This window comes from Campylobacter concisus (assembly GCF_902460845.1).
Lineage (GTDB): Bacteria > Campylobacterota > Campylobacteria > Campylobacterales > Campylobacteraceae > Campylobacter_A > Campylobacter_A concisus_X.
Genome location: NZ_CABPVS010000004.1, coordinates 114,689 through 171,312 on the forward strand (window position 1 = coordinate 114,689; position 56,624 = coordinate 171,312).

Genomic DNA, 56,624 nt, shown 5'->3' on the forward strand with positions numbered 1-56,624 from the left:
GAAAGATTAGACAAAGGCACATATATCTTACTAGCACAGCAAAATCCTATGTATTCGCTTAAAAAACGTAGTGATGGTAAGTGGCTAATAGACAAAACTAAGCTTGATCTAAAGGATCTAAGTGATATACAGATTTGCCGGCTGATGACGATAACATCTAAGAGAGTCTTAAATTTAGGTGAAACAGACGACTTCGTAACTAAACCTATTAGAGTTAAAATCGAGATCGTACCGCTACAAAACCCAGCGGAATTTAGAGTAGATAAGCCTTTTAAATTGCAGGTTTTTGCTGATGGAAAGCCGCTAGAGCGAGCTAAGCTAACTGGTACTTTTGCTGGATTTTTAGACCATAAGCACGCGTTTTATGGTGTGACTGATGAGCAAGGCATCACTGAAGTGTTAGCTCTAAGACCAGGATTTTGGGTATTTGAAGTGATTTATGAAAGACCTTATCCAGATGCTGCAAAGTGTGATAAAGAGACGTTAAAAACGACGCTTAGTTTTGAGATAAAAGAATAAAAGTTTGATATAAATTTGAGTCCGAATTTATTATAAATTTTTATAATTGCTTTATAATTTTGAAAGTAGAGAAAGAATGCCTTACGAAAACTTTAAATCAAAAAATCCTCTTGTGCTAAAAATCACTACAAACGCAAGAAAATTTGGCGTAGAAACGCTACAAAACGAGGAGTTTGTAAGCGTTCTTTTAAATGTTAAGAAGCTTGAAATTTCATCCGAACAAAGGCAAGCATTGGCAGAAATTTTTGCTAAATTAATAAAAATCGAAGAAGACTCGCAATTAAGTAAATAAACTTTAGTTTAAATTCATATTACTTTAAGTATAATCCCCCTTTATTTCACACACGACAATCCTAAATTTGGTTGTGCGAAAGCATTAATGGTCGTGGAGGATAAAACTAAATTCAAGGCAAAATGCCTAAAACAAGGAGAAACTCATGGTAACTATGAGAGATTTATTAGAGTGTGGCGTACATTTTGGTCACCAAACACGCCGCTGGAACCCAAAGATGAAAAAATTTATCTTTGGCGAGAGAAAAGGTATCTACATTATAGATCTACAAAAGACTATCCGCTACTTCCGCTACACTTACAACATTGTTCGTGACGCAGCTGCTGAAGGTAAGTCAGTGCTATTTGTAGGCACTAAAAAACAAGCTATCGACGCTATAAAAGAGTACGCTGAAAAATGTGGAATGCCTTATGTAAATCACCGCTGGTTAGGTGGTATGATGACAAACTTTGGTACTATCCGCCAGTCTATCCGCAAACTTGAAGTCATTGAAACTATGGAAGAAGATGGTTCGATAAATTTACTAACTAAAAAAGAGGCTTTGATGCTTCGCCGCAAAAAAGAGAAGCTTATCGCAACTCTTGGCGGTATCCGCAATATGAAAAGCCTACCTGATATGATATTTGTTGTTGATACTGTCAAAGAAAAGATCGCTATTCAGGAAGCAAATCGTTTAAAAATTCCAGTTGTAGCACCTATTGATACAAACTGCGATCCTGATGTTGTTGATTATCCGATCCCAGGAAACGACGACGCGATTCGCTCTGTTCAGCTTTTCTGCCAAGAGATGGCTGAAGCTATCAACGAAGGTAAATCACTTCTTGAGCAAGATGGTGGTGAGCAAGCTGCTGGCGAAGAAGTAAGCCAAGATGAGAAAGACGCAGTTGTAGCTGAGGCTATGAGTGAAGAAGACTTTGGCGAGGACGAAGAGTAATGGAAATAACTGCACAAATGGTAAAAGAGCTCCGCGAATCAACCGGAGCTGGTATGATGGACTGCAAAAAGGCACTTGGCGAAGCAAATGGCGACATGGAAAAAGCTGTTGACATCCTTCGTGAAAAAGGCCTAGGCCAAGCTGCTAAAAAGGCTGACCGCCTTGCAAGCGAAGGCTTGGTAAGTGTTGAAGTTTGCTCAAAATGCAAAAAAGCAACTATTAGCGAGATCAACTCTGAGACTGACTTCGTTGCTAGAAACCCACAGTTTCAAGCACTTGCAAAAGATGCAACAGCTCACATCCAATCAAGCGGCATAAAAACAGTTGAAGAGCTAAATGCGAGCACTTTAAATGGTGTTAAATTTGAAGATTACTTCAAAACTCAGATTGCAACCATCGGAGAAAATCTTGTAGTGCGCCGCTTTGAGACTATTAGCGCTGATGATAAGGGCGTGGTAAATGGCTATGTTCACTCAAATGGTCGTGTTGGTGTACTTATCGGTGCAGCTTGCGAAAGCGCTGAAGTTGCAAACAAAGCAGCTGATTTTATAAGAAATTTATGTATGCATGCAGCCGCTATGAAGCCAAGCGTTATAAGCTACAAAGACCTTGATAAAGAGTTTGTTGAGAAAGAATTTATAGCACTTCGCGCTGAACTTGAAAAAGACAATGAAGAGCTAAAACGCCTAGGCAAGCCACTTCATCACATTCCTGAGTATGCTAGTCGCTGCCAAATAGGCGAGGCAGAGCTTGCAAAAGCTACAAAAGAGATCGAAGAAGAGCTAAAAGCTGAGGGCAAACCTGAGAAAATTTGGGACAAGATCATCCCTGGCAAGATCGAGAGATTTTACGCTGATAACACAGTGCTTGATCAACGCCTTACACTTTTAGGTCAGTTTTATGTAATGGACGATAAAAAGACTATTGAACAAGTTATCGAAGAGAAGAGTAAAGAGCTTGGTGGCAAGATCGAGATCGTGAAATACGTTCGTTTTGAGCTTGGCGAAGGCTTAGAAAAGAAAGTAGATGACTTTGCTGCAGAAGTTGCTGCTCAAATAGGCTAATGGAAATTTTAAGAGCGTCTAATCTAGGCTTTGCGTACGATTATACGCTCTTTAATAATATAAATTTAACTCTCAATCAAAAACAAAGCATCGCGATAACCGGCGTTAGCGGTTGTGGCAAATCAACGCTTTTGCACATACTTTCAACACTTTTGAAACCAAATTTTGGCGAGGTTATCTATCAAGATAGATCGATCTATGGGCTTTCACAAAATGAGCTTTTGGCTATTAGAAGGCTTCATTTTGGCATTATTTTTCAGTCGCACTACCTTTTTAAAGGCTTTAGCACTTACGAAAATATTGAGCTTGCAAGCATCTTATCTGGCGAAAAAATAGAAGAAAAAGAGCTTGAGTTGCTTAAAATTTCAAATGTAATAAATCAAAAAGTTGGTGAGCTAAGCGGTGGTCAGCAGCAACGTGTTAGTATCGCTAGAGTGCTTACCAAAAAGCCAAAGATCATCTTTGCAGACGAGCCAACGGGCAACCTTGATAAGCAAACAGCAAATGAAGTGATGCAAGTTTTGTTTGACTATGTAAATGAAAATAAAGCTGCCCTTGTGCTAGTTACTCATGACAACGATCTAGCCGCAAAATGCGATAGCTCATACAAGCTTGTGAACAAAGAGCTTGTGCAAATTTCTTAAATTTTAAAAACTAAAATTTACTATTTTATCTTTTAGTATATTTGTAAATTTAATCAATTTATAGTATAAATTTTTATTAAAAAGCTTTATGCAAGAAGTAGAAACAAGCAAACTTAAATCGCTTGTCTAATGAATAGAAAATTTAGACTTATCCAGTCATACCACCAGCTGTTTTTTTGAGCATCTTTATCGACTTTTTATTTTAAAAATTTCTCTTCCTCTTTTGTAGGTTTATATTCATCTTTGAAGAATTTTTCTTATCGTTGATCTTTTGCTCTAGTATATTCTTCTCATAAAATTTATATGTTGGCTTCAGTACTCAAGATAATTTCTAAAGCTAGCGCTATGTCCTGCTTCATAGTGGCAACTTACAAATTTTAGTTTTTTGTCACTGCCAAGAATTTTTTTATAGTGAGTATACATCTTTTGAGCTCGTGCTGATATTTTATTGCTACCTATCGTATTTGCATGGCAGCTAGTGTAACCATTTTTAAATACGAAATACTCGCAGTTTTTGAGATTCTTATGCCAATCAATCACATCATGATCACCAAAGAAATGTTCCCAGTCCTCTAAAATACCATTTTGCCTTCGTTAGAGTATATTTTGCGATCTTGTCATACGGTATGTGATGTTTTACCTTTACCACTATGAATATCATCATTGTAAGCAATTACCATAGGATCCATCTCATGGCAAACTACACAGAATTTATCTTCACTTGTTTCTTTAAGTGCATAATGAACTGGTAAAACAACTATAAATCCAAAATTTTACTTATAAAGATTGTAAGTGATAATAATTTCTTTGAAATTTTTATGGTCCTTATCCATTGTTAAATTTCATACTCGTGGCACTCATCACAGTATAAAGTTGGATCATTTGTGAACTGAGTTGTGAGGATTTGCTTTTAGAGTATCCATAAATTTTAGTCCATCAGCTAAGAGCTTTTTACTCTTATGACAGGATAAGAAGCCATTATCACCGATCTCTTTAAATTTGCTAGGATTATCGCCTTGATTTTGATGGTAATTAATTGCAATCAAAGCTTAAATGTTCGTGATGAGGCTTTAGATTATGCCTAGCTCTTAGCTAGTCAGAAACTACTATTTTTGTAATATTTAGATCGCTCTTTGGTATGTCAGTACCAATCTATTAAGATAAATTAATATAAAAAGTGTGCCAGTGACTACCAATGCATTATTCTAAAAGAATTTATAAATGAATAGTCGGACTTTATAATTAGAGAAATTTTTGCACTTTATGATAAGAGAGAAGGACTTTAAATTTCTTCTTTGATTTTTTTGTAAAGTTCTAAAATCTCATCTTTTTTAATAATAAAACTATTTTTATTTGCTATTAGATAAGCTGAGCTTTGCATGATAACACCAGCGATCTTTAGCCCATTTTGTTTCATGGTTGAGCCAGTCTCGACTACATCAACTATCGCATCGCTTAAGCCAACTAATGGTGCAAGTTCGATCGAGCCATAAAGCTTGATGATCTTTACAGCTATGGCTTGTTTCGTAAAATAATTTCTTGTTATATTTGGCATTTTTGTGGCTATTTTTAGCTCTGGCTGGTTTAGGTCTAGTTCAGAGTCGTTTTTTATGCCAACGCAAACTTTGCATTGGCCGATTTTTAAATCCAGTAGTCTTACAACGTTTGGCTTATGCTCTTCAAGTACGTCAAGCCCCACTACACCAATATCAGCTGCACCTTCAGTGACATAAGTTGGGATATCTTGGTTGCGAACCATTAAAAATCTAAAATTTCCTTCTTCAAGGATTAATTTTCTATCTTCAAATAAAAAACTTGAACCAAAAATTTTTCTAAAAATTTCTAGTGTTGCCTCGGCTATTCTTCCCTTTGGTAGTGCTACTGTTATCATATTATCATATCTTTCTTTTCAGTTATTAGCTTTTGCATGGCACGAAAAACTAGCATCTTGTCGCAAATAGCATTTTTAAAAAATTTTGACAAAAAATCGCCATCTCCACCAGTAAAATAGACTTTTTTATCACCGGCTAGCTTATCTAGTAGAGTTATTATCGGTTTAATAATGCCATAACTCACGGCATCAGCTGTTTTTTGTGGTAGTGCATCTATGTCAATTTGTGAATTTATAGTAATATCAAGTCGTGGCGAGATACTTTTGTAGGCGTTTAGCATACTTGAAATGCCTGGCAAGATATATCCTCCAAGATGGATAGAATTTGCCATAATGTCAACTGTTATGGCGCTTCCAGCATCAACGACTACGCCATTATTTATAGAGTAACATGCTGCGATTCTATCTACTCCTAGACCCTGATATATCGTATCAATAGTAAAAAATGGTTCTAGATCCACAAACATCTTATTATCTTTTAAAATATTTAAAATTTCATCATTTACGGATATAAAATATACTTTTTTTTCTGGCTTATAGCTTTTAAACTCAGAAATTTTCATACGTGAGATTTTGCCATCTTCTAAAAATGTAGCGTTAGTATTGCCTATATTACACAAAATCATAACATCGCCAATTATTATCTTGTAGTTCTTTTAAGGCTTTAGAACAAATTTCTGAGTTATAAAATATAGTTTTTTTTCTTAGGCTTGTTTGGAATTTCATCTCTATTTTTTTAGAAATTTCTTCAAGCTCCAAAGCCTCTTTGCGTAGTAATCTACTTTTTGCTGTTCTTAAAAAGACAAGATTGTAAAAGCTCTTATTGTCCACTCCCCAAAAGATATCAAGCGTCTTTTTTGTGCTAAATTCACTTGTATTAAGTGCTTTGATATCTCTTAAAAGGATTTTTTTGGCTTCAAAAAGCTCCCAAATTTTTTGGTTCATTGCCCTAAATTAACAAGTTCATTATCATAATAAAAGGCACCATTGCCCATAAAGCTTTTATCTTTTATCTCATCGCTAAATTCATAAATTTCAGCTCCACTGAGGTCTAAATTTGTTTTTATAACGTAGCCTGTTTTTTCGATTACGTAGAGCTTATTATTGATAATAGTGGCTGCTGAGAAGATGGCAAATTTGAAATTTACTTTATTTTGCTCTTTTAGCATAAGATTTGTTCTTACGATCGTACCATCTTTTTTAAAGATATAAATTTCATCGTTATTAACTAGTGCATCTTTGATCTCACCGTCATAATAAACCGTTTGACTTGGGTTAATGACGATTAGTTTTTTTGCTGTTGCTGCTATTAAGTTATCACCCTCAACGCCTAAGAATATGATGTTATTAAAGAAATTTTCAGAACTTACGACCATGTCACGTAAAATTCTACCAGTCTCTTTTTGTACTATATAAATTTTGCCATCTAATGCCGGATAAACGATAAGCGAGCTCATAAAAAATGGTGCTACGACCCTTGAATCAACTGCTGCTATATTAGACGAGCTATATTCCATTATTGTTGTTGCGGTATTTATGTCTATTAGATAGATGTGGTTTGTCGCGCTGATAGCTGCTAATAGGTTTTGATCAAGAGAAGCAGCAACAATTGCTGTTGGAAATTTATTGCTATAAATGCTGCGTCCATTAGGATCTGTCACATTTAGATCGCCATTTATACTAGCTGAGATGATAAAGCCGTTGTTTTCATTTAAGAAATTAAAATTTTCAGGCAACTTAATGTTTGTATTTAGGCCGTTTTTGGTGATAATATTGCCGTTATCAAGAGTGGCACCATTTGCATTTGCTGATTTGATATAAGATGGCATATCTTTTGACAAAGAAATTTTGCCAGAGGTTTGAGCTGGCTCGAAATATTGTCTTTTTGTGCCACATCCGCTTAAAACTAAAGCCAAGGCAAAAGCCAAGAAAAGAGTAATTTTTTTCATTATTTTATTCCCTGATAGTGTTTTAAATTTTTAACTAAAGTTTGAAGTTGAGAGTCGAGTGAAATTTTATCAAACTCATCATCTGCTTCTTTGATTTTGTTTTGTTTTAAAAGCTCAAAACCTTTTAAAAGTGTGCTATATTCGCTTAAAATTTGAGTGTTTGCATTACCATTTTGTGAAAGAATGATATCTTTTACTATAGGATTTACTTTTAAATTTGCAAGCTCGCTAATGCCATTTGTCTCATTTTTATCAAGCTTTTGCTGAAGTGAAAAAAGTGCATATAAATTTGGTTCTTTTTCTTTTAAAATGCTTAAGGCGTTTGCATCGTTCGGATTTAAAATGAGCTTTGAGTAAGCCAAATTCGCATCTTCAATTCTATTATCATTTATTATTTTGTTCGAATAAAATCCAATAATTGCAATGACGGCAACAATAATGGCAATTATCATAAATTTTTTATACTTTCTAAAGAAACGCTCACCTTTGATCATGCTTTCTAAAAACTGTTCTTGAGCACCAATCTCTTGTTTTATCTGTGTTAGATCTTCTTTTATAGCCAACGCTTTTCCTTTATTTTTAAAAAATTTTAATTCGCAGATTTTAACATAATTAAATTAAAACTATCCCAAAATTAAAGCTTGAATGTGATATAATGGCTCAAAATTAATTAATAAGGTTACTTATATAATGCAAATAGATGATACTCTTTTAAATAAATTAGAAAAACTTTCTGCCTTACAAATCAGTGATGAAAAAAGAGAAGAAGTAAAAAAACAACTAAGCGAGATTGTATCTTTTGTTGATATTTTAAACGAACTTGATCTAAGTAGCGATGAAGCTGTAGTTAGCTCTATAAAAGGTGGCACACCTTTAAGAGAAGATGAGCCAAGACCAAGTGATGTGATTGATACGATCTTAAAATACGCTCCTTCACGTGAAGGGCATTTTTTTGCTGTACCAAAAATAATAGAATAATGGTAAAAATATGGATCTAATCGAACAGCTTCAGGCGAAGAATTTAAGTGTAAAAATACCAGAAGATAATAACCTTAATAATCCTACTGGTGATATAAAAACACTTTTAAAAACTGTTGTAAGTGATAAGGCAAGCGATCTTCACCTTGTTTCAAGATCTGAGCCGCAAATAAGAGTAGACGGTGCTTTAAAGCCCATTGATTTTGGTGTATTAAGTGGCAAGGATATAGAGAATTTATGTTTTGCTTTGATTACTGATGAACAAAAAAGTGAACTTGAGAATAATAAAGAGCTTGACTTTGCGATCGAGCTTCCAGATATTGGTCGCTTTCGTGGTAACTATTACTATACCATGAATGGTGATTTAGCTGCTGCTTTTCGTATAATCCCAATCAATATCCCATCTCTTGATGAGTTAAATGCCCCACAAATTTTTAAACACATTATTAAGCGTAAAAAAGGTCTTATTTTGGTTACTGGACCGACAGGAAGTGGTAAATCAACAACTCTTGCAGCCATGCTTAATGAGATAAATTTGAATTATAGAAAACATATTATTACAATTGAGGATCCAGTCGAGTTTGTGCATAATAATAAAAAAGCTCTATTTTCTCATAGAAATATCGGTACTGACGCAACTTCTTACTCAAGGGCTCTAAAATCTGCGGTTCGTGAAGATCCAGATATCATACTTGTGGGCGAGATGAGAGATAGAGAAACGATTTCAACGGCTATTACGGCGGCTGAGACTGGACACTTAGTCTTTGGTACGCTTCACACAAATTCAGCCATTCAAACTATAAATAGGATCGTTGATAGTTTCGATGGAAGCGAGCAATTACAAGTAAGAAATATGCTTAGTGTTTCGCTAACTGCTGTCGTTTCACAAAGTCTAATCCCAAAGATAGGCGGTGGAAGGTGCGCGGTGCATGAAATTTTAATAAACAATATGGCTATCTCAAACTTGATACGTGAAAACAAAATACATCAAATTTACTCTCAGATGCAGCTAAATCAACAACAAACTGGCATGAGTACACAAACTCAGGCTTTGATGAAAGTACTAAAAGAGGGTAAGATTACAAAAGAAAATGCGCTAGCTTATTCAACTAGTCAGCAAGAACTTCAAAATTTAATAGGAACTATATAATGGATTTAGTAACGTGGTTTGATATTATTATTATTGCTCTTGTCTTGATGCTTGGCATAAAAGGCATATTAAATGGACTTATCAAAGAAGCTTTCGGACTTATCGGACTTATCGGCGGCTTAATTATAGCTAGTAGATTTTCAGATCTATCTGGTGAGTTTATAACTAAAAATATATATAAATTTGAAAATCCTTCATTTTTACAGTTTGTTGCATTTATCTCTCTTTGGTTAGTTTTTTGGATAGTTTGCTTGCTAGTTGGTAAATTTTTATCAAAAATAGTTTCAGTAAGCGGACTTGGTTTTTTGGATAGACTTGGTGGATTTGTTATGGGAAGTGGAAAAATTTTCTTAACATTTTCGGCAGTAGTTGCTGTAATATCTGGTACTTCGCTAAATAATATAATTGCACCTTATTTCGCGAATAGTAAAGTCTATCCGGTTTTGATAGAAACTGGCAAATGGATAACAAATCTTGATGTGAAAAATATCAAAAGTGAGTTAGATGAGATAGTGGCAAGACCAATGGATACAAATAAAACTGACGCATTTATCTCAACGGATGCAAATGCTAGTGTAAATACTGACTCTAATATCACAAAAGGGGAATAAGATGATAGAAAATTTAGAATATGATGCGTTGCTTGAGAAATTCAAAAGAGTGCTTCGCGACAATGGTTTAAAATACACGAAACAGCGTGAAATTTTACTAAAAACGCTATACAACAATGGTGAACACTTTACTCCAGAAAAACTTTATCTTTTTATAAAAGAAACGCACCCTGAGCTAAATATTGGTATCGCAACTGTTTATAGAACACTAAATCTACTTGAAGAATCAGAGATGGTGACATCAATCAGCTTTGGTTCACAAGGCAAAAAATTTGAGCTTGCCACAAAGCCACATCACGACCATATGATATGCAGAAAGTGCGGCCTTATCATAGAATTTGAAGATCCAATGATAGAAAAAAGACAAATCAGTATCGCAAAAGATCATGGTTTTAAACTAACTGGTCACATGATGCAGCTTTATGGAATTTGTGAAAAATGCTCAAAAAATAATATAAAGGGAAAGTAAGGTGATATTTGACAACCAACATGAGATTCAACGACTACAAAGCATAGACGAGCTAAGAAATTTAGGCATTAATCCATATCCGCATTTTCTTAGAAGAGATATGAATATCTCTAAATTTAGACTAAAATTTAACTACATTAATGATACAGAAGAGAAAAAGGCCGAAGGTCAGCTAGTGGGTCTTGCAGGTAGAATAAAACTAATTCGTGATGCTGGAAAAGCGGTCTTTGCAAATATCGAAGATGAAGATGGAAATTTACAAATTTACTTTAGTAATAAAACGCTTGATCCAGAGTGGTTTAAAATCGTTAAAAAATACGTAGAGATAGGCGATATCGTCTATGTCAGAGGTTATGCATTTATAACAAGAACTGGCGAATTTTCTATGCATGTAAGCGAGCTTAGCCTTGCTTCAAAGTCGATAAGCCCACTTCCTGAGAAGTATCATGGTTTAGTTGATGTTGAGACAAGATATCGCCAAAGATATCTTGATATGATAATGAACCCTGAAGTTAGGGCAGATTTTAAAAGACGCTCAGTGATTATTAGTACGATTAGAAGATTTTTTGAAGAAAAAGGCTTTTTAGAAGTTGAAACACCAATGCTACACCCAATAGCAGGTGGTGCAAACGCCAAGCCATTTATCACTTTTCATAATGCTCTTGGAGTCGAGAGATATCTAAGGATCGCACCTGAGCTATACCTCAAACGCCTTATAGTAGGTGGCTTTGAGGCTGTTTATGAGATGAATAGAAATTTTAGAAACGAAGGAATGGATCTTACTCACAACCCTGAGTTTACAAGTATAGAGTTTTACTGGGCATACCACAACTACCACGATTTAATGGGTATCACAGAGGATCTTTTTAATGTCATTTTGGACAAGCTGGATATGGAAAAAGTTATAAATTTTGACGGCATGGAGATTGATTTTAGTAAGCCATTTAAGCGAATAAGCTACAAAAAAGCTCTCGTTGAGATCGGCGGACTAGATGATAATATCATAAACGATAAAGATAAAATTTTAGCAAAACTAAGAGCTGATGGCCTTGAAGCAAATGAGAAGCTTGATCTTGGTCACTTGCAGGCTGAGTTATTTGATAACTACGTAGAGAGTAAGCTTATACACCCAACATTTGTTATTGATTATCCGATTTCGATCAGCCCACTTTCAAGAAGAAGTGACGCGAACCCTGATGTGGCTGAGAGATTTGAGCTATTTATCGCTGGTCGCGAGCTAGCAAATGGCTTTAACGAGCTAAACGATCCAATCGATCAATACAACCGCTTTAAAGCGCAAATCGATGCTAAAAATGCAGGCGATGACGAGGCGCATGAGATGGATGAGGACTATGTAAAAGCCCTAGGATACGGCATGCCACCAGTTGCAGGTGAGGGTATAGGCATCGATAGGCTTGTTATGCTTTTAACGGATAAAAAATCAATTCGCGACGTTGTGCTCTTCCCAGCGATGAGGCCACTTAAAAATGAGATAAAGGAGAATGAAAAATGAGTTTGCAAAGCTATGATAAGGACATTTACGATCTAGTAAATTTAGAGTTAAAACGCCAGTGCGACCACCTTGAGATGATCGCTAGTGAAAATTTTACATATCCAGAAGTTATGGAAGTAATGGGCTCAATCCTAACAAACAAATATGCTGAAGGCTATCCTGGCAAGAGATATTATGGTGGCTGCGAATTTGTCGATGAGATCGAGCAAATAGCGATTGATAGATGTAAAGAGCTTTTTGGATGTGAATTTGCAAACGTTCAACCAAACTCAGGCTCTCAGGCAAATCAAGGTGTTTACGGCGCTTTACTTAATCCAGGCGATAAAATTTTAGGAATGGATCTAAGCCATGGTGGACACTTAACACACGGCGCGAAAGTCAGCAGCTCTGGCAAGATGTATGAGAGCTTTTTCTATGGCGTCGAGCTTGATGGCCGCATAAACTACGATAGAGTCATGGATATAGCAAAGATAGTAAAACCAAAAATGATCGTTTGTGGCGCAAGTGCATACACAAGAGAGATCGAGTTTAAAAAATTTCGTGAGATAGCTGATGCTGTTGGGGCGATACTTTTTGCAGATGTTGCTCATATTGCTGGTCTTGTTGTTGCTGGTGAGCATCAAAGTCCTTTCCCATACTGTGATGTCGTAAGTTCAACTACGCATAAAACATTAAGAGGCCCAAGAGGCGGTATCATTATGACAAACAACGAAGAGTATGCTAAGAAGATAAATGCCTCTATTTTTCCAGGCATTCAGGGCGGACCACTAGTTCATGTCATCGCAGCAAAGGCAGTTGGCTTTAAGCACAACCTTAGCCCTGAGTGGAAAATTTATGCCAAACAAGTAAAAGCAAATGCTAAAAAATTAGGTGAAGTATTAATAAAAAGAGGCTTTGATCTAGTGAGCGGCGGTACCGATAACCACCTAATATTAATGAGCTTTTTAAATAGAGATTTTAGCGGTAAAGACGCTGATATCGCTCTTGGAAATGCAGGCATAACAGTAAATAAAAATACGGTTCCAGGTGAGACAAGAAGTCCATTTATCACAAGTGGTATACGTGTTGGTAGTCCTGCGCTTACGGCTCGTGGCATGAAAGAAGCTGAGTTTGAACTAATAGCAAACAAAATAGCTGACGTATTAAGCGACATAAACAACACATCTTTGCAAGAGAAGACAAAAGCTGAGCTAGTTGAACTTGCTCATAAATTTATAATCTATGATAAAGCGACATTTTGATGCAAAGTATTGATACGGCACTTATAAAGATTATTACAACTCACTACTATATCAAGCGTGATACGATCGTTAATAAAATAGAATATAGAGGCAAAATTTTCTTTGATAAATTTGAAAAGATCAACGAGCCACTGACCTATAATATTATGAAAGAGCATGAAGAGGGTAAGGCTGTTATCGCGCACTCTTTAATAAATGCATACGATAAAGTTGAAAATATAGTCTTTGACTATAACGGCAGAACCCCTGATAGATTTTGGCATAAAGCACAGCTTCTTTTAAGAGAAGAGGGCTTTATAAATTTTACAGCCTACGAGAGCAAGACGCCAGGGCATCTGCATCTTTATGTGCATAAAGGTCACACTACGCTAAATGAGGCTTGCCAGCTAGCAAACATGCTCAACGCAAAGCTTTCACAGAAGCTACCTAAAGAGTGGAGGATGTTTCCAAATATCGATATGCCAAAAGAATTTAATATACTAACTTTACCTTATAAACTCTATCAAAAAGAGCGCGGGGCAAGTTGGTCAAAATATATGTAATTAAGGATAAAAAGTGGAAAACGATGAGTTAAAAGATATTCTTTTAGAAAGAGATGATGACGCAAGAGGATTGAAGCTAAAAAAACTTCTGATATTTATAGTAGCTCTTATTATACTTTTTTTGATTATTGTAGTGGCTATGAAGCTAGTAAATTCAAGCGATCCTTCACAAGCTCAAAATGAAGCTGATTCGAGACTAGTACTTCCTCCAGTACCAGCTGAGCAGCCAGTAGATAGACAAGCTCCGATAGCTGATACAAATTCAGACAATAAAAAAGGCGATACACAGCTTTTTGAGCAAGTACCGATCGTGCCTGAAAATAAGCAACAAGATGAATTTGAAGATATGATCAAAAAGCTAAAAGATAAAGAAAACAATAAGCCTGTTTCTAAAACTGAAGAGCCAAAAGAGATAGTTAAGCCTATCGAAAAGCCTGCTGAAATACCAGCAAAAAAAGCTGAGACAAAGGCAGATGCTCCAGTTAAAAAAGTCGAAAAGGTAGCAGCTACTGATAAAAAGAGTGAGGCAAAACCAGCTAAGACTGAAAATAAAGTAGATAAAAAGATTGAAAAAAAGGCTGAAACCAAAATAGAAAAAACGGACAAAAAAGCTGAAGTAGCTAAAAGTGAACCTGCCACAAAAGGCTCTTACGTTCAAGTGTTTGTGACTAGTAAATTTAATCCAAATGCTGAATATATGAAGAAGATCGCTGCTAAGGGATATAGTTACAAGACTATAAAAGTTGGTGAACTGACTAAAATTTTAGTTGGTCCATTTGATGAAAAAACGCTTCAAAAAGCAGTAGGCGATATTAGAAAAGATATCAATAAAGACGCTTTTATCTTTAGAGCAAAATGAAAACATTCGCAGTCTTTGGAGACCCGATAGCTCACTCGGTATCTCCGAGGCTGCACAACAAAGCCATTGCAGACCTGGACTTAAAAGCACTTTATACAAGGGTCTTGTTAAAAGATGGCAGCGAATTAATCAATAAATTTAAATCCTTAAAATTAAACGGTGCAAACGTAACACTTCCACATAAAGAGTGGGCTTTAAATTTAGCCGATGAAGCTTCAGATATAGCTCGTAAAATAGGCTCTGCAAATACGCTTGTGCTTAAAAAAGACAAAATTTATGCGTATAACACAGATGCGCCCGGGTTTTTAAAGGCAATAAAAAATTTTAAAGATGTAAAAAAAGCTATTGTTCTTGGAGCTGGCGGTACTGCAAATGCCATAACTTATGCATTAAAAGAACAAGGCGTTGATGTTTGCATACTAAATAGAAGCAAAGATAGGTTTGAGAAATTTAAAGATGAGTACAAATGCTTTAGTTGGGATAACTACGAAGAGCAAAAATTTGATCTAGTCATTAACTCGACCTCTGCTGGTTTAAAGGATGATTTTCTACCAGCACCTAAAGAAATTTTAAAAAGCATTTTTAAGGATGCTAAATTTGCATTTGATGTGATTTATGGCAAGCAGACACCATTTTTAGAAATGGCCAAGCAAAATAGCCTTGACGTAAAAGATGGCGCCGATATGCTTTTGTATCAAGCAGTTCTAGCACTAAATTTATTTTTTAATAATACACTCAATGAGTCAAAGATCGAGCGCTCAATGAGAGAAATTTTCTATCTATAATAGCCACCAGTATTTATTTTTGTAAAAATTTATGGCTTGTATAAAAACATTTTGATTAAAATTTTTATTGAAAGTAATTGGAGTAAATATAAAAAGCAGGGAAGATCCCTGCTAAATTTTACTATTCGTTTGTTTTGATATAAGCGTAGTCTGAAATTTTAGTCCATTCTCTTGCTTTTTTAAGGAAAGCTCTTTGTGACTCAACGATCTCTTTAAATAGTGGATCTTTAGCACTCTCTTCATCAAGAAGCTCATTTGTGGCTTTTTTAAGAGCTGCGATTACTTCTGGTGGGAAAGATTTTACTTGGATGTCTGGATACTCGCTCTTCATTTTATCCCAGTACTCGACATTTGAATAAAATACTTTTGTATTTGCATCTCTTGCTACTTCGGCTGCAGCTGCTTCAAAGATCGCTTTTAGGTCATCTGGAAGCTTCTCGTATGATTTTTTATTAAAGAAAAATTGAGTTTCACCGTTTGGCTCTTGCCAGCCTGTGTAGTAGTATTTTGCCACTTTGTGAAAGCCAAGTGCCATATCATAAGCTGGGCTAACCCATTCGACTGAGTCGATCGTTCCCATCTCAAGAGCCATATAAAGCTCACCAGTTGGGATAGTATTGATGTTAGCGCCAAGTTTAGCGTAAATTTCACCACCAAAGCCCGGAATTCTTATCTTTAAACCTTTGATATCATCTAGTGATTTTATCTCTTTTTTAAACCAGCCACCCATTTGCATGCCGGTATTTCCAGCTCTAAAAATTTTGATATTGTATGGATCGTAAACTTTTGCCTCAAGCTCCTTACCACCGCCAAATTCATACCAAGCTGTTTGCTCGTCAGTATTCATCATAAATGGAGTTGCTGTAAAAAATATAGTTTTAGCATCTTTGCCTTTATAATAATAGCTACTTGTGTAGGTAATGTCGTATTGACCGCTTTTAGCAAAATCAAGCATTGCAAAAGGTGATTTATGCTTTGATGGATAATCAATCCTTAGCTCAAGTCTGCCATTACTCATCTTTTCAACTTTATCCTTTAGCTCTTTTGGCACATCACCAAGCACTGGCATAGTGCTCTCCCATGAGCTAGCAAGCTTTAGCTTATAAACTTTATCATCTCCCATAGCAACGCAAGCAACAGCTGCTAAACCAAGAGACGCTAATAAAAATTTATTCATATCTTCTCCTTTGAAATTTTGCCTATTATACAAAAAATTACATTATTAAAATGTGTTATAATCGCAAAAATCAAATTTATGGGGCATAAAATGATAAAAAAGACAAAAATCGTAGCTACTTTGGGGCCAGCAAGTGATAATGAAGAGACAATGGAAGCGATGGTAAAAGCGGGTGTTAATGTCTTTCGTTTAAATTTTAGCCATGGGACACACGAATACCATAAATCAAACATTGACAAGATAAGAAATATCGAAAAAAAGCTAAATAAAAGAATAGGAATTTTACAAGATATCTGCGGCCCAAAGATCAGAGTTGGCAAGCTTAGTGAGCCATTTTATCTAAAGGCCGGTGATGAACTTAGTATCCATGCTGATGAGATCATCGGTGAAAAAGTGGAAAAAGGAATTTATAAAGTAAGCCTAAACCAGCCTCAAATTTTGCCTATGCTAAAGGTTGGCGAGTATGTCTATCTCTATGATGGCTCTATAAGAGCAAAGGTCATTAGTGAAGGCAAAGAAGTAGTAAAAACTATCATTGAAAATGATGGAATTTTAAACTCAAATAAAGGCGTAAATTTCCCAAATACAGCCCTTGGCATAGAGATCATCACGCAAAAAGATAAAGAAGATATGAAATTTGGCGCAAAGCATGGTGTAAATTTTGTTGCTATTAGCTTTGTGCAAGATGCAAATGACGTAATAAAGGCAAAAAATATCTTAAAAGAATTTGGCTCAAGAGCTGCTGTTTTATCGAAGATCGAGAAATTTGATGCAGTAGAGAATATAGATGATATCATCGCAAAGAGTGATGGTATCATGGTGGCTCGTGGCGATCTTGGTATAGAGGTGCCATTTTATAAGGTTCCAACCATTCAAAAGCTCATCATCAAAAAGGCAAATGCAGCAAGCAAGCCGGTCATCACAGCAACCCAGATGATGCTAAGCATGGCAGAGCATGAGACTGCCACAAGAGCGGAGATCAGCGACGTGGCAAATGCTGTGCTAGACGGTACTGATGCTGTTATGCTAAGCGAGGAGAGTGCGATCGGTAAAAACCCAGTCGCGGTCGTAGAGGCGATGAGTCAGACGATCATCCAAACTCAAAGCATCTATCCATATAATAAATTTGATGAGTTTGATTTTTTTGATGAGACCGATATGGTGGCAAGTAGTGCCGCATCTCTTGCTGTTCGCATAAAAGCAGATGCACTAATCTCGATCACTGGCTCAGGAAAATCGGCTATAAAATTAGCTAGAAATCGCACAAATATCGACATCATCGCAGTTGCTCACGATGAACAAACAGCGCACATGCTTACTCTCGCTTGGGGTGTTACGCCAGCACTTGTACTAGAAAAAACAAAACTTAGCTCACTTTTAGCAAACGTCATGAAAAAGGCATATGAAGAGGGATATGTCGAACACGACAAGACCTATCTAGTAACCGCAGGTCACCCTACGGGCGTTGAGGGTAGCACGAACCTTATACGTATCATCAGACGCGATCAGCTTGATTATTATTTGGAGCTTGCAACTGAGTAAATTTATACTCTCTTGCAAATTTTAAAATTTTGCTTGCTCGTAAGAATTGACTGCTAAGATTCGTTCTTGCTTTTTATTTGGCTCAAATTTTATAGCCGAAATTACTCCTTCATGAAATTTTAAAATTTGCCTGATGCCTACTTAATATAACAAAGCAATTTTGCAAATTTTAAAATCTTACTCACTCGCCTTAGTAGACTACTAAATTTAGGCCACACTTCGTTTAGCACTAAATTTAGAGCTGTGGTATGCTCGATAATAAATTTTATAATTTGCTGGAAATTTAATATAACGCATGCAGTGCGTTAGTACTGAGGCATGCCACTTCTAACGTCGTCGGGGTTAGGGGATTGCTAAGGGGGAAGGGAGCGACTTCGTAATTCAAGCCTCTTCCCCTTAACGAAAGAAACAAACATTTAAATTTAACTAGATTGCTTTGTAAATTTTAAAATTTTCATCCACTCGCAAGAATTGACTGCTAAAATTTGGCTTCACTTACCGCTTAGCTCAAATTTTATAGCCGAAATTACTCCTTCATAAAATTTTAAAATTTGTGTGAAATTTACTTGTAAAAATTAGTATATATAAAATTTATTTTGAAAGAATTTGTGACGCTAAATTTAACGCCACAAATTAAATTTATTTTTTCTTTTTGCCTTTTGGCTCATCGCCTTTAAACCAGCTTTTTATCTTATCAAAGACGCTTTCATCGGTATTTGATTTACCTGATTCTATGCCAAAGCTAGCTTGAAGCTTATTTAAAAGCTCTTTTTGCTCATCGCTTAGTTTTTCAGGCGTTTGAATAGAAATTTGCGCTACGAGCCTACCTTTTTTACGCGAATTTACGCTTTTAATACCTTCATTTTCAAAGATAAATTGCTGCTTATCCTTTGCTCCAACAGGTAGTTTTAGCTCAGTTTCTCCTCGAAGAGTTGGAATTTTTATACTTTCGCCAAGTATAGCTTGCGTGAAAAAGACAGGAATTTCTAGATAAACATCGTCGTTGTGGCGAATGAAATGCTTATCTTCTTTTACGTTTATGCTTACATAAAGATCGCCTTGAACGCCGTTTGTACCGATATTACCTTTACCAGCTACTCTCATTCTCATGCCGCTATCAACGCCTTCAGGGATGGTAATCTTTACAGTTTGTTGCTGGATTTTATAAGCTTTCGCGTTACAATCGGGGCATGGTTCGCTTATTACTTCACCGCTTCCGTGACAATATGGACACTCTTGGACGATATTCATAAAGCCATTTCCACGTGTTATCCTGCCACTTCCGCCACAGTGCTGGCAAGTTTTACTTTTGCCGTCTTTACTGCCAGTTGCATTGCATGTTGGACAAGGTACTTTTTGATCAAATTTTATCTCTTTTTCGCAACCAAAAATAGCTTCGTTAAACTCCAAATTTATAGGAATTTCAAGATCGGCTGAGTATTTTTCAGAGTATCTTTTTCTCTGCCTAGAACTACTCGCAAAACCGCCACCAAAAAATGAGTCAAAAATATCTGAAAGATCAAAATCGGCACTAAATCCGCCACCGCTACCAAATCGACCCTCAAGGCCTTCTTTGCCGTATCTGTCGTAGATAGAGCGTTTTTGCTCGTCACTTAAAACTTGATAAGCTTCATTTATCTGTTTAAATTTTAGTTCAGCCTCTTTGTCACCAGAATTTCTATCTGGGTGATATTTTAAAGCAAGTCTTCTAAAGGCTTTTTTGATCTCATCTCCGCTTGCATTTCTTGAAATTTCAAGGATTTCGTAATAGTCAAATTCCACATTTTCCCTTGTTAATTAAGCTTATTTTAAATATGGGATTTTACCCAAAAAAGTTTAAATTTAAAAAAGAATTTACATTTTTGCCGTATAATCTCTACTATTTTTAATAAAAAGGATAATTCATGGTTAATGTTTTAATGATAGAAGACGATCCAGAATTTGCACAAATTTTATCTGAATATCTTGATAGTTTTAATATAAAAGTTACGAATTTTGAAGACCCTTATTTAGGGCTTAGTGCTGGAATAAAAAACTATGATTTGCTAATACTTGATCTTACTTTGCCGGGCATTGATGGGCTTGAGGTTTGTAAAGAAATTCGCCAAAAATACGACATTCCTATCATCATAAGTTCAGCTAGAAGCGATATTAGTGACAAGGTTGTTGGACTTCAGCTTGGTGCTGATGATTATTTGCCAAAACCATACGATCCAAAAGAGATGTATGCTCGTATCACAAGTCTTATAAGAAGATATAAAAAGACAAATGAAGTACAAGAAGAGGTCGTTGATAGCGCATTTAGGATCGATGATAAACGTCACGAAATTTACTTTAACAATGAGCCATTAGCTCTTACTCCAGCTGAGTATGAAATTTTGACATATCTTATCAAACAACACAGCTTTTCAGTCTCTCGTGAGCAGTTGGTTTATAACTGCAAAAGCCTAAAAGATAAAGATTCAAAGAGCTTAGATGTTATTATCGGACGCCTTAGATCAAAAATCGGTGATAGCTCAAAAGCCCCAAAACATATATTTTCAGTAAGAGGCATAGGATATAAGCTTATCGGATGAAATATTCCATAACTACGAAGATAACTATTATCTTTGCCATAGCTTTCTCGCTGATGTGCTTGCTCTTTGTAACTTTTGCAAACATTCAGCAAGAAAGCGCTTTAGAAAAACTAAAGGATAGACAAATAAGTGCGATGAACTATCTTGTCGCACTCTATGAACGTGGAAATCCCCCAAGAGATTTAGAACATTATTTTAAAAATTTTTACTTAGAGTATGTTGGAAATAAAAATTTAGCCACTTCAATAGCTACAAACGGAACTGTTGTTTTTACGCAGCACACACCTCTTGGAGTGGTGCAATCGGTTAATTACAAAGGCGATTTGTATTTGCTTATTAAAAATCCATCTTTTCAGCTACTTCTTGAAAGTAATGATGCAAGACACGTAAATGATCCGCTTTGGGTTGCATTTTTGATAGTTTCAGCCCTTCTCATCTCACTTTATGTTTCTGTTCTTAGAAGTCTTTCACCACTTAGAAGACTTAGTAAAGATATCAGAAAATTTGCCAGTGGAAATATGGAAATGGCGATGACGGCTAGGCTAAATGAAAACGAGCAAGATGAGATCGGACAGGTCGCTGTTGAGTTTGATAATGCCGTTTGCAAGATCAGAGAGCTCATCCGCTCAAGGCAGCTATTTTTGCGTGCGATCATGCATGAGCTAAAGACACCTATTGGTAAGGGCAGGATCGTCTCTGAAATGGTCGCAAATGAGACCCAAAAGATGAGGCTTATCAATGTGTTTGAGCGCCTTGAGATGCTGATAAATGAATTTAGCAAGGTCGAGCAGCTCCTTTCTAAAAGCTATGCGTTAAACTATCAAGAGTGCCATTTCTCGCTCATTTTAGAGCAAGTGCAAGATATGCTCATGCTTGATAAATTTGAAGAGCGAGTGAGCTGTGATATCAGAGATGATGTCATTTTAAGAGTGGATTTTCAGCTTTTTAGTTTGGCCATTAAAAATTTGATAGATAATGCCCTAAAATACGCAGAGGACAAAAAGGCCATCTTGATCTGCGATAGCGAATTTATAGCGGTTAAAAATTTAGGCAAAAAGCTAAATCATCCAATTGACTACTACAAACAAGCCTTTGTGCGTGGCGATAAGGTGAGTGCAGGAAGTGGTATGGGGCTTGGACTTTATATCATCGAGCAAATTTGTCAGATGCAAAAATTTGAGCTTGTTTATGACTACGAAGACGGCTATCATGTATTTAAAATTTTACTTAGATCAAAGGTGAAGCGAGCATGAAAAGAGGCTTAGAAAAATTTAACGAACTAACTGAGTCTTTTGCAAAGCTCCCTGGTGTTGGTAAAAAATCAGCCGCAAGGTTTGCCTATTTTGTCTGCATGCAAGATAGCTTTGCAGGGCTAAGGCTCGCTCAAAATATCGAAGACGCGGTGAGATTTATCAAGCGCTGTGAGCGTTGCGGTGGGCTAAGCGAAAATGAAATTTGTGACATTTGCAGCGATGAGAGTAGGGACAGCGACGTCATCTTGCTGGTTGAAAGTCCAAAAGATATCTTGGTTTTTGAGCAAAATGGCATCTACAATGGACTTTATTTTGTACTTGATGAGATCGACGAAGATGCCATAGAGAGGCTGCGAAGCGCTATCACGCAAAATGGTTCAAAAGAGGTCGTTTTTGCCTTTACGCCGGGGTTAAATTCAGACGCGCTCATGCTTTATGTCGAGGACAAGCTTGGTATGAGTGAAATTTCATTTAGCAAGATCGCTCAGGGCGTGCCAACTGGTGTAAATTTAGAAAACGTCGATATGCTTTCACTTTTAAAAGCCTACGAAAGCCGTACAAAAGCCTAATTAAACTTTCTTTTAGTTATAATTTTGCCTAAATTTATAGAAATTTAGCCAAGGCTCAACCGCTGCTAAATTTAAAGGATATAGGTTGATTTTACTCATAGATAATTACGATAGTTTTGTTTTTAATGTTGAGCAATATGTAAAAGAGCTTACAGATGAAGAGGTTAGATGTGTTAGAAATGACAAGATCACACTTGACGAGATCAAAAAACTAAACCCAAGCAAGATCATTTTAAGCCCAGGGCCAAAGCATCCAAAAGATAGCGGAGTTTGTTTAGAAATTCTAAAAGCCGACCTTGGCGTGCCAGTGCTTGGAATTTGCCTTGGACACCAAGCTATAGGGCTTAGTTTTGGCGCAAAGATAAAAAGGCTAGATGACCCACTTCACGGCAAGACCTCGTTTATTGACGTGAAAAACAAAGAGCCGCTTTTTGCTGGGCTACCTGAGCGCTTTGAGGTTATGCGCTACCACTCGCTTTATGTCGATGAGCTCCCAGCTGGACTAAGTGCTGATGCGGTGAGCGATGATGGCGTAGTAATGGCGCTTAGCGTAAAAGATAAGCCGATATTTGGCATCCAGTTTCACCCTGAGAGCTACTTTACACAATACGGCAAAAAGATCGTTGAAAATTTTGTAAATTACAAGGCAAAAGATGAGGTTAAAGAGCTAAAAATCCGCTCTCTTAAACCATATCTTATCAAGCTTCAAGAGAGCATACCGCTTGATGATAGCGACTTTGAGCAAATTTGCGAGATAATAGCCAGTAAAGAGTACGAGATCGTGCAGCTTTCAGCCCTTTTGGTGCTCATTAGCGAAAAGAGCCTCTATCCAAAAAGCCTCGCTGCGCTTGCAAAAAATATCCTAAAATACTCGCAAACCTACCGCGATGACACGCCTATGATCGATCTTTGCGGCACTGGAGGCGATGGCTTTAAGACGATAAATATCTCAACAACTGTGGCATTTATCCTTGCAAGCCTTGGCATAAAGGTCGCAAAACACGGCAACAAGGCAGTTTCAAGCAAGTCAGGTAGCTCTGATGTGCTTGAAATTTTAGGCGTAAAAAGTGAAAAATCACTGGCAAAACAGCGCGAAAATTTAGCTAGTAAAAATTTAGCCTTTTTCCATGCGCCATTTTTCCACCCACTAGTTGGTGAGGTCAGAGAAGTGCGCCAAAGACTTGGCATAAGAACCGTATTTAACGTGCTTGGACCACTTTTAAATCCAAATTTAAACCTTACAAATCAGCTAGTTGGCGTCTATCATAAGCCTGTCTTAAAACTCTACGCCCAGACACTTAAAATCCTTGGCAGAAAGCACGCTCTAGTCGTCCGCGGCGATGACGGACTGGACGAGATCACGCTTTGTAGTGAAACAAGCGTTGTGGAGCTAAAAAATGGCGAAATTTTTGAGTACAGCATCACGCCAGAGCAGTTTGGCTTTAAAAGAGCGCTTCACAGCGATATCGAGGGCGACATACCTGAAGAAAACGCCAAAACCTTGATCCGTACGCTAAAAGGCGAGGAGCAGGGGGCGAAATTTGACATCGTTGTCTTTAACGCGATGTTTGCGCTTTATGCAGCTGATGGCGCAAATAATCCAGACGAGGCTAAAAAAATGGTGCTAGAGGCGATAAATTCTGGCAGGGCGTATAAATTTTATGAAGAGTTTATAAAGGCTGGGGCTAATGGCGCTAGTTAAAATTTGTGGTATCAAAACGCTAGATGAGGCGAGTGCGGTTTGTGCTTTGGATGTTGATTTTATCGGGTTAATATTTGCTAAAAGTAAAAGAAGGGTTGAGCTAAATTTAGCTAGGCAGATAGCGAAATTTGCTCACAACAAGAGTAAAAAAGTAGTTGGCGTTTTTGCTGAGCAAAGTGAGTGCGAGATAATAGAAATTTGCCAGTTTGCTGGTCTTGATGTGGCTCAAGTGCATGGAGTGGTGAGTGAAAATTTAGAGACAAATTTAAAAGATATGGGGCTTGAGATTTGGCAGGTTTTTAGCGTGAAAGATAGCTTGCCAGAGGTTGATTTTAAGCATTTTGACATGGCGCTTTTTGACTGCAAGGGCGAAAATGCTGGCGGAAACGGCACTAGCTTTGAGTGGGAAATTTTAAAAGAGGTTAAGTTTAAATTTGGCATGGCTGGAGGCATAGGCGAGCACAACATAAAAGAGGCGCTGAAATTTAAGCCATATCTAGTCGATATCAACTCCAAAGTCGAGGACGAAAACGGCATAAAAGATGCGCAAAAGATAGAGAGAATTTTAAAGATCATAGGTGAGGTAGAAAATGAACACTAAAGCATATTTTGGAAAATTTGGCGGGCAGTTTGTGCCTGAGACGGTGATGTTTGCCCTTGATGAGCTAGAAAATGCTTATGAGAGCATCGCAAAAACAAAAGAGTTTAAAGACGAGCTTGATGATCTTTTGAAAAACTACGTTGGCAGGCCTAGTCCGCTCTTTTTTGCAAAGCGCCTAAGCGAGCACTACGGACATGAAATTTACCTCAAGCGTGAGGATCTAAACCACACGGGCGCGCACAAGATAAATAATGCTCTAGCTCAAGCGTTGCTTGCTAAAAAAATGGGTAAAAAGAAAATTTTAGCTGAGACTGGAGCTGGACAGCATGGCGTGGCAACAGCGACTGCAGCGGCACTTTTGGGCTTAGAGTGTGATGTATATATGGGCGCAACAGACGTGGCTAGACAGCAGCTAAATGCCTTTCGTATGCAGCTTCTTGGCGCAAAAGTGGTGAGCGTAGAAGACGGCTTAAAAACGTTAAAAGAGGCGACTACGGCGGCTATTCAAGCATGGGTAAATGAGATAGAGAGCGCATTTTACGTCATTGGCTCAGCCGTTGGTCCGCACCCATATCCAAAGATCGTGCGTGACTTCCAAAGCATCATCGGCACAGAGGCCAAAGCTCAGCTTGCAGATTACGGCAAAAAGGCCGACTACGTCATTGCCTGCGTTGGCGGCGGCAGTAATGCTATTGGTATTTTTAGTGCGTTTTTGGACGATGAGAGCGTAAATTTGGTAGGTATAGAAGCTGGCGGCCTTGGCATAGAGACGCCTTATCACGCAGCTACGCTTAGCAAAGGTAAAACCGGCATCATCCACGGCATGAAAACGACCGTGTTGCAAGATGAGTATGGCATGATCTCGCCAGTTCACAGCATCTCAGCAGGCCTAGACTACCCAGGCATCGGCCCAGAGCACGCCCACTTAAACGACATCAAAAGGGTAAGATACGAAGCCGTGACCGACGATGAGTGCATAAATGCCTTGTATTTTCTAAGCAAGATGGAGGGCATCATCCCAGCCATCGAGAGCGCGCACGCGCTGGCATATCTAGAAAAGCTTTGCCCAAAACTCGATAAAAAAAGCGTCATCGTCGTAAACGTCTCAGGCAGGGGCGATAAGGACATAAACACAGTTATCGGCTACGAAAAAGGAAAAATTTATGGATAAGATAAAAAGTGCATTTAGTGGCAAAAAAGTAAACATCGGCTACATCGTGGCTGGATATCCAAGCCTAGAAAAAACGAAGGAATTTTTAGAAAATTTAGATGAGAGTACACTTGATCTAGTCGAGATCGGCATCCCTTACTCTGACCCACTAGCTGACGGAAAACTCATCGCGCAAGCTAGCTTTGAGACAGTGCAAAACGGCGTAAATACAGATATTGTCTTTGATATGCTTGAGAGTTGTAAGGCAAAAGTGACAAAGCCACTCGTTTTTCTGGTCTATTTTAATATCATCTTTGCTTATGGCGTTGATAAATTTCTAAAAAGATCAGTTGAGGCTGGAGTTAGCGGCTTTATCGTTCCGGATCTGCCTTGCGAGGAGTGCGAGGAGTTTGCTCTAAAATGCAAGGAGCTAAATTTAAGCCTGATACCACTTATCAGCGTCACCTCTGGGGGCAGGGCGGATGGAATTTTGAAATTTGGCTCAGGATTTATTTATGCTCTTGGTGCGATCGGCGTTAGTGGCTCAAAAAGGGCTGATGAAGACAGGATAAAAAATTTGGTCCTAGAGCTTAAGAAAAAGAGTGATCTGCCAGTGGCTGTGGGCTTTGGTATAAAAAACAAAGATGATGTTAATGAAGTAAAAAAATATGCTGACGGAGCGATAATAGGTACGCAAATAGTTAAGCTTTGTGCCGAATTTAGTGGTGAAAAGCTAGCAAAAGAGATAGATAAACTCTTTTAAAATGCTTAATAAATTTATAGCTAATTTAGTAAAGCCAAAGTATAATTGAAAATGCATTTCAAGTCTTAAGGAAGAGATATGAGAAAAGTTATAGATGAAGCTACAAGCTATCTTTGCAAGGATACTTTAGGGCTAGATTTAGAGTTTGGCAAGAGTCTGGGCAAAGGATTTTACGGAGCTAGCATACCAGTCTATAAGGGCAAAAGCGAGTATCATTTTTACCTATTTTTTAAAAAAGATACTTTGAAAATTTTCATGAATGCCTTTTTTGGTCACGAAGATGTTGATGGTGGCGATCTGGACGATCTTTGCAAAGAAATAGCTAATCAAATCATCGGCAAGGCTAAAAATCTGCTAAACGAAAAAGAGCCAAATGCGTACAAACTAGGAACGCCTGAATTTTTAGGCGAAGTTGAAAATTTTGGCATAAAGCTAAAAGAGAAATTTGTATATAAAATAAAAAATAGAACATTTCAAATAGGCTACGACATACAATGAACGACGAGAGTGCGATAGAGACACTAGAGCAGTTAGGGCTTTTTAAGAGCTATGATGAGCTTATGGATATAAGTGTTGATTTTATAGCTGAGCTAGGAACTACCACGGTTAGTATAAATGAGCTTTTGAAATTTGAAGCTGGCTCAGTCATAGACCTTGAAAAGCCAGCTGGTGAGAGTGTGGAGCTATATATAAATAATAGAATTTTTGGAAAAGGTGAAGTAATGGTTTATGAGAAAAATTTAGCCATCAGGATAAATGAAATTTTGGATTCAAAGTCAGTTATTCAGTACTTCAAAAAAGAACTTTTATGAAATTTATACTATTTTTCTTACTTTTTGCAACTCAAATTTTAGCTTCAAATCTATTAACTTACAATATCTATGAACGTGCTGATAGAGTCGATATTATGCTTAGCTTTGATGCACCTTATGAAGGAAATATCTTTCAAAAGCGCGAAAAAGATACAACATCTTTGATATTAAATTCTCTAAATTACGATCAAAGTGCTAGCAAAGACATAAACTCAAAAATTATTCAAGAGCTTGAGATAGAGCCAAAGCAAAACTCACTTGTCTTAAATTTACGCTCAAATGATGCTATTATCGTAAATGCTTCAAAGACGACTGATAGTTTTGGGCTCCGCATTCGTGTAACTCTAAAAAATGCAAAACCTCAAATACAAAATATGCCTCAAGCTAGTGCAAAAATAGAGACCCCTAGTACTCCAAAGGCAGATGAAGAGCCTATGCTGAATATAGACTCAAGATATTTTATAGTCTTAAGTGTGCTTATTGCGCTTCTTGTATTTTTATATGTATTTAAAAGATATATTACTTCAAAGAGTAATGATTTTGGCGGATTTAAAACACCTAGAAATCAGTCTCAAAATGATACAAAATCAATGAACTGGCTACTTAAAAATCAAAATAGTGGCGTAAATATCATCTATGAAAAATATCTTGATCGTACGAATAAACTAATGTTACTAAGCTATGAAAATAGGCGTTATTTAGTGATAGTTGGTAGCTCAAATGTAATGCTTGATAGCTTTGGTGAAGACAAGATACAAAATGAGCAGGATTTTGCTATATTTTTCGAAGAGAACAAGAAAAAACTAAGCTCATTTTTAGAAGAGCGAAAAAATAGTTTAAGTAACTATAAAGATAAAATGAGCGGAGAATTTTAGTAGTTTTAGCTAAAATTCTCATCCAATTTAAATTTTTATGCGTTAAAGCTAGTTTCAAAATTTATACAAACGTAATAGCAAAAATTTCAGGCTTTGTGATCTTTTTTATCTCTTCTTTTGCCATAGCAAATTCTTTTGCACCTTCTATTTTCAGCGTGTGCCCACTAAATTCGAAGTTTAAATTCAGCCTTTCACAGGTTAGATCAAGTGCCTTTGCTAGTGAGAGTATAAAACTTAGCCATCTTATACACTCGGCTTTTGGAAGTAAATTTTTATATCGCTCAAATTCATAGATATTTTTTTTTCCGTTTGTGCCAATTACTACTGCAATCAATGCTTTTTGTTCGTGCGAAAAGCCATAATTTAAGGCATTTAGGACTATATAGGCTGAGTTTTTATGATCGCCATAAAAGCCAATCTCTTGACCGACATTGTGAAGTTTTGCAGCAACTAAAAGCACTTCAAGATAGTTATCGCTTAGACCGTGAAGCTTTTTTAATACCATAAATATATCTTTTGTATACTTTGTGACCGATTTATTGCATGATAATATAAAACGATCTTGCAAACTTTTGATACTTGGATTAAAATTTTGTGGAAATTTAAGGCTAGGGCGTAAAAAATCTTTCAAGAACACCCCCTCTCTTACGCCAACCCCACTTGTTATAATATTTTTGGCATTTAGAGCTTTGGCGAGGGCCAAAAAGATATGTGCACCCTCTCTAATGGTGTCGTATCTGTCTTTTTTAATAGGAAATTTATTTAGCTCAAGCACGCTAACATTTGCAATACTCTCGATGTAGGCTTGCTCGTCGCTAAGCTTGTAGCAAAAGCCATGCAGTGATGAGAGTGGATATAAATTTTTGCTCATTATGGCAGATGATATCGCTCTAAGAGAGCCACCAATAGCGATTATATTTTGGCATTTAAATCGCTCATCTATCTGTTTTGTAACCTGTTCTAGAAATTTTGGCAATTTATTTAAGTTTTTTTTATCAAAAAAAAGCTCTTTTAATCTAACTGTGCCAATGTCAAGTGAGAGTGTATCTATTATTTTACCTTTGCTTATTCTGGCGAGTTCAGTTGATCCGCCACCGATATCGATAGTGACGCATTCATCGATGTTATGGAGTAAATTTTTGGCTGCGATCGCACCAAAAGTAGCCTCTTCTTTGCCGTCAATGACTTTTAAATTTATACCAAGCTTTTTTCTTAAAAGAGAAATTAGAACATTTGCGTTTGGAGCGTCCCTAAGCGCTGAAGTACCAACACATAAGACTTTATTGCATTTGTAGCTTTTTATGATATTTGAAAATTCGCTAAAAGCCTTTAGTGCTTTTTCCATTGAGCTTTCGGATATTTCATTGTTTGAACCATATCCGCCTTCGCCTAGACGCACTTTTGTTTTATATTCAGCTAGTATAAAAAACGCTAAGCGTGACGTTCTCTCAAATATCGCCATTCGCATAGAATTTGAGCCAAGGTCGATTACTGCGGTTCTCTTTGCCATTTTTATCCTTTTATATTTAAAACTAGGCTTGCGACTGCACCGCTTCTATCGTTTCTATTTTTAATATCTACTTCGCCACCAAGAGCCTGTGCCGCACCTTTAGCTAGAAATAACCCAAGTCCAGCACCACCTTTGTCGCCATATCTTTTAAATGGAGCAAATAAATCTTTGCTCTCATCTATGCCTATTCCTTCATCTATTACTTCGATGATAAATTTATTTTTTATAAGCTTGGAGCTAATCTTAATGGTGCTATTTTTTGGTGAAAATTTAATGGCATTTTGAACAAAATTTTGCACAATGTGAGTTAGCAAGCTAGTTTGTATTTTTAGATTTAAAATTTCTGGTTTTAGGTCCAGTTTTATATTTTTTTCATCATTTTTTGCAAGTATCTCATAGTTTTTCGCAAGTTTTTTTAAAAATCCTATGACATCGGTATTTACTGGCTCTTCAAACTGGGCCCCCTCTTGACGACCGATCTCAAGCACAGAACTTATCATTGCATTCATACCGTTTATAGCTTCATTATTTGATTTTAGAGCCTCGATATATTTTTCGCTCTCGCGTGGCTTTAAAAGTGTAACTTCATTTTTTGTTTTCATTACAGCCAGCGGTGTTTTTAGCTCATGCGCTACGCCTACAAAAAGCTCTTTTTGGTATAAGACAAATGTTTGGATGCGAGAGATTAGCCTATTTATGCTCTGCCCAAGTGGTAAAAATTCATCTGGTAAACTTTTTATGTCGATCTCATGGAGAAATTTTTCATCTAAATTTGTAAGTTTGTGACTCAAAATTTTTATAGGTATTAAAAGCATTCTTGATAAAAATAGTGCATAAAAAAGTACCAAAAGTATCGCTGATACATTTACGATTATAATATCTATAAAAATTTCTTCTACTATATGAGCTTGAAGTGTAGTATCTTTTTCTAGGCTTAAATAACTGGTTTCATCGAGTTTTGTTATTAAAAAAGTTTTACTCTGATCCTTTGATTTTTGCGTTACGATATATGTTTCTTTATCTTGTGGCTCGTCTGTTTTTATCGTTGCTAGAGTTTTGTTTGGATTTTCTATCGTAAATGTTTTTGAATTTAAAGGATTGAAATTCTGAGGATTTTTTTTATAAGCTTCAGCTTGATAGTTTAGCTCATTAACTACACTTTGAAAAACGGTAACCCTTATATAGTGATAAAGCATTACCGAAATAACTACAATTAGCATCATAGCACCAGATGCTAATTGTAGTATAAATCTATTCCTTAGGCTTTTTTGGGAAAACAAAATCTATATCCGCGTCTTCTAACAGTTTCAATTGTTGAAATGTTTAGTGGTTTGTCCATTTTTTGGCGGATTTGGTTGATAGCGACTTCAATGACGTTTGGAGTTACAAGTTCTGGCTCTTCCCAGATAGCATCAAGCAGTTGCTCTTTAGATACGATCTGATCTGAGTGTCTTGCAAGGTGAGTTAGGACTTCAAAAGGTTTACCCTTAAGCTCAATGTCACGACCTAAATATGTGATTTTCTCTTCATCTGGATTGATGATGAGCTCATCAATTTTTATAATATTTGTGCCGCCAAAGCGTAGTCTTGCTTCAAGTCTAGCTACTAAGATGTCAAAATCAAATGGTTTTTTGATATAGTCATCAGCACCAGCTCTAAGTGCTTTTATTTCGCTTTCTTTGTCATCTTTTGCAGAAAGAACTACAACTGAAGTGCGTGGAGATTTGTGTTTGATGATGTTTATAAGATCTACGCCATCGCCATCTTGAAGCATCCAATCGGTCAAAACTAGATCGTAATTTCTGATACCTATATAGTACTCAGCATCTTTAAAATTTTCAGAGCTATCAGTTTGATAGCCAAACTCCTGCAAGCCCTCAGCAATCGTCTTATTTAGCGTCACTTCATCTTCAACTATTAAAATACGCATTTTGCTTCCTTAAACTAAAATTTATGGGCGATTGTATCATAAATTAAGCAATATTTCAAGATAGTTTAATAAATTTTTAAAAAATAGTGTTTATTTTTGCTCCAACAACTGCATTTGGTAAAATTTCAGTTTTTAAAATTTCCATTTTAAGGCTAGTTAGTGAGCCAAATTTCTCTTTTAACGCTTTGCTGGTTTCTTCAAGCGACTCTTCAACGCTTTGAAACTGTCTTTCATTATAAAAATTTTTAACAAAGTCAATAATTAAAACATAATCAATAAAACTAGTTGAGCGAATTTCTAGATTCATTTGCACCTCTTGCTTAGTGACTCGCTCAAAATCAAGCATTCCGATAATCGTTTCAAATTTATAATCTTTAATGATCGTCGTCATTTCACTTTTCATACGACTTTTTTCTCCTTGCCTGAAAGCAGGCGAACGATATTTGGTATGTGTTTATAAACTACTAAAAATGCGATGATTAGTATCGGAGCGTGTGTATAAATTTCATCTAAATCTGGGTGGATTATAAAGCTTGATACGATCAGAGCTATCAACGCACAAAGTGAAGCAAGAGAGCTAATTTTTAAAAATTTTCCGACCACAAACCAAACAGCTAGAGCAATAATGATCTCAACTGGTAAGAAAAATGCGATCACTCCAGCTCCAGTTGCGACTCCTTTGCCGCCTTGAAATCCTAAGAATATTGAAAAGCAATGTCCGACCACGCTTAAAACCGCCATCGTCCAAAGCACGCTTTGACTAGCTCCCAAATATGAAGCGACAATAAGTGGCAAAACTCCTTTTAAAACATCACAAACTATCGTTAAAATGGCTAGTTTTTTGGCTAATTTTGGATCTTTTTGTTTTAAAACTCTTAAAACATTTGTCGCACCGATGCTCTTGCTACCTTCATTTTTTATATCAACATGCCCAAAAATTTTTGCAAGAATGAGGCCAGACGGAATGCTTCCAAGTAGATAACTAATGGCATAAAGTATTAAATTTTGCATATTTTACCTTTTAAATTTAACAGAAATGATAGTAAAAAAATACTAATTATTTTATAAATCATCTCCACAAAAACACGACTTTCTCGTCATAGATATCGCTTTTCTTTGGTGAAATTTGTATTTCATTTATAGTGATATTTTTTATATCGTTTGCTTCCTTTAGTTCGTTGCTTTCTTTTTCAAATTTCTCCTCAAGTTCGCTAATGGCTAAATTTATATCATTTACGCTTTGCTCGCTAAGCTTGACGTCATTTCGCTCTTTTAAGACTCTATTTGCGCTTCTTGCGCTTGATGCGATTTTGCCCGCATTTTGACGAGATAAAAGCTTGTTGCCAAATATCGCTCCAAGTATGCTAGCGCCTATATTTATGACAGCATCAAGCCCAGTTGTGGTCATCTCTTTTTGCTCTTTATCAAGCTTTGCTAGAGCCTTGTTTAGCTTGTCTTGTAAGCTTTTTCGCTCTTTTTCAAATTTTGCTGTAAGTTTTGCTGTTTGTTCTTCTGAAATTTCATTGCACTTATCTTGAAGCCTGATATAAAACTGCTCCTTTGTTTCATTGTTTTTTGAATAAATTCCCAATGCCTCAAAGGTATTAAATTTAAAATTTCTATACAGATACTCTTTAAAATCTTTTTGGATATTGTCAAAATTTTTAGCTTTTAAAATGAAATTTGGCACGGCTGCAAAGCTTGCATCACTTGGTTCGTCTAAGCTTGCATCGATATGTAAATTTTGACTAGCTTCGCTCCAGTTTGGCTCATTATCATTTTCATTTAGTTCATAAAGATAGCTTACTTCATAAACGCTATCGATATCTTTTTTGGCGTCATAAATTCTTACCTTTGCGCTCGCTAGCAGGTTTGGTGTAAGGGTTTTTGAATTAGTATAAAGCTGTGTGATCTCATTTGAAATGATAGGCTTTATGCTAAATTTCATCTCGCTTTTATCCACGCTTTGAGTGCTTAAATTTTCTTTTTTATCTTTCATCAAATTTGAAATTTGCTCACGGCTGAGCGGACCTTTTAGATAGCTAAGTGCCCAGCGAGTGGAGATGACGTTTAAGCCGTCCTCGTTTATATTTTTGAGTAAGAAATTTCTCTTGGCTAAATTTGATATGAGATTTTCAAGTGAGGCTTTGTCTAAGCTTGAGCCTGCGATGCCGCTTAAGCCGTCGATCACACGGGCTTTGTCCTGCGCTGTTTGGAGGCGACCGATGAACCAAGTACCGATGTTGCTAAGGCCTTTGTAGTCAAGATCTACTGGGTTTTGCGTGCTTAATACGCAGCCTAAACCAAATGCACGAGCTTGTTTTAAGAGCGTAAGCATAGGCGTTTTTGACGGTGGGTTTGCATTTGGTGGGAAGAAGCCAAAAATTTCGTCCATATATAGGATCGCTCTAAGTGAGCTTGTGCCCTCGGTGCCGCGCATCCACGCGATGATCTCGTTTAGTAAAAGGGTGACAAAAAACATCCTCTCAGCCTCATTTAGGTGTGAGATCGTAAAGATATTGCACTTTGCTTTGCCGTTTTCGTCAAATAGCATCTTTGAAATTTCAAGTCTAACGCCTTGAGTCCAGCCTTTAAAACTTGGGCTTGCGATGAGAGCGTTTATCTTCATGGCAAGCTTTAGGCGCTCACTGCTTGGATAGAAGGTATCCACGTCAAAAATGCCTATCTTTTTAAACGGCGGATTTGCTATGAAATTAATAAGCTCTTCGATGCTAACATCTTTTTGCTCTTTAAATTTAGTCTCGAATATGGTTGAGATGAGAAGCTGTTCTTTTGAGCTCATGTCCTCAGAATTTATACCAATAAGAGATAATACCGAGGCTGCAAGCGAATTTATATAGTTGCTAAAAATTTCTTCATCAGTAATATTTGGGCAGGCAAAATCACTAAGTAGCGCCACGCCTATACCAGCTGAGCTTTTTGGTGTGTAGATGTTAAAGTTTGCGCTTTCTTTTAAAATTTTTACTCGCTCAAGATCTTGAAAGCTCGACTCTATGCCGTTTTTCCAAAGCTCGGCTTGAGAGGTGGCAAATTCCTCTACGCTTTGACCTTTGTTGGTTGCTTCTGCTTCATCTATGTATGGTAAAAAATCCTCCGGCCTCATCTGCGGAAAGGTTAGAGCTAAATTTGTGATGTCGCCCTTTGGATCGATGATGATAGAAGGGATATTGTCTATGCATGCCTCTTCTAAAAGCGTGATACCAAGGCCTGTTTTACCGCTACCTGTCATACCTATGATAGCTGCGTGGGTGGTTAGATCCTTATTTTTATAAAAAAATGGCTCTTTGTCTTTTAGTCCGATATAAAAAAGTTTTAAATTTTCTTGTATTGTTTTCACTAGCTGCCTTATTCGTATAAATTTATACGTGAGCGAAGCTCGTCAAGTGTCTCTTTTATGCGCTTTTGCGTAAAATCTTTTATCGTTTCATCATCATCAATAAGCTTCATGCAGTATCTTATGTAGCCTTTATATGACAGCTCTGTAACAAGTCTTAGTTTTAAAGTCACGTTTTTTACTTTATCTGGCGCGATTAAGATTTCAAAGGTCGCTTCTAGCTCTTCTCCATCTTGAAAATTTGTAGTTTGCGGGCTTAATACGCTTATGCCACCCTCAGAAACATCATAAAGGCTACCTTCGATCTTGTCTTGCTTGCCTTTGATAATAGTTTTGGTGAAACGATTTGGCAAGATACGTTGGAATTTTCTTTTATATGCGTACATCGTTGTATTTCGTAAGAAATTTGAAAGAGTGACACCTTTATTGACTATATTGTAATTAACAATATCAGCACATAATGGCTTTGAGAAAAAGCTATTTGGCAAAATAAAACCTTTGCCGTCTTGCTTCATGGCTAAAATTTGCATCATATCCACGCGAAAAACGACACTATCTTCCTTAACTTCTAAAATTTCAGCTTCGTACTTTATATTAAGCCCATCGTATAAATTTAAAAGCTCAGGCCTTACCTTGGCTTTTTTCATGCGAGTGAATGTATTGATTGGATCTTCATAAAAAAATGTTCCGGTCTCAATCATATCTTTTACATTTGTTTCTTGCTGATCTTTGGCACCACATAAAATTTCTTTGATTCTTGAAACGGCATTTACGAAATAACCTACGAAAGTGCTATTGTCACAAGAGTGACTAAAATTTAAGGTCAAATTTAAAAGTAGGAAATTTATTAATTCATCTCTTGCATTTGATTTTGGTATTAGATTATTTAAATCATCTTGTAGCTGCGTAGCATTTGGCTTTTGAATAAGCAGTGTATCAAAGATGTTTTCAAGACAAATTTTTACCTGATCGTACGGCACGATAAATGTTAGCTGTCTACAAAATTTGATACCGTCATCGATAAATTTATCTCTTAATTTAAGTATGCTATCTTCGCAATTTATTACAAGCTCTTGCCTGCCTTTAAAATCCATGTAGTCTCCGGAATGTTATTGATTAAAGCCAAGGCTATGATATAAAAAGTTATATTAAAAAAGTATTTAAATTTATTTGGAGGAGAAATTTCTAGATAAAGGATACCTAGAAATTTCCGTTGATTATAGTTTGCCTTCGTTGTGTGAAAGGTAGTCAGCAACACCTTCAGTGCTTGGTTTCATGCCAGCATCACCTTTGTTCCAGCCAGCTGGACAAACTTCGCCGTGCTCATTTGTAAATAGCATAGTATCAACCATTCTTATCATCTCATCGATATTTCTGCCAAGTGGAAGATCATTTATAACTGCATGGCGAACAGTGCCATCTTTGTCTAGTAAGAATGAGCCACGAAGTGCTACACCAGCATCTTCTAGAAGTACGTCAAATCCGCGAGCGATTGATTTTGTCATATCAGCTACGATAGGGAAGCGAACTTTACCAATACCGCCTTTGTTTACTGGAGTCTCTTTCCATGCAAAATGTGAAAATTGGTTGTCGCATGAAACTGCGATAACTTCGATACCACGTGACTTGAACTCGTCATATCTTTTGTCAAATGCGATAATTTCGCTTGGGCAAACAAAAGTAAAATCCATTGGATAGAAAAATACAACCGCGCCTTTCTCGCCAATATTTTTATAAAGATTAAAATCATTTACAATTTGATTGTTTCCTAAAACTGCTGCAGCTGTAAAATCAGGTGCTTTTTTTGTTACTAACATTTGTTCTCCTTAATAATAAATTTTATTGATTGCGAAATTATATCTATTCAAAATTAAATTTAGTTTAAACATATTTTGGAAATTTTTATTTAGCAAATTTAGTGTTATTGGTAAAAATAGAAAATGGATTCTTGTTAAAAGTAGTAAAAATTTGAATTTTAAAAATTTATTAATGAGAGTATTTGAAAGAAATTAGTAAAAGCATTGCTAAAAATTTAGAAAATGAATTATTGCGATTGTCATAAATCACTAAAATTCTTTCCGCCAAATTTTAGAATCGCTGATCCCCATGTAAAGCCGCCACCAAATGCATCAAGAAGTAAAATAGAACCATTTTTGATGCGGCCGTCTTCATAGGCATCATTTATAGCCATCGGAATTGAAGCGGAGCTTGTATTGCCATATTTGGCAACAGTCAAGACACATTGCTCATCTTTAAAATTTAATCTATTTTTTACTGCGTCTATTATTCTTATATTTGCTTGATGAGGTATAAAAAAATCAATATCTTCGCTTTGCATTTTGTTTGCATGCAAAATTTCTATTACGCTTTTGCTAAGTGTTTGAACTGCTATTTTAAAAACTTCATTTCCACTCATATGGATGAAATTTAGTCTATTTTTTAGTGTTTCCTCACTGGCTGGAAATACACTCCCGCATCCTGGAGTTATTAAAAGTTCAGCTTGTTTGCCGTCACTTGCTGTATGAATATCGATGATCTCATTTTCATTGCCACTACTAATTACAGCCGCGCCTGCTCCATCACCAAATAATATACAAGTGCTTCTATCTGTATAGTCAACAATAGAGCTTAATTTTTCGGCCCCAATGATTAAAACATTCTTTTTGGCACCGCTAACAATGAGAGAATTTGCAAGTTCTAAAAGATAAATAAAACCGGTACAAGCCGCACTTATATCAAATGCTGTAACTCCATAGTTTAAACCCAAATTTGCAGCTATTTTGCAAGCAGTAGAAGGCATACAAAGATGATCTGGAGATATTGTGGCACAGATGATTGCATCTATTTGAGATTTATCAAGTCCTGAGCGTTTTATGGCTAATTCACCAGCCTTTGTACCAAGGTCACTTGTTGTTTCGTTAGTTGCAATATGCCTTTGCTCGATACCTGTTCGCTTTACTATCCATTCATCACTTGTTTCAACCATTTTTTCAAAGTCAAAATTTGTTAGAATTTTTTCTGGAATATAAGAAGCGATAGAAATCAGTGAAGCTTTTGGCATATTTTACCTTGCAAAGTGCGAAAGTTCTTCTTCGATAACTTTATTTATGTTTGAATTAGCAAATTTTATTGCTTGAAAAATTGCATTTTTTATAGCTTTTGAATTACTTTTGCCGTGACTTATGATAACACAACCATTTACACCAAGAAGTGGTGCACCGCCATATTCGTCATAGCTAACCTGTTTTTTAAGTGTCTTAAAAACTTTTCTCATGAGTACAGAGCCAGCTATAGCAAGAGGTGATTTTTTAATTTGTTTTTTGATAATTTTACCTATAGCATCTGCAACGCCTTCGCTAGTTTTTAAAAGAATATTTCCCATAAAACCATCACAAACCATTACATCGATACTACCATCAAAAATTTGATTGCCTTCTGCATTACCAACAAAGCTATCAAGCCTAGAAACTAATTTAAAGGCTTCTTTGCTAACTTCATTGCCTTTGCTTTCTTCTTCGCCATTTGATAAAAGACCAACTTTTGGCTCTTTCCTACCTAAAATTTCTTTTGCATAGGCCTCACCCATTATGGCAAATTGAAACAAATGCTCACTTCTGCAATCAACATTTGCACCAACATCTAAAACCAAAGTCACAGATTCTTTTGAATTTGGCATAAGTGTTGCAATTGCTGGACGAGATATATTTTTTAGTCTACCAATTCTTAGAGTAGCTAAACTCATAGTTGCACCACTATGACCAGCAGAAACTACAGCATCAACTTCCTTGTTTTTTAAGAGTTCAATTGCTTTGTAGATCGTACTATCTTTTCTTTTAAGCGCATCAGTTGCGCCATCTGCCATTGAGATAACTTCGCTAGCTTCTAAAAATTCGATATTTTTTAAATAAGACTGTGGAATGAGTGGTTTGATGACATTGCTATCGCCGACTAATACAGCTTTAAATTCTGTCTCTTTTAGTGCATCAATAACACCAGATATTATAGGATCTGCACCAAAATCACCACCCATAGCATCGATAGCAATGCGAATCATATTTTAATATTCACCTGTAGTTTTGTTTATGTGGTGAGGCATTTTCCAAGAACCATCTTTGTCTTTTACAGGCACTGGAAGTGTAACTTTATAATGTGTTCTACGTTTTGCTGCACGAGAATGACTCACTCTTCGCTTTGGTACTGCCATTTTTACTCTCCTTTATAAATTTTTACATTTTTCACAATAGAAATAATCGCTTTTAAAAGCTTCTAACTCACTCTCAAGGACTTCTTTTAAATCAATATTACCATCAAAAAATTCCATCGTATCGCTAAGCTCATTTTCGCTATCTTTATAAATACCGTCACTTAAATTTAGCTCTACATCTTGATCGATAGGTAATATAAATGACTCACCACATCGATCGCAAACATAATTTATATTCCCTTTTATCTTACCTTGACATTTTACCAAAAAAGGGTCTTTTCTTTTTAAAATTCCAATAAAAACTAAATTATCATTTCCTACTAGCTCAAAGCTTATATCTTTGTTTGCTATTTTAGAAAAAGATATAATCAATTTTCTTGACCTAAAGTTAGCAAATTTCTCTTGAAGCAAAGAAGAAATTTATCTCATTCACAGCATTTTCTAGGCTGTCACTTCCGTGAACTGCATTTGCATCAATACTATCAGCAAAATCAGCTCTTATAGTGCCAGGAGCTGCTTCTTTTGGGTTAGTTGCACCCATTAGCTCGCGGTTTTTAGCAACTGCATTTTCACCCTCTAAAACTATAACTACAACTGGTCCGCTTACCATAAAATCAACTAAATCATTGAAAAAAGGTCTATCTTTGTGAACTGCGTAAAACGCTTTTGCATCGCATTTGCTAAGCTTGATTTTCTTTGCAGCTGCGATCCTTAGGCCGTTACTTTCAAATCTATCTATAATTTTTCCAACAACATTTTTCTTAACAGCATCAGGCTTAATAATAGAAAGTGTTCTTTGCATAAATTTTCCTTAAATCTAGGTTATTTAAATTGAAGTTGGCAATTATATCAAATAAAGCTTAAAAATAAAATAGGCTCAATTTGAGCCTAAAAATTTATAAATATAAATTTATTGAATAACTGGAATAGAGCCATTACGTGCATCAGCACCGATCTGATCGCGCGAAGGTTGTCCTGCTACAACAGCGTCCCATACGATACAACCGTCAGTTGGACAGGCAGATGCACAGGCTGGCTCATCGTTATAGCCTACGCACTCAACGCATTTATTTGAATAAACATAATATGTATCTGCTCCAGTTGGGTTGTCGCTATCATCAACGATAGCTGAAACCGGGCATTCATCAATACATGAGCCACAGCTTATGCATATATCAGTTATTTTTACAGACATTTTTTCTCCTTAGATTAAAATTTGGCGTAGAATATCAAAAAAAGCTGAAAATGATATAAATAAGCCCTTAAATTTAACTATGATCTTGAATTTTAGAAAAACTACTTTATAAATCTTTTATCACTTTTAGACTAAATTTACAGATTAAAATTTTAAAAAGGTTGTATAAATTTAATGAACGATATTATTGAAATAACTGGTGCAAGAGAACATAACTTAAAAAATATAAATCTTAAAATTCCTAAAAACAAATTAGTAGTTTTTACCGGTCTTAGTGGAAGCGGCAAGAGCACGCTAGCCTTTGATACGCTTTATGCCGAGGGACAAAGAAGATATATGGAGAGCCTTAGCAGCTATGCTAGGCAGTTTTTAGACCGTGTGGGTAAGCCTGATGTTGATAAGATAGAGGGTTTAACGCCTGCTATTGCGATCGATCAAAAGACGACCTCTAAAAACCCTCGCTCAACGGTTGGCACGATCACTGAAATTTATGATTACCTAAGGCTTTTATATGCAAGAGTGGGCGTGCAGCACTGCCATAAATGCGGCAAACCTATCTCAAAAATGAGTGCGAGCGACATCATAAATGAAATTTCAAAGCTCCCACTTGGCGCAAAAGTGATCATCTATGCACCGCTAGTGCGTGAAAAAAAGGGCACATGGGCAGACTTGATCGAAAATTTACGCCAAAAAGGCTTTGTAAGAGCGCAGATAGACGGCGTGGTGGTGAGGCTTGATGAAGAGATCGAGCTTGCAAAAACGAAAAAACACACGATAAAGGTCATCGTTGATAGGATCGCTATCGATGAGCAAAATCACGAACGCCTTGCAAGCGACGTTGAAAAGGCGCTAAATGAGAGTTTTGGCGAGGTCGAGATAGAGATCGCAAATGCTGACGAGCTTGGTTTAAAAGAGAGCTTTATACATTACAGCGAGCACATGGCTTGTTTTGACTGCAAAATTTCATTTACGCCACTTGAGCCGCTAAGCTTTAGCTTTAACTCACCAAAGGGCGCTTGCGAGCACTGCGACGGACTTGGTATAAGATATAGCCTAGATATGAGCAAGATCATCGACGAGGAAAAGTCGATAGAAAATGGCGCGATCAAGCTACTTTACGGCTACAATATGAGCTATTACTATAAATTTTTACTTGCTTTTTGTGAGCAAAATGGTATCGACATCAAAAAGCCTTATTATGAGCTTAGTGAAGATGAAAAAAGGCTAGTTTTATATGGAAATGTGAAGGATGTTGAGTTCTTTTGGAAACGAAATAAACTGCTTAGAAAATTTGACGGAGTGGTTAAAATTTCACACGGGCTTTTGAAAGACTACAAGGACTTTGACGAGTATATGAGCGAGAAAATTTGCGACGCTTGTAATGGCCACAGACTAAAGCCTCAAAGTCTAGCGGTTAAGGTCGCTGGTCTTGGGCTTGGCGAAATTTTAGATATGAGCATAGAAAACTGCACCGCTTTTTTCTCGAATGAGAAAAATTTCGCATATCTCAGCGACTATGACAAGGCGATCGCAAAGCCTATTTTAAAAGAGATCAACGAAAGGCTTTTCTTTTTGTATGACGTGGGGCTTGGCTACTTGTCACTTGGGCGTGATGCTAGGACGATCAGTGGTGGCGAGGCGCAACGTATAAGGATCGCAAGCCAGATCGGAAGTGGGCTAAGTGGCGTCATGTACGTGCTTGATGAGCCAAGCATTGGTCTGCACGAGCGAGATACACTAAAACTTATAAAGACGCTTAGAAATTTGCAAGCCAAAGGCAACTCTGTAATCGTCGTCGAGCATGATAAAAAGACGATAGAGGAGGCTGACTATATCGTAGATATCGGCCCTGGAGCTGGTAAATTTGGTGGTAATGTGGTCTTTGCAGGCACGGCAAAAGAGCTTTTAAGCTCAGACACACAGACTGCCTTATATATAAATGGAAAGAAAAAGATCGACTATCAAAAAAACAGAAAAGCTGAAAAATGGCTCGAAATTTCAAATGTAAATATCAACAACATCTCAAATTTAACCGCGAAATTTCCGCTTAGAAACCTTGTGGGTATCACTGGCGTTTCAGGATCTGGCAAGAGCTCACTAGTGCTTCAGACCCTGCTTCCAGAGGCGCAGGAGCAGCTAAATAGAGCCAAAAAAGTAAAAAAGATAGCTGGGGTAAATTTAAGCGGACTTGAAAATTTAGACAAGGTGATCTATCTTGATCAAAGCCCAATCGGCCGCACCCCACGCTCAAATCCAGCGACATATACTGGCGTGATGGATGAGATAAGAAATTTGTTTGCGCAGACCAAAGAAGCTAAACTTAGAGGCTATAAAATAGGGCGTTTTAGCTTTAATGTCAAAGGTGGGCGCTGCGAGAAGTGCCAAGGCGAGGGTGAGATCACGATCGAGATGCACTTTTTGCCTGATATCAACGTGGTTTGTGACGTTTGTAATGGTGCTAGATATAACGCTCAAACCTTGGAAATTTTATACAAAGGCAAAAACATCGCCGAGGTGCTAAATATGAGCATAGATGAGGCGGTTGAGTTCTTTAAAGCTGTGCCAAAGATCGCTTCAAAGCTCACCACACTGCAAGACGTGGGGCTTGGCTACATCACTCTTGGACAAAATGCAGTCACACTTAGTGGCGGCGAGGCGCAGCGCGTGAAGCTAGCAAAAGAGCTTAGTAGAAGTGACACCGGAAATACGCTTTACATCCTTGATGAACCAACGACGGGGCTTCATTTTGCCGATGTTGATAGGCTTGTAAAAGTACTAAATCACCTAGTTGATCTTGGAAATTCTGTCTTTGTAATCGAGCATAACATGGATGTCATCAAAAACTGCGACTATATCGTAGATATGGGACCAGAGGGCGGCGCAAAAGGTGGAAAAGTGATAGCGTGCGGAAATGTCAAAGAGGTAGCCAAAAACTATAAAAAAACTGGCAGCTACACGGGGGAATTTCTAGCGCAAGAGCTTGAGGAGATGAAGAAAAAATAAAAAATTTGTCTCAACCGTTTCTTTATACAATTTAAAACGGTTGAGGCGTATTGGAGCATTAGCTAATTTTTAAGGTCGATTTTTCATCTATCGCACTTAAAGCTAGAGCCCAAAATAGTAGCATTAAAAGTGCATTTTCATGGTGAAATGTTGTATTTGCAAGCGAGATTATATTATTAGCCATAAGCATTAAAAGTGCAAGAAAAACTATGCTATTTTGTCTAAAATTTTTAACGAATTTTATAAAGAGTGATAGTTGAAATACCAAATATGCAAGCAAGGCAACGATGCCCTTTTCTGTTAAAAATGTTAAAAATGTATTGTGTGCGTGACTAACATGAACTTCAACATTACCTGGAAAATATTTTGTTATATCAATGATCTTAAACTCACCAGAACCTATCCCAAATAAAGGGTGTTCTAACCACGTATAAAATGCGCTAGCAAAGATCGGATATCTAGTCTCTGATCCAGTAACCCCCTTTGTTAGTTGACTATATAACCTTTCATCTTGAGTAATATTTGTTGATATGTATATATAAGAAATGGCTATTACACCAAATAAAATTATCAAGCTTAATAAAAATTTTATTTTTATCTGTTTATTTAAAATTTCAAAAAGCAAGTAAGTAAAAATAATGATTGGTAAAAGATACATTGTAGCTCTAGAGCCAGCTATCATTATACCAAGGACGCAAATTCCGGCGACACTTATGCCTATGTACTTTTCAAAAATTTCTTTGCTATTTATCAAAACTAATGCTACACAAAAAACTAGTAGCATAAAAATAGCGCTATGATTTACGTGTCCTATTGATTTAAGCTCAAAAAGTACTAAAGGATCATTTGAAGTGAATTTTTCTATACAAGCTGGAATGAATGCAGTGATAAAACCAGCAAATAAGGCAAAAAATAAAAATTTAAAATTTATTTTTTCTACGCCGACACTTCTGGCCACAAAGAAAAATAGCATACATCTTAGTGGATCAAGCACTCTTGATACAGAAACTCCATTTACCAAGCAGCTTACAAAAGTAGCCAAAACAAAGATAAAAAGCGAGATATTTATGAGATCAAATTTAAATTGCCTTTTTTCTTTGACACAAATATAAATTCCAGCCAAGACGAAAAGTGTAAGTGAAATTTGCTTTAAGCCCTCAGTTACTGGTAGTGTAAATAAGACAATAACTAAAAAAAGATTGTAGAGCTTAGACACGATGTCGTTTTTCATGCAGATCCTTTAAATTTTAAGTGGGCATTTTATCATTGCTGAACTAAAAATAATATACAATTAAACAAAAATTAAAAGGAAGTATCGTGCCTAATGTGAAAATAAGCTTTGTAGTGCCTGTTTTTAACAAAAAAGAGCACATTAGGGATTGTTTAAATTCGCTTATATCTCAAGACATGGATGATATTGAGATTATAGTTATTAATGATGGAAGTACTGACAATACGCTAGAGATATTAGAAGAATATAAAGATAAAATAATATTAAAAACAAAGAGCAATGCCGGTGTTAGTGCTGCTAGAAATGACGGTATATTACTAGCTAGTGGGAAATATACTATCTGCGTAGATGCTGATGACTATGTGGAAAAAGATTATGCTTCAAGTGTTTATGATATCGCAGAAAAATTTGATGCCGACATAGTGATAACAGATATGTGTAAGGTCTATGGTCATAAAAAGCTCCTTTTGAAGGATTTTGAGACAAAAGAGGATGGCGTAATCGATAAAAACGAGTATCTAAAAAGGCTTTTAGCCTCAAGGCACAACAAAGTCTTGCATAATGCGGCAAATAAGGCGATTAGGACTAAAATTTTAAAAGAAAATTTATTTCCAGTTGGGATCACGCAAGCTGAAGATTTTCATACTGTAGTGAGAAATGTTATCGCTTCAAAAACTCTTGTAAAGCTAAATAAGGCTTTTTATTGCTATAAGATTGGAGACAACAACACTGCTGGTTTTGAAAAACTAAAAGCCGTAATGGATCATAAATTTGTTTATGATGACATAATCTCAATTTTAAAAAACAAAAATTTAGCTCTTGAAATGGTGCCAGATCTAGAGCTTAGAAAGATAAAAAGCGTCTATATGCCAGCCATTTCGGCGAGACCAAATCTAAAAAATAGTAGCTATGTAAAGGCACTTGATCTTTTTTATGCAGATATTGATAGCATCATAAACTCAGCTGGTTTTTCAAAGCTTAGATTAAAACAAAGAATTTTGCTTAAAGTGCTAAAAAATATAAAATCGTACGAAAATGTATCAAAAATTTTAAAAATCTTTAATACAATAAATGGCTTTTTGTCAAATAGAAAAATGAAAGAATTTAAAGAGTAGAAAATGATAAATATACTTGAGCTTGAAAGCTCTCTTGGATTTGGTGGGCAAGAACACCGCACACAGCGTGTGATAAATGGGCTAGATAAGAGTAAATTTAAGGTTTTTTATGGGCTAAATCCTGGCTCAAAAAGCTTTGAGAAGCAAATAGAGTGCGAATTTGTTGAGTTTAGTCTCAAAAAGTCTTTTAATATCTTTGAAATTTTAAAAATTTGCAAATTTGTAAAACAAAATAATATAAAAATCATCTCAACGCACTCAGGCAAAGATGGTACCATTGGAGCGATTGTGGGTAAAATTTGCGGCGTTAGCGTGGTTCGCACTAGGCATTTGCAGCTGCCTATAAGCTCTCCCATACCTTACAACCTAAGCACAAAGGTAGTTGGCGTTTGTGACTCAGTTTGCGCTGATCTTATCAAAAGAGGTGTTAAAAAAGAGAAGGTTCTAAAAATCTACACTGGCATCGATACGCAAAAATATACGCCAGAATTTAAGATAGATATGAAAAAAGAATTTGGTCTAAGTGACGATGTAGTAGGCATTTGTATTGTGGCAGTGTTAAGAGCTGCTAAAAATCATAAGCTCTTAATCGATGCATTTAGCGAGTTAAATTTAGAAAAATCAGCCATTTTTATCGTAGGTGATGGCCCGCAAAATAAAAATCTAAAAGAGTATATAAAAGACAAAAAAAATATCTTTATGCTTGGCAACAGAACAGATGTGAGCGATTTTTTGGGCTCACTTGATATCTGTGTGTTACCTTCAGAGATGGAGGCTATCGGTGGAGCGCTGCTTGAGGCATCTTCGTGCAAGCTAGCTACTATTGGAAGCGATGTGGGCGGACTTGGCGAGGCGGTAAGTAATGGCAAAAGCGGATTTTTATTTGAAAATGGCAACAAAGAGGAGCTAAAGAAGGTGCTCGAAAGGCTCATTTTGGATGAAAATTTAAGAAAACAGATGGGTGAGTTTGGCAGAGAGTATGTAAAAGAGATATTTAGTATCGAAAAAATGATAGAAAATACTCAAAATTTATATATGGAACTTGCAAAATGAGCGTAACAGTTTTAATGTATCATCATGTGCTTGAAAAGAGTGGGTTTATTGCAAGTAGCGTAGATGAGTTTAGAGATCAGATGAAATTTTTAGCTCAAAATGGCTACAAATCGCTAAGTTCGGCCGAGTTTGTGGCATATAAAAAAGGTGAGCTTAGTGTGCCAAAAAAGAGTGTCTTTATCACATTTGATGATGGCTGGAAGGATAATTTTGTCTACGCATATCCTATTATCAAGGAATTTAATCTTAAAGCGACTATTTTTCTAGTTGCTGGCTGGATAGAGCAGGCGAGTAGAAAAAGTGGCGAGTTTATAGAGTTAGATCATAACGAATACAAAAATGCTGCACCAACTAGACCTGAAGATGTATTTTTAAACTACGAGGAAATAGCAAAGATGAAAGAGTGCTTTGACTTTCACTCGCATACTTATACGCATTTTGATGATTATTTTGGTATTTGTGAAATGAAAGAAAATTTTACAAAATGCAAAGAATTTATATATAAAAATTTTGGCTTTGATGACAAGCTACTTTGCTGGCCAAGAGGTAAATTTAATGATGAGCTAAAAAATGTGGCAAAAAGCGCTGGCTATGAGGTATTTTTCACAACAAAGCGTGGGATAAATAAACCCGATGGTGTGCTTGATGATATAAGGCGAATAGCGGTAAAAAAAGATGCAAATTGGCTAAAAAAGACACTATTTATCTATCAAAATGACTTTTTAGGCTCACTATATTCAACACTAAAATCTTAGGAGAAATTTTACTTTGTAAAAATTCTCTCATTTTTAGCTATATGTTTTTCATAAAATCTTGAAATTTTGTATGAGAAATTTTTATTAGATTTTTTAAAAAGAGAATTTATCTTCTCTTTTTGCTTTCTTTGGTTTTCTAAGCTAGAGCTATTTAGTTCCTCTGGATGAGAAAAGATGTTGCTAAAGTACATTTTTATATCAGTGTTTTTTAGGATCGCCTCCCATTTATCGGCCCCGTAAAGACCATCTTTGTAAAAATCAAGCAGAGCTTTTGCACTCTTTCTTGTTAGAATGTAAGCAGCCGTTCTATATATACTAGCATATGAGTATGGTGAGATAAAATATAAATTTTTTTTTATTTTTTTGCCAAAAGCACGAAATCTACTATTTAATCCATCTTGCACACCGCATATCAAAATGCTATCACTACTTATATCTTTGCATAGCAAAAAGGCCTCATCTATTAATTCGTCATTTCCAATAACATCATCCTCTAATATTAAAGTAAATTCCGCGTTGCCTTGTAAAAAATCCTCATAAGCTTTTATGTGTGACATTGTGCATGCTAGCTCACCTGGTGTCGCAATTAATGGCGGTATCTTAAATTTATAATCTTCATTGCAAGATTTTAATAAGCAATCTATCATGGCACTGTAATACTCATTGACACTAAAATTTTTAGCATCAACCGCATCTATTATTTTAAATTCATCATATCTTTTAAATTGTCTTTGTAAATTTTGCCTTCGCTCTTCATCTCTTTTTAATGATATTACATAGAGGGGATTATTCATTTTTTGCTCCAACTTTTAAGTCAAATTCTAACTTGACTTTATATGCAAGGCCTGCTAGATCAAGCTCTTTTTTGTTTATATGCTTTTGGGTGTTGATTAAATCGTCACTAGAATTTCTTTTATAAATTCCAGCGATTCGAGCTTTTTCATCAGCATTTAAAACACAAAGAATGTCGCATTTGCTTATACGTAAAAGTGGATTTGCGCTTACGTATATTACGACTTTTACAAACGGAATGATAAATTTAAAAAATGGTTTTAGCTCATCTTGATGATCGCTTTTGATTTTTATCTTTGGACGAGCTATAAATAAATTTAGACTCATTACATCATCGTCGATTACAGCGATTTGATAAGGTTTAAAGTTTTTAAATCCATTTTTCCTAATTTGTTTTGCAAGTGTACTTTTGCCACTACCATGAAGCCCAGTAAGAGCGATTAAGACTTGTTTTTTATCTTTTAAAATTTCTTTACAAGCCTCGTTTAATGCTTCAAGCATTATTTATAGCCTCTATTTCTAAAATTTGAATATAAATTTCCTAGCACTGGCGTAGAATAGATAAAAAGCTTCTTTTTAACTCTAAAAATGTAATCACTCTCGCTCTTTGCATTGTTTGATATATCGATACGTCTTATCTTAAATTTATCATCTCCTACGCAAAATCCGCCATCTATCACGCTAAAAGCAAAGTCATAATAATCTCTCACGACTTTTAGTGAAAGCTCATTAAAATGCCCTTTGGGAAAGCAAAACCCAAATTCTTTTTTTTTAGGAAATAGCTCTTTTATCTTAGCAAGCGAGCTAGAAAATTCCTCTCTTAATTTTACTTCATCGTTACTTTTGCAAGAAAAGTGGCTCGCTGTATGGCTATCAAACTCAAAAAGGCCACTCTCTTGCATCTGCCTGATCTCGTCTAAATTTAAAAAATACTCACCATCTTTTTCGTAGTCTATTTCTTTATGTTTTTTAAATGCAAAGTCGTAGTTTTGCCTTTTAAAATCTTTAATCTTATCTGTTATCAAAAAGCACACAGCTGGAATATTTAGCTCTTTTAGGATAGGAAATGCAAATTTATAATTATCAAAATATCCATCATCAAAAGTTAGCAAAATGCTCTTTCTTGAGGCTTTTACTCGGCCACTAGCTATATCTTTAAACTGGCTGTAGTTTATAAATTTATAGCCCTCATCTAGCGCCATAAGAAGTGCTTTTTTAAATAGCTCTGGTTTAATGGCAAAGTCATTTTCATTGTTATTACAGTGGTGCATCGTTAGCACGCAAACTGGGTAGTTCATTTTTGCTCCAGTAAATTTTTAATAGCCTCTTTTAGCGCTTTATGGCTAAAGTTTTCATCCACAAATTTAAAGGTGTTTTGTGAGTAAATTTTGGCTTTTTCAGGCTCATTTATCAGCTCCAAAATGCACTCTTTTAGCGAAATTTCATCTAAATTTTTAGCACAAAGCCCACGCTCTTTATCTTTAACTAGTACGTTCATCGGCGCGTTGTCATAGACCACGATAGGTACTTTTGAGCTCATTGCTTCAAGCAAAACTGTACCAAGCCCCTCAGAGTGCGAGGCAAATACATAGATATCAAAGCTTTTTATGATATTTGCCGCGTCTTTTCTAAATCCAGTAAATATAATCTTATCTTTATTGCTAAAAATCGAGGCAATCTCGTTTTTTGTGCTTTCGCTGATATTTCCTGCAAATACTATAGTAGCGCCCTTTTCTTTTAAAATTTCTTTTGCTGCATTTGCAAAGTCGTAGACACCTTTTTTGCGGTAAAGCGAAGTAAAAGTACCGATGACTAGCTCATCTTTATTGATATTAAACTCATCTCTAAAAGTACTTTTTGTGCTATCGATCATTTCTACATCAACCGTACTTGGCATAAAAAAGAGCCTATCTTTGCTAACGCCGATATTTAGCAGATACTCCTTAACACTAGTTGAGATGTACAAAATTTTATCAAATAGTCTTTTGTGCATGAGTTTTGAAAGAAAGCCTTTTATAGGAAAAAGATTGTGTCTTTCCTTATAAAATTTAACGCCCTTACTTCGGTAAAATAGTCCGGCAATGGCCCCAACCCAACTATCAGTTGATCCATGAGTTATGACCACATCTATATTGTTATCTTTTATTGCTTTGCAAATGGCCGGTATGCTTTTATGAAAATTTTTCTTGCTCATCTCTTGTGCTATAACACTAAAGCCTTCTTCTTTTGCAATGCTTTCTATCTGAGAGTTTGGGTTGCAAAAAAGTATGACATTATGACCAATTTCACGCATAAAACGCATCTCGTTTAGTGTCTTATTTTGCTCACCACCCCAATTAAAAAGTGTCTGCGTGTGAATAATGTTCATCTGCCTATCCTAAAATTTCTTTTATTTTGGCTTTTATTTTTGGCATTTCGTCACTAAAATCCATCAATGTTTTTTCTACACCATGCCTTGCTATGCCTTCTTTGTCGCAAGGCACAAAATCCCAATCTTTTTGATAAACAGTGTGTTTGCCCATACTTTGTATGCCATTTTGCGCTGTGTAGCCATTTTCCATGAGTGAGTTATCCCAAGGCCCCCACTCAAAAGCATTGCTTGGACCAAAAAAGGCGATCACTGGCACGTCATTTGCCGCAGCGATGTGCATTATAGCTGTATCCACTCCGATAAAAAGGCTTGAGCACTTTGAGAGAGCGATCGTTTGTTTCAAATTTAGCTTACCGCCTAAATTTATAGGCTCACTTTTGCAAATTTTTAACACGCTTGCTAGCTTTTCTAGCTCATTTTCTTTATTATCACTTGTTAGCACAACCTTTACGTCAAGCTCATTTTCGCAGTAGTCGATGAGCTCTGCCATGCTCTCGTCGTTTGCGCATTTAAACATCCAGCGGCTTGTAAGATGCATATGCACAAAGCGTTTTGGTAAATTTAGATGATCCACGCTCTCATTTGAAAATACACTAACTTTCTTGCTAATCGGTTCAAATCCTAAAGCTCTTAGCGCGTTTAAATTTAGATCGACCGTGTGAGAAAAATTTTCGTAGTATTTTGCCTTTACACTTAAGAGCTTGTTTATCGCCTTATGCTTGCCTAAAAAGCCAACTATCTTCTTGATCTTGGCGTACTTTGCGATGATGACGCCGCGGTCTCCAGTTGTCGTTTGCACCGCCATATCGTACTTCTCTTTTTTGATCGCTCTTATAAATTTTAGCTCGGTCATTAGCTTTTTAAAAAAGCCAGAATTTGCACTTTGTCTATCGTAAATGTGAATTTTATTTATGTAAGGATTGCCTTCTATCATCGCTTCTGTGCCTTTGTTTAGGGCAAAGTCGATGGTCGCGTCTGGGTAGTAGTGGTGCAAATTTTCAATGAGCGGCGTGGTCAAAAGTACGTCACCAATGTTTCTAAATTTAATCACAAGTATTTTCATTTTATATATTTCCAAAATGTGTACTGGGCGTAAAGTCTAGCGATGATGTAGCCAGTAAAGCCCTCTTTAAAGCCACCTTTTAGCACGTAAAGCTTAAAAAATGTCCACGCTGGACTTGTAAGCGCCTTTAGTAAATTTCTCTTTGCTCCCATGCTTGAGTAGCGATTTTGCTTAGCTATAAACTGCTCGATGCTCTCATATGCATAGTGCAAGAAGTGATTTTTAAGCGCGCCAAGCTTTTGTGTGCTGTCATTTAAAACGACCTTTTCATGCACAGCTCTGCCATCAAATTTGGCAAAATTTTTGTTAAAAAGCCTCACTGTGTAGTCTGGATAGAGCCCCATATTTTTGATCGCTTTGCCAAAGAAAAAATTTAGCCTAGCTACGTTGTAAGCCATAAATTTAGGCTCTTTTAGCGTGCTAATGATCTCATTTTTAAGCTCGTCTGTAATCATCTCGTCGCTATCAAGCACAAATACCCACTCGTTTTTAGCTAGATCCACGCCCTTTTGCTTTTGCGCGCCAAATCCCAGCCATACTTGCTCGTAGAATTTAACATTACTAAAATTTTGACAAATTTGCTTTGTACTATCGCTTGAGCCACTATCAACCACAATGACCTCATCCGCAAAATTTGTACTTTCTAGCACTTTTTGCAGATATTTTTGGCTGTTAAAAGTTAAGATGACGACACTTAGCATTTATACTCTTTTTCGTAAAATCTTTTAAAGCGTTTGTGAAACCAAAAGTATTCCTCAGGCCTTGCTCTAACCATCTCTTCGCACGCGCTACACTGCATCTGCGTCGCTTTTTGCACGGCATCTTCTTTGTCAAACGTACTTATGTCAATAGGCTGCTCAAAGTAAATTTCGTTTAAATTTTCATCTTTTTGGTAGATAAATGCGTTTATGATAAGGGCATTTGTCTTTTGCGCTAGCACGCTTGCTGCTGGTGTGTGAAGCACATCTTTGCCAAAAAACTGCACCTTTATGCCATCTTTTGGAGCGGTGTTTTGATCGACTAAAATCCCTACTATTCGTCTAGCTTTTAGCGCTTTTAAAATATCTTTTGCACCGCCATCTTTGTCGATGAGCTCCACGTCAAACTGCGATCTGTTTGCTCTTAAAATTTTATCCATGATGCTACTATCAAGCCTTCTACCAAGCACTGAAGATGGCCCAAAATGAGCTGCGACAGCTAAGCCAAATATCTCCCACTGCCCAAAATGCGCTGTTGTAACTATGATAGACCTGCTAGACTTTATTGCGTCAAGCAAAAAGTGCTCATTTTTAAAAACAACTTGCTCTAGTATCTTTTGTTTTGTCGTGTTTTGATTGAGGATGAAATTTATACCAAGATATTTTGCGAAATTGTAGTAGCATTTTTTGGCGATTTCAAGCTTCTCTTCTTTAGTTTTTGTCTCGCCAAAAGCAAGGTTTAAATTTGTCATCACGACGTGAAATCGCTTTTTATTAAGCTTCATATACGAAAAAGCTAAAAATTTAGCGAGCAAATCTCTAAGTGAGCTAGGTAGTAAAAATATAAAAAATTTTAAAGTATAAAAGCCAGCTAGATAGAGCCTATCCATTTAGTAGCCTTTTTGCAAAATTTGCAATCGTTTCTGGGAAAATCTCTCTTATGCAAAAGTCGTTTTTATCGATACTTCTCGCATCTATTTGCTTGCCCATATCTATAACTAAATTTTTATCCGTGATGTAAGCATTTCTGTGGCTTGGACGGTTGCCAAAAAGCGTGATAGAAGGCCTATTCATCGCCCAAGCAAGGTGCGTTAGACCACTATCGTTGCCAATTACTAAATCACAACTTGTAATGAAGCTTATCATCTCTTTTATGCTTAGTTTTTCAAGTAGTTTTGCTGAGGTGCCTGAGATGATCGCCTCAGCCCTTACTTTCTCGCTCTCACTTCCGTAGCAAAGGTAAATTTTACATCCATCAAGTAATCTAATTACGTCTTTAAATTTGTTATAAATTTTACTCTCTTCGCTTGCAAAGGCAGCGATCAAAACGCGTTTTTTATCACTTTCATTTTTATAAATTTCACTTGCTTCAAAGCAAGGTACTTTTTCTAAAATTTCACTTGCTTCAAAGCTAAAATTTAGAGCAAAAGCTACAAGCGATAAATTTCTAATGATTATATTTTCGTTGTAATCAATTTTAAATTTATGTCTATAAAGCCTAGCTGCGATCTTTTCTTTGACACTCTCTCTGCTAAAGCCATAAGTTTGCTTGCCTATTATTTTTGCGACGACGGCTGATTTAAAAAGTCCTTGCAGATCGATCACTTTGTCAAATTTACCAAGCGTTTTTAGTATCTTGTAGCTTTGTTTAAAGCTTTGCTTAAGCGGTAAGACGACTAGCTCGTCGATAAGTGGATGATCTTTCAAAAGGCTTGCAAAACGAGCATCAACCAGCCACGTGATATGGGCATTTGGATAGTGCTTTTTGATAAACTGAAGCACAATAGCTGCGTGCACGATGTCCCCAAGAGCGGAGAGTTTGACGATGGCTATTTTTAGTTGATTTTTGTTTTGCATTGATCACTTTAGATATAAATTTTTGGTATGATTTTAAAAAAAAATGCTTAAAAAAGGGCTAAAATGGCGAAAAGTTACATCTGTGTCTTTGACTGCGAGACGATACCTGATGCAAATTTGATAAGAAAAATTTATGGCATTGATGGGAGCGATGAAGATGTGAGCGTGCAAGCGATGGCGCTGCAAAAAGAGGCCAGTGGAAGTGAGTTTTTGCCTGTGATGTTTCATAGAGTAGTCGCGATCTCTGCGGTAATGGCTGATGAGTATGGCAAATTTTTAAAAGTTAGCACGATGGAGGGCAGGGACGAGCGCGAGATCATCGCTAAATTTTTAAAATTTATAAATGATTATAACCCAAGGCTTGTTAGCTTTAATGGCCGTGGCTTTGACCTGCCGATGTTAATGGTGCGTGCGATGCGCTACAACCTAAACGCGGCGGCATATTACGAGAGCGAAAACAAAGAGCTAAATAAAAACAAATGGGAAAACTATAGGGCAAGGTATTCGCCTAAATTTCACCTTGATTTGCTTGATTTTATAAGCGATTTTGGAAGCGTAAGAGGGCTAAAGCTCGACACTCTTTGTGCTAGCTTAAATTTACCTGGCAAGTACGACGTACACGGCGATCAGGTGCTTGAGCTATACTATGCAGGCGAGCTTGATAAGATCAACGAATACTGCGAAAGCGACGTGCTTAATACCTACTGGCTCTTTTTAAAATTTGAGCTTTTACAGGCAAATATCTTGCAAGATGACTATATAAATCACCTAAACGTGATGAGTGAATTTCTAGCCAAAAACTGCGCTCACAGAGGATACACTGAGGTCTTTTGCACTGCGATAAGTGATGAGCTAGCTAGACTTAATGGCAAGCTTGATTATGAGATAAAGATCCAAAAAGAAGACGATGAAGAATTTGATGATTTTAGTGATCTTGACGGCACAAAAGATACGCCAGAGCAGCTAAATGAGCGTTTGGCAAGACAAGGACTTGATGGGCTTTTAAAAAAAGCTAGCGAGGTTGCGTCAGCTACAAAAAAAGATAAGAGTTTTTCTGAAGAGAAACTACCTGAAATAAATTTGGACGAAGAATAGAAAATCTATGCTTTTAGGCTGTAAAATATCTTTTGCTATTCTATGGAATTAATATCCTGATCCGCGGAATATCACGGGTATTCAAATCCAAATTCATACTCTTTTAAAACTCCATTAGAAAAGATGAATTTCTCGTAATAAAGTGGCATGTCAAATTCTTGCAAGAGGTTGCTCTCGTTTTGCTCAGTGATGTAGGTGACGATAGAGGTGGCATTTTCTTCTTGTAGATCGTTTGGCTTGCCTAGCTTCTTTAAAATTTGGTCTTGTTTGTCACCAAGTTTGATGCCAGAATTTGTAGTGAAATCTTTTATTATATTTGCTTTTCGCAAAATATTTTTGATGCTAATTGGGTCACCTATGACTGCTAAGTTACCTTTACCCCACTATTTTCTGTTTGTTCAAATTTTTAGGTCAATATTTTATAGTAACTTTGCTAGGCATTAAAAGTTTATAAGCATATAAATTTTTGTCCTATTAACATGTTACTCAAATTACCTAGTTACTGCTTATTTTTTCATAAAATTTTTTCTCATGTCACTGAGAATTTTTGGAGTGATTTGATTTATATAAAGTCTATCGTCTTTATCATGATTCGTATAGTAATTTTCTACTTTGCTAATCTTTTCGTCGCTCGTATTTTCATCTATGTATCCAAATTTCCAAGTGTACTCATACAAATAAAATTCCGAGGCTAATTTTTTAAAAAGTATATAAAAATCTACTATATTTCCGTCTCTGTCTTGAGCCCCGCCTTTAAACTCAATTATATTACCACTAGCCGTAACGCTCCACATAGACATATCATCATAACAGAAACCCCATTTTTTCATTTTCTCTTTGTAAATAATGGTACACTCTTTTATGTCTATTGCCCGCCCCAGGTTGTTCTCATTATAATTACGTAAAATCTTTACAGAATAGCTATTGCTGCCTATT

At 36.4% G+C, this 56,624-nt stretch carries 64 protein-coding genes and 1 pseudogene (2 of these 65 running past the window's edge); 30 read left to right on the forward strand and 35 right to left on the reverse strand.

The features are described 5' to 3' along the window. From F3H00_RS05855 to F3H00_RS05875, 5 genes are all read left to right on the forward strand, one after another. On the forward strand, positions 1 to 519 hold the 3' portion of the coding sequence (locus F3H00_RS05855; protein WP_148799098.1) for a DUF4198 domain-containing protein. The gene continues 261 nt to the left of window position 1, outside the view; only the last 519 of its 780 coding nucleotides appear in the window; its start codon lies beyond the left edge, outside the window; it ends in the stop codon at positions 517 to 519. 76 nt (positions 520 to 595) lie between these two features. After that, on the forward strand, positions 596 to 811 hold the full coding sequence (locus tag F3H00_RS05860; RefSeq protein WP_148799100.1) for an acetyltransferase: 216 nt from the start codon (positions 596 to 598) through the stop codon (positions 809 to 811). 145 nt (positions 812 to 956) lie between these two features. Continuing rightward, a complete protein-coding gene (gene rpsB, locus F3H00_RS05865) occupies positions 957 to 1,745 on the forward strand; it encodes a 30S ribosomal protein S2 (RefSeq protein ID WP_149703768.1) in 789 nt (262 codons plus the stop codon). Further along, a complete protein-coding gene (gene tsf / locus F3H00_RS05870) occupies positions 1,745 to 2,809 on the forward strand; it encodes a translation elongation factor Ts (RefSeq protein WP_107686786.1) in 1,065 nt (354 codons plus the stop codon). Before rpsB ends, tsf begins: the two co-directional genes overlap by 1 nt. After that, the gene (locus tag F3H00_RS05875; protein WP_148799102.1) at positions 2,809 to 3,453 is read left to right on the forward strand and encodes an ABC transporter ATP-binding protein; all 645 of its coding nucleotides are present in this window, start codon (positions 2,809 to 2,811) and stop codon (positions 3,451 to 3,453) included. Before tsf ends, F3H00_RS05875 begins: the two co-directional genes overlap by 1 nt. Positions 3,454 to 3,765: 312 nt before the next feature. On the opposite strand, the gene F3H00_RS10535 is transcribed toward F3H00_RS05875, so the two are convergent. From F3H00_RS10535 to F3H00_RS05910, 8 genes and pseudogenes are all read right to left on the reverse strand, one after another. Beyond that, positions 3,766 to 3,993 carry a hypothetical protein gene (locus tag F3H00_RS10535; RefSeq protein ID WP_223155246.1) on the reverse strand — a complete coding sequence of 76 codons (228 nt, stop codon included), beginning with the start codon at positions 3,991 to 3,993 and terminating at the stop codon, positions 3,766 to 3,768. Between the two features lie 77 nt (positions 3,994 to 4,070). Next, the gene (locus tag F3H00_RS10770) at positions 4,071 to 4,214 is read right to left on the reverse strand and encodes a NapC/NirT family cytochrome c (RefSeq protein WP_223155253.1); all 144 of its coding nucleotides are present in this window, start codon (positions 4,212 to 4,214) and stop codon (positions 4,071 to 4,073) included. A gap of 89 nt (positions 4,215 to 4,303) precedes the next feature. Next, positions 4,304 to 4,605: pseudogene (locus tag F3H00_RS10775) on the reverse strand (cytochrome c3 family protein); the annotation flags it as partial. A 130-nt stretch (positions 4,606 to 4,735) separates the two neighbouring features. Further along, entirely contained in the window at positions 4,736 to 5,344 is a 609-nt protein-coding gene (gene hisG, locus F3H00_RS05890) for an ATP phosphoribosyltransferase (RefSeq protein WP_148799104.1), read from the reverse strand. After that, positions 5,341 to 5,970 (reverse strand): type III pantothenate kinase, encoded by a 630-nt coding sequence (locus F3H00_RS05895; RefSeq protein WP_148799106.1) that lies wholly within the window; start codon positions 5,968 to 5,970, stop codon positions 5,341 to 5,343. Before F3H00_RS05895 ends, hisG begins: the two co-directional genes overlap by 4 nt. Then, a complete protein-coding gene (locus F3H00_RS05900) occupies positions 5,957 to 6,289 on the reverse strand; it encodes a hypothetical protein (protein ID WP_148799108.1) in 333 nt (110 codons plus the stop codon). The genes F3H00_RS05895 and F3H00_RS05900 overlap by 14 nt, the downstream gene beginning before the upstream one ends. Further along, entirely contained in the window at positions 6,286 to 7,293 is a 1,008-nt protein-coding gene (locus tag F3H00_RS05905) for an L-seryl-tRNA selenium transferase (protein WP_148799110.1), read from the reverse strand. Before F3H00_RS05905 ends, F3H00_RS05900 begins: the two co-directional genes overlap by 4 nt. Next, entirely contained in the window at positions 7,293 to 7,856 is a 564-nt protein-coding gene (locus F3H00_RS05910) for a hypothetical protein (protein WP_148799112.1), read from the reverse strand. Before F3H00_RS05910 ends, F3H00_RS05905 begins: the two co-directional genes overlap by 1 nt. A gap of 127 nt (positions 7,857 to 7,983) precedes the next feature. Here F3H00_RS05910 and gatC point away from each other — a divergent pair, with 127 nt between their 5' ends. From gatC to F3H00_RS05955, 9 genes are read left to right on the forward strand one after another with little or no spacing between them, the layout of a single operon-like run. After that, positions 7,984 to 8,271, forward strand: a complete 288-nt coding sequence (gene gatC / locus F3H00_RS05915; RefSeq protein WP_072594515.1) for an Asp-tRNA(Asn)/Glu-tRNA(Gln) amidotransferase subunit GatC — start codon at positions 7,984 to 7,986, stop codon at positions 8,269 to 8,271. Between the two features lie 10 nt (positions 8,272 to 8,281). Further along, on the forward strand, positions 8,282 to 9,421 hold the full coding sequence (locus tag F3H00_RS05920) for a type IV pilus twitching motility protein PilT (protein WP_149703769.1): 1,140 nt from the start codon (positions 8,282 to 8,284) through the stop codon (positions 9,419 to 9,421). Then, the gene (locus F3H00_RS05925; protein WP_087580342.1) at positions 9,421 to 10,032 is read left to right on the forward strand and encodes a CvpA family protein; all 612 of its coding nucleotides are present in this window, start codon (positions 9,421 to 9,423) and stop codon (positions 10,030 to 10,032) included. Before F3H00_RS05920 ends, F3H00_RS05925 begins: the two co-directional genes overlap by 1 nt. A 1-nt stretch (position 10,033) precedes the next feature. Then, entirely contained in the window at positions 10,034 to 10,501 is a 468-nt protein-coding gene (locus tag F3H00_RS05930) for a Fur family transcriptional regulator (RefSeq protein WP_087577804.1), read from the forward strand. Positions 10,502 to 10,505: 4 nt separating this feature from the next. Next, a complete protein-coding gene (gene lysS / locus F3H00_RS05935) occupies positions 10,506 to 12,014 on the forward strand; it encodes a lysine--tRNA ligase (RefSeq protein WP_223155254.1) in 1,509 nt (502 codons plus the stop codon). Beyond that, the gene (locus tag F3H00_RS05940; protein ID WP_084041231.1) at positions 12,011 to 13,255 is read left to right on the forward strand and encodes a serine hydroxymethyltransferase; all 1,245 of its coding nucleotides are present in this window, start codon (positions 12,011 to 12,013) and stop codon (positions 13,253 to 13,255) included. Before lysS ends, F3H00_RS05940 begins: the two co-directional genes overlap by 4 nt. Beyond that, complete coding sequence (locus tag F3H00_RS05945; RefSeq protein WP_084041248.1) at positions 13,255 to 13,797, forward strand: DUF1882 domain-containing protein; 543 nt, start codon at positions 13,255 to 13,257, stop codon at positions 13,795 to 13,797. The genes F3H00_RS05940 and F3H00_RS05945 overlap by 1 nt, the downstream gene beginning before the upstream one ends. A gap of 13 nt (positions 13,798 to 13,810) precedes the next feature. Beyond that, positions 13,811 to 14,656 carry an SPOR domain-containing protein gene (locus F3H00_RS05950; protein WP_148799116.1) on the forward strand — a complete coding sequence of 282 codons (846 nt, stop codon included), beginning with the start codon at positions 13,811 to 13,813 and terminating at the stop codon, positions 14,654 to 14,656. Continuing rightward, a complete protein-coding gene (locus F3H00_RS05955; RefSeq protein ID WP_148799118.1) occupies positions 14,653 to 15,441 on the forward strand; it encodes a shikimate dehydrogenase in 789 nt (262 codons plus the stop codon). The genes F3H00_RS05950 and F3H00_RS05955 overlap by 4 nt, the downstream gene beginning before the upstream one ends. Positions 15,442 to 15,562: 121 nt before the next feature. Here F3H00_RS05955 and F3H00_RS05960 read toward each other — a convergent pair whose 3' ends face one another. Then, positions 15,563 to 16,618: a TRAP transporter substrate-binding protein gene (locus F3H00_RS05960; protein WP_021091622.1), complete on the reverse strand. Its 1,056-nt coding sequence runs from the start codon at positions 16,616 to 16,618 to the stop codon at positions 15,563 to 15,565. Between the two features lie 90 nt (positions 16,619 to 16,708). Here F3H00_RS05960 and pyk point away from each other — a divergent pair, with 90 nt between their 5' ends. Continuing rightward, entirely contained in the window at positions 16,709 to 18,160 is a 1,452-nt protein-coding gene (gene pyk, locus F3H00_RS05965; RefSeq protein WP_148799120.1) for a pyruvate kinase, read from the forward strand. Positions 18,161 to 18,799: 639 nt separating this feature from the next. On the opposite strand, the gene dnaJ is transcribed toward pyk, so the two are convergent. Then, the gene (dnaJ, locus tag F3H00_RS05970; RefSeq protein WP_054197114.1) at positions 18,800 to 19,942 is read right to left on the reverse strand and encodes a molecular chaperone DnaJ; all 1,143 of its coding nucleotides are present in this window, start codon (positions 19,940 to 19,942) and stop codon (positions 18,800 to 18,802) included. A gap of 122 nt (positions 19,943 to 20,064) precedes the next feature. On the opposite strand from dnaJ, the gene F3H00_RS05975 reads away from it, so the two are divergent. The 10 genes from F3H00_RS05975 (at position 20,065) to F3H00_RS06020 (ending at position 28,461) form a co-directional block, all read left to right on the forward strand. Further along, positions 20,065 to 20,736, forward strand: a complete 672-nt coding sequence (locus F3H00_RS05975) for a response regulator transcription factor (protein WP_021091583.1) — start codon at positions 20,065 to 20,067, stop codon at positions 20,734 to 20,736. After that, the gene (locus F3H00_RS05980) at positions 20,733 to 21,989 is read left to right on the forward strand and encodes an ArsS family sensor histidine kinase (protein WP_148799122.1); all 1,257 of its coding nucleotides are present in this window, start codon (positions 20,733 to 20,735) and stop codon (positions 21,987 to 21,989) included. Before F3H00_RS05975 ends, F3H00_RS05980 begins: the two co-directional genes overlap by 4 nt. Next, positions 21,986 to 22,558 (forward strand): recombination mediator RecR, encoded by a 573-nt coding sequence (gene recR, locus F3H00_RS05985; protein ID WP_107858553.1) that lies wholly within the window; start codon positions 21,986 to 21,988, stop codon positions 22,556 to 22,558. Before F3H00_RS05980 ends, recR begins: the two co-directional genes overlap by 4 nt. Before the next feature lie 85 nt (positions 22,559 to 22,643). Then, the gene (gene trpD / locus F3H00_RS05990; RefSeq protein WP_148799124.1) at positions 22,644 to 24,260 is read left to right on the forward strand and encodes an anthranilate phosphoribosyltransferase; all 1,617 of its coding nucleotides are present in this window, start codon (positions 22,644 to 22,646) and stop codon (positions 24,258 to 24,260) included. Continuing rightward, complete coding sequence (locus F3H00_RS05995) at positions 24,247 to 24,861, forward strand: phosphoribosylanthranilate isomerase (protein WP_107686773.1); 615 nt, start codon at positions 24,247 to 24,249, stop codon at positions 24,859 to 24,861. Before trpD ends, F3H00_RS05995 begins: the two co-directional genes overlap by 14 nt. Further along, positions 24,851 to 26,032 (forward strand): tryptophan synthase subunit beta, encoded by a 1,182-nt coding sequence (gene trpB / locus F3H00_RS06000; RefSeq protein WP_148799126.1) that lies wholly within the window; start codon positions 24,851 to 24,853, stop codon positions 26,030 to 26,032. Before F3H00_RS05995 ends, trpB begins: the two co-directional genes overlap by 11 nt. Next, the gene (gene trpA, locus F3H00_RS06005; RefSeq protein ID WP_148799128.1) at positions 26,025 to 26,774 is read left to right on the forward strand and encodes a tryptophan synthase subunit alpha; all 750 of its coding nucleotides are present in this window, start codon (positions 26,025 to 26,027) and stop codon (positions 26,772 to 26,774) included. The genes trpB and trpA overlap by 8 nt, the downstream gene beginning before the upstream one ends. 78 nt (positions 26,775 to 26,852) lie before the next feature. Then, on the forward strand, positions 26,853 to 27,272 hold the full coding sequence (locus F3H00_RS06010; RefSeq protein ID WP_084041241.1) for a chemotaxis protein CheX: 420 nt from the start codon (positions 26,853 to 26,855) through the stop codon (positions 27,270 to 27,272). Then, entirely contained in the window at positions 27,269 to 27,586 is a 318-nt protein-coding gene (gene fliN, locus F3H00_RS06015) for a flagellar motor switch protein FliN (protein ID WP_021091807.1), read from the forward strand. The genes F3H00_RS06010 and fliN overlap by 4 nt, the downstream gene beginning before the upstream one ends. After that, on the forward strand, positions 27,583 to 28,461 hold the full coding sequence (locus tag F3H00_RS06020; protein ID WP_148799130.1) for an excinuclease ABC subunit A: 879 nt from the start codon (positions 27,583 to 27,585) through the stop codon (positions 28,459 to 28,461). The genes fliN and F3H00_RS06020 overlap by 4 nt, the downstream gene beginning before the upstream one ends. Before the next feature lie 61 nt (positions 28,462 to 28,522). Here F3H00_RS06020 and F3H00_RS06025 read toward each other — a convergent pair whose 3' ends face one another. From F3H00_RS06025 to F3H00_RS06090, 14 genes are all read right to left on the reverse strand, one after another. After that, on the reverse strand, positions 28,523 to 29,971 hold the full coding sequence (locus F3H00_RS06025; RefSeq protein WP_148799132.1) for a Ppx/GppA phosphatase family protein: 1,449 nt from the start codon (positions 29,969 to 29,971) through the stop codon (positions 28,523 to 28,525). A gap of 2 nt (positions 29,972 to 29,973) precedes the next feature. Further along, positions 29,974 to 31,191 (reverse strand): sensor histidine kinase, encoded by a 1,218-nt coding sequence (locus tag F3H00_RS06030; RefSeq protein ID WP_187424084.1) that lies wholly within the window; start codon positions 31,189 to 31,191, stop codon positions 29,974 to 29,976. A gap of 38 nt (positions 31,192 to 31,229) precedes the next feature. Next, positions 31,230 to 31,901, reverse strand: a complete 672-nt coding sequence (gene hsrA / locus F3H00_RS06035; protein WP_002942555.1) for a homeostatic response regulator transcription factor HsrA — start codon at positions 31,899 to 31,901, stop codon at positions 31,230 to 31,232. Positions 31,902 to 31,977: 76 nt separating this feature from the next. Continuing rightward, entirely contained in the window at positions 31,978 to 32,304 is a 327-nt protein-coding gene (locus F3H00_RS06040) for a dihydroneopterin aldolase (protein ID WP_148799134.1), read from the reverse strand. Next, positions 32,301 to 32,912, reverse strand: a complete 612-nt coding sequence (gene plsY / locus F3H00_RS06045; protein ID WP_103559761.1) for a glycerol-3-phosphate 1-O-acyltransferase PlsY — start codon at positions 32,910 to 32,912, stop codon at positions 32,301 to 32,303. The genes F3H00_RS06040 and plsY overlap by 4 nt, the downstream gene beginning before the upstream one ends. Before the next feature lie 58 nt (positions 32,913 to 32,970). After that, the gene (locus tag F3H00_RS06050) at positions 32,971 to 35,259 is read right to left on the reverse strand and encodes an ATP-binding protein (protein ID WP_149703770.1); all 2,289 of its coding nucleotides are present in this window, start codon (positions 35,257 to 35,259) and stop codon (positions 32,971 to 32,973) included. Between the two features lie 8 nt (positions 35,260 to 35,267). Next, positions 35,268 to 36,350, reverse strand: a complete 1,083-nt coding sequence (locus tag F3H00_RS06055; protein ID WP_148799138.1) for a PilZ domain-containing protein — start codon at positions 36,348 to 36,350, stop codon at positions 35,268 to 35,270. 123 nt (positions 36,351 to 36,473) lie between these two features. Further along, positions 36,474 to 37,073: a peroxiredoxin gene (locus tag F3H00_RS06060; RefSeq protein WP_021091673.1), complete on the reverse strand. Its 600-nt coding sequence runs from the start codon at positions 37,071 to 37,073 to the stop codon at positions 36,474 to 36,476. Positions 37,074 to 37,312: 239 nt separating this feature from the next. Further along, complete coding sequence (locus tag F3H00_RS06065; RefSeq protein WP_148799140.1) at positions 37,313 to 38,317, reverse strand: beta-ketoacyl-ACP synthase III; 1,005 nt, start codon at positions 38,315 to 38,317, stop codon at positions 37,313 to 37,315. A gap of 3 nt (positions 38,318 to 38,320) precedes the next feature. After that, positions 38,321 to 39,310: a phosphate acyltransferase PlsX gene (plsX, locus tag F3H00_RS06070; RefSeq protein WP_148799142.1), complete on the reverse strand. Its 990-nt coding sequence runs from the start codon at positions 39,308 to 39,310 to the stop codon at positions 38,321 to 38,323. Between the two features lie 3 nt (positions 39,311 to 39,313). After that, positions 39,314 to 39,460, reverse strand: a complete 147-nt coding sequence (rpmF, locus tag F3H00_RS06075) for a 50S ribosomal protein L32 (protein ID WP_148799143.1) — start codon at positions 39,458 to 39,460, stop codon at positions 39,314 to 39,316. A 12-nt stretch (positions 39,461 to 39,472) separates the two neighbouring features. Further along, the gene (locus tag F3H00_RS06080; protein WP_103604358.1) at positions 39,473 to 39,832 is read right to left on the reverse strand and encodes a YceD family protein; all 360 of its coding nucleotides are present in this window, start codon (positions 39,830 to 39,832) and stop codon (positions 39,473 to 39,475) included. 16 nt (positions 39,833 to 39,848) lie between these two features. After that, positions 39,849 to 40,262 (reverse strand): nucleoside-diphosphate kinase, encoded by a 414-nt coding sequence (ndk, locus tag F3H00_RS06085; protein ID WP_148799146.1) that lies wholly within the window; start codon positions 40,260 to 40,262, stop codon positions 39,849 to 39,851. Positions 40,263 to 40,370: 108 nt separating this feature from the next. Next, positions 40,371 to 40,655, reverse strand: coding sequence for an NADH-quinone oxidoreductase subunit I (locus F3H00_RS06090; RefSeq protein ID WP_021091598.1), 285 nt, complete (start codon positions 40,653 to 40,655; stop codon positions 40,371 to 40,373). Positions 40,656 to 40,829: 174 nt separating this feature from the next. Here F3H00_RS06090 and uvrA point away from each other — a divergent pair, with 174 nt between their 5' ends. Continuing rightward, positions 40,830 to 43,658, forward strand: a complete 2,829-nt coding sequence (uvrA, locus tag F3H00_RS06095) for an excinuclease ABC subunit UvrA (protein ID WP_148799148.1) — start codon at positions 40,830 to 40,832, stop codon at positions 43,656 to 43,658. Positions 43,659 to 43,716: 58 nt separating this feature from the next. Here uvrA and F3H00_RS06100 read toward each other — a convergent pair whose 3' ends face one another. Further along, positions 43,717 to 44,889, reverse strand: coding sequence for an O-antigen ligase family protein (locus F3H00_RS06100; RefSeq protein WP_148799150.1), 1,173 nt, complete (start codon positions 44,887 to 44,889; stop codon positions 43,717 to 43,719). A gap of 86 nt (positions 44,890 to 44,975) precedes the next feature. On the opposite strand from F3H00_RS06100, the gene F3H00_RS06105 reads away from it, so the two are divergent. From F3H00_RS06105 to F3H00_RS06115, 3 genes are read left to right on the forward strand one after another with little or no spacing between them, the layout of a single operon-like run. Next, on the forward strand, positions 44,976 to 46,004 hold the full coding sequence (locus F3H00_RS06105) for a glycosyltransferase family 2 protein (RefSeq protein ID WP_187424085.1): 1,029 nt from the start codon (positions 44,976 to 44,978) through the stop codon (positions 46,002 to 46,004). 3 nt (positions 46,005 to 46,007) lie between these two features. Next, a complete protein-coding gene (locus F3H00_RS06110; protein WP_148799153.1) occupies positions 46,008 to 47,057 on the forward strand; it encodes a glycosyltransferase family 4 protein in 1,050 nt (349 codons plus the stop codon). Further along, entirely contained in the window at positions 47,054 to 47,812 is a 759-nt protein-coding gene (locus F3H00_RS06115; RefSeq protein WP_021091761.1) for a polysaccharide deacetylase family protein, read from the forward strand. Before F3H00_RS06110 ends, F3H00_RS06115 begins: the two co-directional genes overlap by 4 nt. A gap of 8 nt (positions 47,813 to 47,820) precedes the next feature. On the opposite strand, the gene F3H00_RS06120 is transcribed toward F3H00_RS06115, so the two are convergent. The 8 genes from F3H00_RS06120 to waaC are packed head-to-tail and all read right to left on the reverse strand — an operon-like array spanning position 47,821 to position 54,593. Beyond that, positions 47,821 to 48,606 (reverse strand): glycosyltransferase family 25 protein, encoded by a 786-nt coding sequence (locus tag F3H00_RS06120; protein WP_148799155.1) that lies wholly within the window; start codon positions 48,604 to 48,606, stop codon positions 47,821 to 47,823. Next, a complete protein-coding gene (locus F3H00_RS06125) occupies positions 48,599 to 49,105 on the reverse strand; it encodes a nucleoside/nucleotide kinase family protein (protein WP_148799157.1) in 507 nt (168 codons plus the stop codon). Before F3H00_RS06125 ends, F3H00_RS06120 begins: the two co-directional genes overlap by 8 nt. Beyond that, entirely contained in the window at positions 49,105 to 49,902 is a 798-nt protein-coding gene (locus F3H00_RS06130; protein ID WP_148799159.1) for a polysaccharide deacetylase family protein, read from the reverse strand. Before F3H00_RS06130 ends, F3H00_RS06125 begins: the two co-directional genes overlap by 1 nt. Beyond that, positions 49,899 to 50,972 (reverse strand): glycosyltransferase family 4 protein, encoded by a 1,074-nt coding sequence (locus F3H00_RS06135; RefSeq protein ID WP_148799161.1) that lies wholly within the window; start codon positions 50,970 to 50,972, stop codon positions 49,899 to 49,901. Before F3H00_RS06135 ends, F3H00_RS06130 begins: the two co-directional genes overlap by 4 nt. 4 nt (positions 50,973 to 50,976) lie before the next feature. Continuing rightward, positions 50,977 to 52,038, reverse strand: a complete 1,062-nt coding sequence (gene rfaQ / locus F3H00_RS06140; protein WP_148799163.1) for a putative lipopolysaccharide heptosyltransferase III — start codon at positions 52,036 to 52,038, stop codon at positions 50,977 to 50,979. Continuing rightward, positions 52,035 to 52,739: a glycosyltransferase family 2 protein gene (locus tag F3H00_RS06145; RefSeq protein WP_148799165.1), complete on the reverse strand. Its 705-nt coding sequence runs from the start codon at positions 52,737 to 52,739 to the stop codon at positions 52,035 to 52,037. Before F3H00_RS06145 ends, rfaQ begins: the two co-directional genes overlap by 4 nt. Continuing rightward, a complete protein-coding gene (locus F3H00_RS06150; RefSeq protein ID WP_148799166.1) occupies positions 52,733 to 53,626 on the reverse strand; it encodes a lipid A biosynthesis lauroyl acyltransferase in 894 nt (297 codons plus the stop codon). Before F3H00_RS06150 ends, F3H00_RS06145 begins: the two co-directional genes overlap by 7 nt. Continuing rightward, entirely contained in the window at positions 53,619 to 54,593 is a 975-nt protein-coding gene (gene waaC, locus F3H00_RS06155) for a lipopolysaccharide heptosyltransferase I (protein WP_148799168.1), read from the reverse strand. Before waaC ends, F3H00_RS06150 begins: the two co-directional genes overlap by 8 nt. A 63-nt stretch (positions 54,594 to 54,656) precedes the next feature. On the opposite strand from waaC, the gene F3H00_RS06160 reads away from it, so the two are divergent. Further along, positions 54,657 to 55,688 (forward strand): 3'-5' exonuclease, encoded by a 1,032-nt coding sequence (locus F3H00_RS06160; RefSeq protein ID WP_148799170.1) that lies wholly within the window; start codon positions 54,657 to 54,659, stop codon positions 55,686 to 55,688. A gap of 71 nt (positions 55,689 to 55,759) precedes the next feature. On the opposite strand, the gene F3H00_RS06165 is transcribed toward F3H00_RS06160, so the two are convergent. Together F3H00_RS06165 and F3H00_RS06170 are read right to left on the reverse strand one after the other, a co-directional pair. Then, on the reverse strand, positions 55,760 to 56,017 hold the full coding sequence (locus F3H00_RS06165) for a hypothetical protein (protein WP_222862598.1): 258 nt from the start codon (positions 56,015 to 56,017) through the stop codon (positions 55,760 to 55,762). Positions 56,018 to 56,194: 177 nt separating this feature from the next. Then, positions 56,195 to 56,624: the 3' portion of a hypothetical protein gene (locus F3H00_RS06170; protein WP_149703771.1), read on the reverse strand. The gene runs 122 nt beyond the window's last position; the window shows 430 of its 552 coding nt (coding positions 123-552); its start codon lies beyond the right edge, outside the window — the gene reads right to left on this strand; it ends in the stop codon at positions 56,195 to 56,197.

Bases quoted from the DNA above. Each gene is read 5' to 3' on its own strand.
- hisG (WP_148799104.1), bottom strand. From the start codon at position 5,344: ATGATAACAGTAGCACTACCAAAGGGAAGAATAGCCGAGGCAACACTA.
- gatC (WP_072594515.1), top strand. From the start codon at position 7,984: ATGCAAATAGATGATACTCTTTTAAATAAATTAGAAAAACTTTCTGCC.
- tsf (WP_107686786.1), top strand. From the start codon at position 1,745: ATGGAAATAACTGCACAAATGGTAAAAGAGCTCCGCGAATCAACCGGA.
- F3H00_RS05975 (WP_021091583.1), top strand. From the start codon at position 20,065: ATGGTTAATGTTTTAATGATAGAAGACGATCCAGAATTTGCACAAATT.
- F3H00_RS06030 (WP_187424084.1), bottom strand. From the start codon at position 31,191: ATGCTAATTGTAGTTATTTCGGTAATGCTTTATCACTATATAAGGGTT.
- F3H00_RS05895 (WP_148799106.1), bottom strand. From the start codon at position 5,970: ATGATTTTGTGTAATATAGGCAATACTAACGCTACATTTTTAGAAGAT.
- F3H00_RS06125 (WP_148799157.1), bottom strand. From the start codon at position 49,105: ATGCTTGAAGCATTAAACGAGGCTTGTAAAGAAATTTTAAAAGATAAA.
- F3H00_RS05860 (WP_148799100.1), top strand. From the start codon at position 596: ATGCCTTACGAAAACTTTAAATCAAAAAATCCTCTTGTGCTAAAAATC.
- F3H00_RS05900 (WP_148799108.1), bottom strand. From the start codon at position 6,289: ATGAACCAAAAAATTTGGGAGCTTTTTGAAGCCAAAAAAATCCTTTTA.
- F3H00_RS06020 (WP_148799130.1), top strand. From the start codon at position 27,583: ATGAAATTTATACTATTTTTCTTACTTTTTGCAACTCAAATTTTAGCT.
- recR (WP_107858553.1), top strand. From the start codon at position 21,986: ATGAAAAGAGGCTTAGAAAAATTTAACGAACTAACTGAGTCTTTTGCA.
- F3H00_RS06120 (WP_148799155.1), bottom strand. From the start codon at position 48,606: ATGAATAATCCCCTCTATGTAATATCATTAAAAAGAGATGAAGAGCGA.
- plsX (WP_148799142.1), bottom strand. From the start codon at position 39,310: ATGATTCGCATTGCTATCGATGCTATGGGTGGTGATTTTGGTGCAGAT.
- F3H00_RS05995 (WP_107686773.1), top strand. From the start codon at position 24,247: ATGGCGCTAGTTAAAATTTGTGGTATCAAAACGCTAGATGAGGCGAGT.
- F3H00_RS06145 (WP_148799165.1), bottom strand. From the start codon at position 52,739: ATGCTAAGTGTCGTCATCTTAACTTTTAACAGCCAAAAATATCTGCAA.
- rfaQ (WP_148799163.1), bottom strand. From the start codon at position 52,038: ATGAAAATACTTGTGATTAAATTTAGAAACATTGGTGACGTACTTTTG.
- F3H00_RS05960 (WP_021091622.1), bottom strand. From the start codon at position 16,618: ATGAATAAATTTTTATTAGCGTCTCTTGGTTTAGCAGCTGTTGCTTGC.
- ndk (WP_148799146.1), bottom strand. From the start codon at position 40,262: ATGCAAAGAACACTTTCTATTATTAAGCCTGATGCTGTTAAGAAAAAT.
- plsY (WP_103559761.1), bottom strand. From the start codon at position 32,912: ATGCAAAATTTAATACTTTATGCCATTAGTTATCTACTTGGAAGCATT.
- F3H00_RS05925 (WP_087580342.1), top strand. From the start codon at position 9,421: ATGGATTTAGTAACGTGGTTTGATATTATTATTATTGCTCTTGTCTTG.
- rpmF (WP_148799143.1), bottom strand. From the start codon at position 39,460: ATGGCAGTACCAAAGCGAAGAGTGAGTCATTCTCGTGCAGCAAAACGT.
- F3H00_RS05940 (WP_084041231.1), top strand. From the start codon at position 12,011: ATGAGTTTGCAAAGCTATGATAAGGACATTTACGATCTAGTAAATTTA.
- F3H00_RS06040 (WP_148799134.1), bottom strand. From the start codon at position 32,304: ATGAAAAGTGAAATGACGACGATCATTAAAGATTATAAATTTGAAACG.
- F3H00_RS05980 (WP_148799122.1), top strand. From the start codon at position 20,733: ATGAAATATTCCATAACTACGAAGATAACTATTATCTTTGCCATAGCT.
- F3H00_RS06160 (WP_148799170.1), top strand. From the start codon at position 54,657: ATGGCGAAAAGTTACATCTGTGTCTTTGACTGCGAGACGATACCTGAT.
- F3H00_RS05905 (WP_148799110.1), bottom strand. From the start codon at position 7,293: ATGAAAAAAATTACTCTTTTCTTGGCTTTTGCCTTGGCTTTAGTTTTA.
- F3H00_RS06010 (WP_084041241.1), top strand. From the start codon at position 26,853: ATGAGAAAAGTTATAGATGAAGCTACAAGCTATCTTTGCAAGGATACT.
- waaC (WP_148799168.1), bottom strand. From the start codon at position 54,593: ATGCAAAACAAAAATCAACTAAAAATAGCCATCGTCAAACTCTCCGCT.
- F3H00_RS06025 (WP_148799132.1), bottom strand. From the start codon at position 29,971: ATGGCAAAGAGAACCGCAGTAATCGACCTTGGCTCAAATTCTATGCGA.
- F3H00_RS05875 (WP_148799102.1), top strand. From the start codon at position 2,809: ATGGAAATTTTAAGAGCGTCTAATCTAGGCTTTGCGTACGATTATACG.
- F3H00_RS05920 (WP_149703769.1), top strand. From the start codon at position 8,282: ATGGATCTAATCGAACAGCTTCAGGCGAAGAATTTAAGTGTAAAAATA.
- trpB (WP_148799126.1), top strand. From the start codon at position 24,851: ATGAACACTAAAGCATATTTTGGAAAATTTGGCGGGCAGTTTGTGCCT.
- F3H00_RS05945 (WP_084041248.1), top strand. From the start codon at position 13,255: ATGCAAAGTATTGATACGGCACTTATAAAGATTATTACAACTCACTAC.
- F3H00_RS06055 (WP_148799138.1), bottom strand. From the start codon at position 36,350: ATGGATTTTAAAGGCAGGCAAGAGCTTGTAATAAATTGCGAAGATAGC.
- F3H00_RS05955 (WP_148799118.1), top strand. From the start codon at position 14,653: ATGAAAACATTCGCAGTCTTTGGAGACCCGATAGCTCACTCGGTATCT.
- rpsB (WP_149703768.1), top strand. From the start codon at position 957: ATGGTAACTATGAGAGATTTATTAGAGTGTGGCGTACATTTTGGTCAC.
- pyk (WP_148799120.1), top strand. From the start codon at position 16,709: ATGATAAAAAAGACAAAAATCGTAGCTACTTTGGGGCCAGCAAGTGAT.
- F3H00_RS06115 (WP_021091761.1), top strand. From the start codon at position 47,054: ATGAGCGTAACAGTTTTAATGTATCATCATGTGCTTGAAAAGAGTGGG.
- uvrA (WP_148799148.1), top strand. From the start codon at position 40,830: ATGAACGATATTATTGAAATAACTGGTGCAAGAGAACATAACTTAAAA.
- hsrA (WP_002942555.1), bottom strand. From the start codon at position 31,901: ATGCGTATTTTAATAGTTGAAGATGAAGTGACGCTAAATAAGACGATT.
- F3H00_RS06100 (WP_148799150.1), bottom strand. From the start codon at position 44,889: ATGAAAAACGACATCGTGTCTAAGCTCTACAATCTTTTTTTAGTTATT.
- trpA (WP_148799128.1), top strand. From the start codon at position 26,025: ATGGATAAGATAAAAAGTGCATTTAGTGGCAAAAAAGTAAACATCGGC.
- F3H00_RS06090 (WP_021091598.1), bottom strand. From the start codon at position 40,655: ATGTCTGTAAAAATAACTGATATATGCATAAGCTGTGGCTCATGTATT.
- F3H00_RS06110 (WP_148799153.1), top strand. From the start codon at position 46,008: ATGATAAATATACTTGAGCTTGAAAGCTCTCTTGGATTTGGTGGGCAA.
- F3H00_RS05930 (WP_087577804.1), top strand. From the start codon at position 10,034: ATGATAGAAAATTTAGAATATGATGCGTTGCTTGAGAAATTCAAAAGA.
- F3H00_RS06060 (WP_021091673.1), bottom strand. From the start codon at position 37,073: ATGTTAGTAACAAAAAAAGCACCTGATTTTACAGCTGCAGCAGTTTTA.
- F3H00_RS06150 (WP_148799166.1), bottom strand. From the start codon at position 53,626: ATGGATAGGCTCTATCTAGCTGGCTTTTATACTTTAAAATTTTTTATA.
- F3H00_RS06065 (WP_148799140.1), bottom strand. From the start codon at position 38,317: ATGCCAAAAGCTTCACTGATTTCTATCGCTTCTTATATTCCAGAAAAA.
- F3H00_RS06135 (WP_148799161.1), bottom strand. From the start codon at position 50,972: ATGAACATTATTCACACGCAGACACTTTTTAATTGGGGTGGTGAGCAA.
- F3H00_RS06130 (WP_148799159.1), bottom strand. From the start codon at position 49,902: ATGAACTACCCAGTTTGCGTGCTAACGATGCACCACTGTAATAACAAT.
- fliN (WP_021091807.1), top strand. From the start codon at position 27,269: ATGAACGACGAGAGTGCGATAGAGACACTAGAGCAGTTAGGGCTTTTT.